Here is a 56142-nt window from a genome sequence, read left to right as displayed (position 1 = left end):
TGGATGCAGGACCAGGGCGTCACCATCTGGAACGAATGGGCCGATGCCGACGGCGACCTCGGGCCGGTCTACGGCGTCCAGTGGCGCAGCTGGCCCACCCCGGATGGCGGCCACATCGACCAGATCGCGGAGCTGATCGAGAACCTCAAGTCCAACCCGGACTCACGCCGGCACGTGGTGTCCGCCTGGAATGTCTCCGAACTGCAGGACATGGCGCTGCCCCCGTGCCACGCCTTCTTCCAGTTCTACGTGGCGGACGGCAAGCTGTCCTGCCAGCTGTACCAGCGCTCCGCGGACATGTTCCTGGGCGTGCCGTTCAACATTGCCTCCTACGCACTGCTCACCTGCATGGTGGCCCAGCAGGTGGGGCTGGAGCCCGGTGAGTTCATCTGGACCGGCGGAGACGTCCACATCTACGAAAACCACATGGACCAGGTCCTCAAGCAGCTGGAGCGCGAGCCCTACGAGTACCCGCAGCTGAAAATCACGCGGAAACCCGACTCGATCTTCGACTACACGCTGGAAGACTTCGACGTGGTGGGTTACAAGCACCACCCCACCATCAAGGCGCCGATCGCCGTATGAGCACCGAAAACTCCACGGATCCACAGTCTTTCACCGAAGAACTTGCCGCCTCGATCACCGGCGTGGGCCTCATTTGGGCGCAGACCCCGGACGGCGTCATCGGCAAGGACGGGGACATGCCCTGGCACCTTCCCGAAGACCTCAGGCACTTCACCCGGCTGACCACCGGGCACCCGGTCATCATGGGCCGGAAGACGTGGCTGTCCTTCCCGGACAAATACCGTCCTCTCCCCGGGCGCACCAATATCGTCATCACCCGCCAGAAAAGCTGGGCCGATACACCTGAGGCGGAGGGCGCCGTCGTGGTTCCTTCCCTGGACGACGCCCTGCTGGAATCGCAGTTCGTGGACGGCGGCGACACTGTCTGGATCCTCGGCGGCGGCGAGATTTTCCGCCAGTCAACGGAGCTGGCCAACGTCGCGGTGGTCACCACCATCGACGTGGAGGCCGACGGCGACACATTCGCCCCCGAGCTTGGCACCAGTTGGGAGGCGGCTGCGTCCGTCCCTCCGGACGGCTGGCTGACGGCAGGGAACGGCACGCGCTACAGATTCACCAAATGGTCAAGGACTGAGGGCTAGGAATGTTGAAGAAACCGGAAACCCTCTTTGTGCTGGGCTACATGCTGCTCCCGCTCCTGGCCCTCCTGTCCGCAATTGTTGGGCTCACCATGATTCTGGGCGGCAACAAGATCGCAGGAGCCATCGTGCTGGTGGTGGTTACGCAGGTCTTCGCGTTCGGCGCCTTCTTCGCGCTGCGTGCACGCAAGGCCGCCGTGCTGGAGGACTCCGACCGCAGGTAGCGCCTGCGATGGGGAGACCACCCCATCGCGCCCGTCCCGGGTTGTTACTAGGCTGGGCCTGCAGCGTCAGGGACCGCTGTAAAAAAGATTGGGGGATGCCTGGTGGCAGGAAATTTGTGGGGCGCCGATGTTGACCAGCTGCGCACATTGGCACGGCAGTTCAGCAAGACCGCTGACCTGCTGCTGCAGCAGTCCACGCAGCTGAGCGGTCAGATCAACAACACCCCGGCCTGGAAGGGCCAGGACGCCGAGCACTTCCGTTCAGACTGGAACGGCAGCCACCGGGCACTCCTGCAGAAGACTGCGGCGCGCCTGAAGCAGGAATCAAAGCTCCTGCTCACCAACGCCGAGGAACAGGACAAGGCGAGCAGCGCCGCCGGGCCTGGCGGGACCGGCGTGCCGGGACCGGGCGGACCCGCCACGGGTGTGCCGGGCAGCGTCGGCAGCCAGGGCACAGGCCGCCCAGGGGGGGCTAATCCGTGGGGACCGGACTGGCTCGCGGACCCGGATTCCGCGTTCCGCGACGGCTGGGACATCTACAACCTGACCAAGGCCTTCCCCAACCTGCGTGCCGGCCTGTTCGATCTTGGCGCTTTTATCGGCAAAGCGGACTCTGTCGCCGAATTCTTCTCCAAGGACTTCCGCGAGGTCGCCAGGGCATTCCAGGATTCGAACCTCCTGAGCCAGTACTTCAACACGTCCTCGGAATTGTTTGACGGCAGGTGGGATACAGCCCTGAACCTTGTCGACGGCGGCAAGGCCGCCACGTTCTTCGAGGTGGGCGGAAAAGTCCTCGGAGGAGTCGGTGTTGGCCTTGACCTGCTGGACACGGTCAACAACATCAGCGAAGGGGACGCCGGAGGGGCCGTTTATTCGGGCATCAAGGCAGGACTGGGCGTGGCAAGTTTCGCTCCGCCACCGGTGGGAACGGCAGCCATGGTGGCCTCCGGCGCCCTCGCCATTTATGACAACGTTCCGGTCGTCAAGGAAACAGTGAACGCCATCGGAGGATCCATCGCCGACGGCGCCGAGGCAGCCTGGGAAGGCGCCGGAGACGCGGCCGACAAGGTCGGTGACTTCTTTGGGTTCTGAGTACACAACGAGAGGCATTGACGATGACTGAAACCCCAACGGAACCAACAGCCGTACCGGACGCGCTCGGTTTTGGTTTTGCTGAGATCGCCACCCTGGCCAGCCTCCGCCGCGGGGAAGCCTCCGTGTTGAGTGCTGAGGCGCTGCGCGTGGGCAGCTATCTGGACAATACCGACATGATCAGCGCCGGTGCCTCGTCGCTGGTGGCCCGTGGCCTTGCTACAGCCGAGACGGATGGGAAGCTCGCCGTAGCAGGTCCCACCGCAGCCGTCGCCACGGCGCTCTCTTCCGCTACGCGCCGGATGGAGATCTCGTTGCTCACCGCGGAAGGCGGTGACAGCGTCATCGGAGTGGAAAGCCCAGACATCCAACTGCTCTTCCAGCCTCGCGCCTACTTCACGTGGTGGGCCATGGCACAGCGCCCTGATGTTAGCGCCGCCGAAGCCAACCTGATGGTCATCAAGCAGCACCTGCGCGAGAACCCCCAGGGCGGCGCCACGGTGCGCCGCCGCGAGGACGCCACCGGCCAAACCCTCTATGTAAAGAAGGGTGAGGGCTCGTGGACCGTCGGCACCTCCAACCGCGGGCAGGAAGACATCTCCGAAACCACGGGGCTCGATGACGCCGCGCTCCTTGCCCAGATCCGCACCATCCGTCAGGACTGATATGACATTCGACCGTGACCGCGAACGCCGCAACGACGACGTATATGCCGAACACAAGGCAGCCATCGCCCGGGGCGAAAAACGCGTCCTGCGAAAGACGGATACCGGTGAGCTGCACAGTTACCCCAGCGATGAAATCGGCTTTTCGCCCGGCCGCGGACAGGTCCAGGTGAGGTCCTGGTGGGGCATGGGAATCCTTACAGCCGTTCTGGGGCTTTTGTTCCTTGCCTCCTGGGTAATACTGCTCATGCCCTTGGCGCAGGGTGAGCCGCCGTTTTGGGCGGCACTTATCCTTGCTGCCTTGGCGGGGCTGGGCGGCTGGTACACCTTTGGGCTGGCCCGTGACGAGCACCGTGCCGCCCAGGTGCGTCAACAGCGGGGCGCCCCCGAACCGGGTGCAGGCCACGTGTCCCAATGACCACGGGCCAGTAGCCAAAGGTGCGGAGAAGGTACTCCAGCCGGTAGTGACGTAACCGACTGCGCGCTGCCGGAACGGAAGTCTAAACTGTACGAATGACTACAGCAGCTACCCCTTCCGTCGGCCTGGTCGGATGGCGCGGCATGGTCGGTTCCGTCCTCATGCAGCGCATGCAGGATGAGGGCGACTTCGCCAACATCAACCCGGTGTTCTTCTCCACTTCCAACGCGGGAGGTGCCGCGCCGTCTTTCGCTGGAACAGCAGGAGGCAGCGCCGGCAAGCTCGAGGACGCGTTCGACGTCGATACCCTGGCGAAGCTGCCCATTATCGTCACCGCCCAGGGCGGGGACTACACCAAGCGCGTGCACACCGAGCTCCGCAGCCGCGGCTGGGACGGCCTCTGGATCGATGCCGCCTCCACCCTGCGCATGAACGACGATTCCATCATCGTGCTGGACCCGATCAACCGCGATGTCATCGATAAGGGCCTGGTCAACGGGACCAAGGACTTCATCGGCGGCAACTGCACCGTCTCCTGCATGCTCATGGGCCTCGGCGGCCTGTTCAAGAACAACCTCGTGGAGTGGGGCACCTCCATGACCTACCAGGCGGCCTCCGGCGGCGGGGCACGGCACATGCGCGAGCTGCTCAGCCAGTTCGGCACGCTCAACGCCGAGGTCAGCACGGAACTGGACGATCCGGCGTCGGCCATCCTGGACATCGACCGCAAGGTCCTGGCCCACCAGCGCACCGACATCGACGCCACCCAGTTCGGCGTTCCGCTGGCCGGATCGCTGATCCCCTGGATCGACGCGGACCTGGGCAACGGGCAGTCCAAGGAGGAATGGAAGGCCGGGGTCGAAACCAACAAGATCCTAGGCACCTCCGAGGACAACCACGTGGTCATGGACGGGTTGTGCGTGCGCATCGGTGCCATGCGGTCCCACTCCCAGGCTCTGACGCTCAAGCTGCGCGAGGACCTCCCGGTCGCCGAGATCGAGAAGCTCCTCGCCGAGGACAACCAGTGGGCCAAGGTGGTTCCCAATACCAAGGAAGCCTCCATGGCGGACCTGACCCCGGTGGCGGCCTCCGGCACGCTGGACATCCCCGTGGGCCGCATCCGCAAGATGGAGATGGGTCCGGAGTACATCAGTGCCTTCACCGTGGGCGACCAGCTCCTTTGGGGCGCTGCCGAGCCGCTGCGCCGCATGCTCAACATCGCCACCGGGAACCTGTAACCCGTATCAGCAGCGCTCACGAACGGCCCTGCCCCGCATGAACGGTCCTGCCCAGCACCGTTCGTGCGGGGCAGGGCCGTTCTGCTGTCAGGCTGACATTCTCCGGGAGCGCTCCGCCATGGCCATGATGCGGCGGTTGAGCTCCATGGGCCGGTCCAGGTGCTTCCATCCGAGCCGAAGGAATCTCAATGATGTTGTCAACGGATTCCTGCGGGTCGGTCAGCGGGGGGTCCTCTCTCGGTCGGCGCTCCTGGGTAGGGCTCGCGGGACTTCTGTTTGCTCATGGTTGTGTTCCTTCCAAGTGGGCGGGGGCGGCTCGTGGTGACCGGCCAGCTTCCCTTCTCCCCCGGTTGTTTTTTGCCTGCTGGCGGAGCAACGCGTAGCTGTGCCCGACGGAGCCGGGGCAACCCGAAGGGCAAGCAGCGGATGGGTTGTGGGAGGAAATAAGCGAAGCGCCGACACAAGGCATCGGCTGCGCAGCCGTCCGCAGGACGGTTGAGCCGGTGGAGCGGGCACGTACGATCCGCAGGACAGCAGCAAAAAACAGAAAAACGCTTCTACAGCCCGAGCGAAGCGAGGACCGATCCCCTAACCCAAGCGCCAGATAGGCGAGGCTGGGAAACAGGGCTCCCCGTCATCCGCCGTTGAGGAGCACCTACACGTGTTCTTGGCGTGCAGCGAGGGCCAGCTGGTGCCGGTAAAGCGTTGCACGGCTCCAGCCCACAAGCCGGGCGGCATCTTCCGCGGTGCGTCCCTTCGCGCGGGCGTCCTGGACGATGGCCAACTTGTCCGCGATGACGGCCGGGTCGGACACCGGCCGGCCGAAGCGTGTCCCGTTCTGCCTGGCAGCTGCGATGCCGGCGTTAACCCGCTCGACGATCAACTCGCGCTCATACTCGGCGAGGGTGGCGAGCATGTTCAGCATCAGCCGGCCCGTCGAGGTCGCCGGGTCGATGCCGTCCGAAATAGATCGGACATGGACGCCGCGGTCACGCAGCAGGGTCACCGTGTTGAGCACATCGATCAGCGACCGACCCAAGCGGTCGACTCGCCACACCACGACGGTGTCACCCTCCTCGGCGTACTCGAGGAGCCTTTTCATTCCGGGCCGCTTGATTGCAGTCTTGCTACCCGAAGTCACGTCAGCGAAGACGTCGCGTTTTTGCACACCGGCGGCGATCAGCGCGTCCAGCTGCAGTTGGGCATCCTGACTGGAAGTACTGACACGCGTATATCCCAGATGTCTCACACGGCCATTCTGACTCGAACTCTCCCGGACTCCCAGGTGAGAGGGTATTTCTGGGTTCGATGGAGCGCAGCCTCTTTGGTTCTAAGCCTCGGCCGGCGTCAGTTGCAGTAGGACACTGGGTCCGGCCGCGACAATGAGTGCCGGATCCCAGGCACGCGCGGTTTCAACCTGTTCTTGAAATCCTTCCTTTCCGAGAAGACCTAGTTGCTGGTTTCCCCATGCTGGTTTCATCCAGACTGCGGTTTCATTCAAAGCGTGTAGCCGTCATTGGGGTGGTGCCCCGGATGAAAACGAATGTCGCGGTGACCGCTCCAAGGGCCAGGAACAGGCTGAGTCCCAGGGCCATGAAGTAGTCGGGCGCCGGCCAGGTCATCCGATAGGCATCGTTGATGCCGGTCACCATCAGCCAGGCCACGAGGAATCCGAGGCCGACCGAGAGCAGCAGGACAGTCAGGAGCGGGACTGCTGCTTCACGGGTAATGATCCGGCGCATGACAGAGCCCGGCATTCCCATCAGCCGCATAAGTCCGAGAACTCTCTTCCGGTCCAGAACGGCAGAGGCGGTAGCAACAGCCAAAGACAAGCCGGCGATTGCGATCGCGACAAACATTCCCAGATAGGCGAGCACCGCCAGGCCCTGAATCAGGCGGGTACTGGACTGCAGTTTGAAGTCCACCGGAGAGGCAGCCGGGACGGCAGTGATGCCTGAACTGTCTAGTGCTGTCCGGGCACGGTCCATAGCCTCGGGCGTCCCGTCGGTGCTGATGAGAATCACGACCGGCACCAGGTCATCCAACCCGGTAGCGGGCGCCGGGGTGAGTGCCAATGGCTGGGTTGTCCAATAGTAGAGAAACGAGGCATCAACGGTGACGGTCTCTACTACCGGGATGTCCTCGAACCCGAGCCCGGCGGCGTCCGCGGCGCGAAGGTAAATTTCCGAGCCGGAATCCCTTTGAGACAGGGCTGCCGGGCCGTAGCCGACGGTGGCGCTGCGGATCCCGGGCAGTTCCCTGGCCTGACGGGCGGCCTCCATGGCCTGGGCAGGAGTGTGTCCGGTGCCCACGGTCGCATGGAGGCTGGTGGGCTGGAGCAGACCGGGCCAGGCCGGACGCTCCTCAGTGGACTCGATGATGCTGGATCCTCCCGCGAAGACGGAGACGACGAACACGGCGATCACGAGCCCTGATACGGAACGGAAGGTTGCCACTGGCGTTTTCTGGATCCGGCTGGCGGCGATGACTCCCGCCGCACTCCGCGCCCTACGCAGCCCGATCCGGCTGACCAGTCGGGTCAGCCAAGGGCCGATCACCACAAGGCCGACGAGGACCAGAAGAAAACCGCCGATAAGGAGCGGTGATTCCAGCCACGTCAGCCGCACCTCCAAGACCCTGATCATAAGTACGGCCGTGATCATGGCGGCCAGACCGGCCAGCAGGGGCACGGTCCGCCACATGGTGGGTGTTTTTTCGTGCACAGTCCTCGTCACGCCCAGCGGGCCAATGCCTGCGCGGGCAGTGCGGTGCGCGGCAACGAGTGCCGAGGCCGCGACCACCACGCCGCCGACGACGACGGCCGCCGCCCAGCCGGTTGTCAGGTCGGCAGCGAACATCCTAGTGCCGTTGACGGGTATCTGCGCGGCAGCCGGCCTGAGCACGATGGCCAGCACGACGCCCAGCACTGCCCCGATCAGACTGGGGACGGCGGTTTCGACGGCGGCGATGCGAGAGAGTGTCCGTGGGGGTGCGCCAATGAGGCGTAGGGTCGCGAAGCGTTCCCGGCGCTGGGCAGCGCCTAGGCCGGTGACAATGCTGATCAGCAGCAGCACGGGGAAGAACACCGCAATGGCCCCGATGGACAGCACCGTGTTGTAGGCGGCAGCGCTGCCACCATAAGGGTTGGTCGTGAAGTCTGACACCAGGGACGCTCTCCCGGACTGGCGGAGTTCGGCTTCCGTGGCGCCGGTGATGACGATCAGGGAATCCGGTCCGGGCAGGGCAGCATCGTCAATCGTGCCCGCAAACGTCCCGTAACGATCGCCAAGCTGGTCCCGTGGCGTTGACTCGATCAGTCGCTGCAGCGCCGGTGACGCGTAGTAGCGGCCAGGTTCCGGAGGGGCGCCGATACCGGGGATCTTGACGGTAGTCGACCCCAGGGCAGCGACGTCACGGCGGTTAATCAGCTGGTTGCGGAAGACCTCCCCCGGGTTGGCTTCCATGAGCACCGTGCTGGTTGTCAGCGGCACCGGTGTTGCCGGCCCTGAAACGACGGCCGGGTCGTCCACTGCCGTCGGGCTGGACATTGATGGGCTGCCCATTTCGCGCAGCCACGCACCCCGGTCATCGCGGGCGCCCAGGCCGTTGGCGCCGCCCCACAGTAGCAGCAGGAGGCACACTCCGACGGCAACTCCTCCGGCGATTCCGGCGAGCCTGCCGTAGGCGGACCGGCTGCCGACGATTGCAAGTTTAAGCAGCCCAGGATTCATGCCGACACCCGGTAGCCGGCGCCGATTGCGCCGTCGCGCACGATGATTTCCCGGTCCGCATACGCGGCGGTGCGGGCATCGTGGGTAATCATCACCACAGTGGTGCCCGCTTCGCGGACAAGCTCGAGCATAAGAGTCAGCACGTTCTCTGATGCGAGAGAATCCAGCGAACCCGTGGGCTCATCGGCGAACAACACGGCAGGGGACGTCACCAATGCCCGGGCAACGGCGACGCGCTGGGCCTGGCCTCCGGAAAGTTCACCGGGCAGCTTAGCGCCCAGCCCGTCCAAACCGAGGCGGTCCAGCAAGTCCCTGGAGAGGCGCAACGCCTCCGGCCGCCGGGTCCCGGCCAAGAGCAACGGGATGCTGACATTATCCACCGCAGTGAGCTCCGGCAGCAGCTGGCCGAACTGAAAGACGAACCCGAAATCGGTCAGCCGCAGCCGGGCCCGTTCCGGCTCCCGGAGCGCACTAGTCATCACGGGGGCCCGCCCGCCGGGACGGTAGGTCACCGAACCGCCGTCGGGGACAAGAACACCGGCCAGGCAGTGCAGCAGTGTGGACTTTCCGGATCCGGACGGGCCCATGACGGCGAGTACTTCCCCTGCATGAACGTCGAGGTCGATGCCCCGCAATGCCTCGGTCTGCCCGAAGGAGTGGTGCAGGCCGCAGGCACTGAGGATGGGTGCAGCGGTGTCATTGGTGCTCATGCGCTCTGGAGCTCCTTCTTGAGTTGGGTCAGGCGGGCGCTGGTGAGGTCGATCCAGCGAAGGTCAGCTTCGATGTGGAACAGGCCGTGGTCGCACATCAGGACCCGTAGCAAGTCCGCGTCCTTCTTCAGCCGGGTCAGTTCACGCATGCGGGCCATGTGTTCGCTGCGCTGCACATCAAGCAGCCGGTCGGCGTCGTCGTCGAGCAGCAAGGCGATCACGGTCTTGGCAAACAGGTTGCTTTGCAAGGACTCCGAGGGAACGTCGGGAGTGAACAGCCACTCGCGCACCCTGTCCTGGCCGGCAACGGTAATCTCGTACTTCTTGCGGTCCGGACCGCCGCCGGTCTCCTCACCCAGTGCCCGGATCAGCTCGTCACGGACCATTCGGGCCAGCGTGGAATATATCTGCCCGAAGGCCAAGGACTTTCCGGCTCCGAAGTAGCGGTCATAGGAGTGCTTGAGGTCGTAGCCGTAGCTCGGCTCGCGACTCAGGAGGCCCAGCAGGGTGAGGGAGTTGTTCACACCTCAATCTATACACTGAGTGCATAGTGTGACGCCAGCTTCGCATCTACTGGATCTGGTCGTGCCGCGGCCCGGACGCAAGGAGAAGGAAGGGCCGCGAGTCCCGGCAGTCATTCCCAAGTCCCACCGGGGCCTGGACGGAGTCCCCTTGGTTTGAGTGCAGAGGACTTCTGATATTCAGTGCAGACGACTCCTGAAAATGACAGCTGACCAAGCGGCACTACGAGGACTATTGGCTCGAAAAGCCCCTCAAGGACCGCCGTTGAGACAATTTACGGTGAGAGGCGTTTCCGAGACGGCGACAGATGCCGGTTTTTCACCTGCGCCGGAGCTTCTCGCGCTGCCCGCACCCGTGTCTTGAGAAGCTGTTAGTTATGAGACGCGTCGGAGTAGCTCCTGGCCGCTGCGGTACTCCCGAGGTATCCCTTTATCGACATGGCATTCGCCGTTAAGGGAAATTGTGCTTCAATGGTCACATCTTTCACAGACCCCCTTGGGCCATGGGGGAGTGTTGTAGCCGTAGCGCTATACCTGATCTCACTCGGGATTTCGATGATTCTTTCAGTCCGAAACGTTGAGAAAGGGGGAACGCCTATGACCACATGCGCAGCTTGGATTTCAAGCCAGTCCGGAAATATCGCCGCAGGCATGGCAGCAACACTCCTCCTAGGGAGGCGCCGCATTAACTGCCGTACTCATGCCTAACGTTCCGCTGTTGATGCATCGGATCGAGGTCCTTGCGTTGGCAGCGCATGAGAAGGCGACCACCCAGGGAAAGTGACTGTGTGACCGCAAGCTAGTTGAGAAGGCCTTTTTTGCGCCCCTCCTCAATAAGGTACGAAACAAACGCAGAGCACACGACGAGGACGTACTTGGCAAGAGTCTGGTCGGCGTTTGCCGCTTCGATACCCGCATGTCGGATGCCATCTGCATCTGAGGTCCAGCCGTACATTTTCGACCAAGCGCTTCTAAGGGCGGGATGGATAGTTAGACCTGCAGCTTCCAGTTTGCCCAGTCCGGCTCCGAGAGTGCCTTCTCCGGTTACCTTCTTGATAACGGATTCGACCGCGGAGATCGACTCCTTAATTGAGTTGGGATAGTCGGGATTTTGCCTGTCAGCGAGCAACTCGACAGCTCGATCCAGAGCATGTCGCGCTCCTGCGATGCTTTCGGTATCTTCTTGGGCGCTCACCACAGCTTCCGATTCTGCGGTCGAGTCAACCGGCGTAACTTCATTACCAATAAATCGGTAGCCGACGAGATAACGCTCGAAGCTGTTGTTGAACGCCTCCGCGACGATGGACCGAAGGTCCGTGCTGGCGTGTGTCTCGTAGCGGTCGAGATACTTGACGACCGCTTCAACCAAGTCGAGCACCTCATACCAATCAGCGCTGATGATTGAGGACTTGATGTCTGCCCACACCTGCCCGTCACTCCTCATTTCGTCGCGAGGTCTCTTAAATTCCCAAGCCCACACGGCCTCCAAGAGGCGTCTCTCAGTGGTGTCGGTCCGATAGGTCTCCTCGGCGATATTTCGTAGGATTTCACGAAGGATCACAAGGACGTTCCAAAGCTCGGTGCGGGTCTCCATGTCTAGATCGTCGCGCTGGATGAACGAGCGTGCGGCGCGCAGTCCCATGCGTTCAGCGAAGGAAGTCATGTAGCCAGACTACTGAGCGGTGGCGACACGAGCCTTCTGCACGAGGTGGCACGCGCCCTGAGTGCGGCGAAAGGGGTTAGCACTCCTTGTTTAAGCCGCCAATAGTGGTGTCACCGTCGGCGCTGGCGTATAGGTTGTGCCGTCGCGAAGCATAGCCCAGAGGACATTGAGCCGTCGTCGGGCAAGCGAGAGCATCGCCTGAATATGGGACTTCCCTTCCACCCGTTTTCGGTCGTAATAACCGCGCGAGGCCGAGCATGACTTCAAGGCTGAAAGCCCGGAGAGGTAGAAGACGCGTAGGAGCCGTCGATCGTAGCGTCTGGGCCTGTGGTGGTTGCCGCTGATCCTTCCCGAGTCCCGGGGTGCCGGCGCGAGGCCGACAACCCCCGCGAACCGGTCTGCGGATTGGAAGACGCTGAGGTCGCCGCCGGTGGCACCTAAGAATTCTGCGGCGAGGACGGGTCCGAAGCCAGGCATGCTCAACAGCACCTCGGTGTGCTGGTGGGCGGTGACTTTCTCGGTGATCATTGCATCAAGTTCTGCCAATTCCACGTTCAGGGTGAGAATTTCCCGGGCGAGTGCGGCGACAATCGCCTCGCCCATGTGCTGGGCGGGAACCGTTGTGTGCTGGGATTTTGCAGCCTCGACTGCTGCCACGGCGATGGCTGCCGAAGATCGGGCCCCCTGCTTCTTCAGCCAGGCGTGGATCCTGGCCTGCCCCGTACGGCGTATTCCGTCCGGTGTGCGGTGCTTGGTCAGAAGGGTTAGGGCGGCTTTGGACCGGCTGTAGTCGAAGGCCCGTTCCAGCGCGGGGAAGTATTCGAGCAGCTGGGCTTGCAGACGGTTGATCGCTCTTACCCGGTCCGCGGATTTGTCGGCACGTCGGGCGGTCAGGAGTCGCAGCCCAGTGCTGATCTCATCCCCTGCACGTAGGGGTTGCAGGTCAGTCCGCATGCGGGCCTGGTCGGCGATGACCGCAGCATCTTTCGCGTCGGTCTTACCTTCGCCTCGGTAAATCTTGGAAGCGTGGTGCACAGTACGGCCCGGAATGTAGAGGATGTTCTGGCCGTGACCGACGAGCAGGGCAATGAGCAGCGCCGGTCCCCCATGGTTCGGGTCGGTCGCCCAAACCACGTCGTCCCCACCTGCGAGCTCAAGAACATCTGCCGTGAGTTGCAGCAGGGCTGGTTCATCGTTGGGGACTCGTTGGGAGAGTAGACGGTTACCGTCGCCGTCGATAACAACGCAGTGATGATGGGCTTTGCCGGCGTCGATGCCGGCCCAAAGTTGCACCAAGAACAGCCTCCAGTCTGTGGATGGGTAAGAGCCCAGCAGATAACCGCGCCGTCGTGTCCTTATCCGGCGATCATGTCGCGTCTCTCAATCAGCGGTCGGGTCATCGCGGGGTGACGGGCGGCCAATCCTTCGAAGCCATCACGTACGAGCCGTCCGGCACAGCAACCAAAGCCATACCCGCCTCCCCTGGGTAGCCACGACCCTACAATGGCCGAGGAACTGATCCCGGTAACAACATAAGGACCAACCAGCCCCCTTCGATCAGCGCATTTTCCCGCTGGCGTTCGGCGATGAGGGCCTCATCTGTGGGCCGGTAGTCCGTGTACTTCCCGATGCCGTCGAACTCGACGACGATCCTCGATCCAGGGTCAGCAAAATCAGCGCGGAAGAGCCCTGTGGGTGTTGGAATCTCGACTTGGGGCGTGAAGTTTCGTTGACCCAGGGAATACAGCAGAAGCCTGGTTCGTGTCTCACCTGCCGACTCTGAGCGTCCGTCAAGCGAGTCGAGGAGGAGACGCGCCCGCCGGCTCCCCCGTTTTTCCAGCCCTTCCTCAAGCAACCGGCGCAGCCCAGCCGCATCAACCCCTTTCCGGAGAGCGTGATCACCTATGACGGCAGCCTGCTCAAGCGGCAGGATACGGGCACAATCCAGCACGGTCCTCGCCAGGCTGGTCGCCAGCATCTCCCTTCCGTCACTGGCCAGGAACGAGGTGCAGTCCCTTTCATCCAGGTGTGCCCGATGTGTCCTGACGTCCTCCCCGGCGCTTCTTCGCGAGTTGGCGTAGTCCGTAGTGACGTGTATCCGTGGTCCTGCGCCCCAGGCCTGGCATTCATGGAGCCTGGCTGCGCTTATGTGGCTGTACCGTGCTGCCCCGCCTGTGGACAGGTGGTGGGCATGCACTAACAGGCCATCCCGCACCCACGGTTTCAGGCCGTGCCAGTAGGAGCTCCGGGCGTACGCGCCCCGCCGCAGTCTGATGACCAGACCTATGCGCACTGCCGCCGTCAAGACCCTGTCCCCGAGACCCTCGTGCGCCAGCTGCAGGGTTGATGCCACCGGGAAGTCGGGCCAGCGCTCGTCCAACATGTCGCGGATCGTGTCAGGCTTCATCACTACAGGGTGGCCTGCCGCAGGGCGCTCCCGGAAGCGTCTCGGACCTGGATGTGGACAGCCAGGATTCAAAAACGCAACAGCGGCCCTGCCCCGCACGAACGGTGCTGGGCAGCACCGTTCGTGCGGGGCAGGGCCGTTCCTGTTTGATCCGGACGCGGCGCGGGGTGCCGTCAGCTATCCAGGAAGCTGAGGTAGCGCTTGGCTGCCCGGGCGAAGGCGGCCTGCGCGGCGGGGCCAAGGCGCCTGGTGTGGTCGAAGGGTTCGGGCACGACGGCGGCATCCCGGCTGGTGCCGTCCCGGGCCCAGGTGCCGATCACTTCGCCCCCGGCCACGAGGGTCTTCTTGAAAACGCCGTTCCCGCCGGGCACGATCCTGTCAAAGTGCTCCGGGGGAAGGACGGCTGTCCGGTCCTTGTATCCCAGCAGGAACTCATCAAATCCGGGCAGCAGCAGGACGGACCGTGCTCCAGGGACCCCAGCATCCAGCAGGGCGGCGGTCCCGGCTGACATCCAGTGCACGGCGTCCCCGAACCTGCGTTCCACAAGGAGCCCGCGGACTGGTTCGAACGCGGCCCGCACTTCCGTCAGCGGGAGCTGGGTCCACCACGCGAAATCCACCAGGGTTGCCGGTCCGTGGCTGCGGAAGTACCGCAGCGCGAACTCCGCCAAGGCCTCCTGGCGCTCCATGTTCCGCGACACCGGGATCCAGTCATCGAAGGCCACCAGCAGCTGTTGGTTTTTGGCCAGCGGCCCCTGCACCAGCCACGCGTGCCGGCACAGTGTCCCCAATAGGTGGATGCCCCGCTGTCCCTGCGTGGGCTGCCCGGCGGCGTCGAACACCTGGAACAGTCCGGCACGGCTGGCGGGACCGCCGGCGGCGATGTGCTCCAGCGCAATATCCCGGCACTTCTCAATGTCTGCCCATGTGATGCCCAGTTCCCGGTGGCGGGCCGAGATGCTTTTGGTGAGCCGTTCAGCCGTGAGGTCCAGCATCCAGCGCAGGTCCTCGGGGGCCACGAGATGCAGTGTGCCGCGCATGGGCCACGACCGGACCACGGCACCGGTGTCCAGGGCGGACCGGACGTCGCTGAGGCCGCATCCCGGCACCCGCACGCCCACGGCCCACATGGCGGCCTGCAGGTCCTGGGCCTGCATCGCCGTCATCCAGCGCACAGTGTCCGCAACCGATCCGACGCCGTCCGTTCCAGCCGCAAGCCTTTGGGAGGCAAGCCTCAGCCTGCCTACGATCCTGCCGTCGGGACGGCCCATGCCAGCAGCCATGGCCCTATCTTAGGGCGCACCACTGCCCGCCGGTCATAGACCGATAGGGTAGAACCATGACTTTGGGGAGTTTGTGGCAGTTGCTCGCGCTTAAAACGAGGTGCTGGATGGCCGGCGGCACGGTCTGCGTCCTGGCAGGATCCGGCCTGGGGCTGCTCCAGTTCTCCACCTTCCTCGGAGATGGCCGGTCCGATCCCCTGCTGCTGCTCCCCTCGCTCGTGCTGAGCCTCGGCGGCGGCTATGCGGTGCTTTTCCCGGGCATCAGCGTCAGCCGGCAGGGAGTGAAGCTGTACCGGGACTGGCGGCACCACCCGCCCGCGGCAAGGGTCCTCTGGGTCCTGTCCCTCGCCGTCGCCCTCGGCGGACTCGTGGCCTGCATCCTGTCAGGCCTCGCAAACCCGCTGTTGCCGGGCCAGCTGGTATGGCTTTTCACGGGAATCTACCTGGTGCTCGCCGGCTGGTCGTCCGCCCTGCTGGGCCAGGCGGCGGTGGTCCGCGCCAACGCCCCGGGCATGGCGGGCGATCCTGCCGGTGCTACAGCTCCAGGCCGATAAGCAGCGGTTCCGGGTGCAGTTGGATGCCAAAGCGCTGTTCGACGCCGGCACGCACCTCGCGTGCCACCGCCACCACGTCCTGGGCGGTGGCTGAGCCGCGGTTGGTGATGGCAAGTGTGTGCTTGGTGGACAGGGAGGCCCGTCCGCCGCTGACGCTGCCTGGTTCCAGCCCGAAACCCTTGGCAAAGCCGGCCTGGTCGATCAGCCAGGCGGCGGAGAGCTTCACCAGCCCGTCCTGACCGGCAGGGTACCGGGGTGCGCCCTCTGGCAGGGCCGCAGCCACCTCGGCCGGAACGATGGGGTTGGTGAAGAAGGATCCCGTGGAGTACGTGTCCCGGTCCTGCGGGTCCCACACCATGCCCTTGGAGGCACGCAGCCGGAGCACCTCGCGGCGCACATCGTTCGAGTACGCGCGCTTGCCCACCTCGACGCCTAGGGCACGGGCAAGTTCCGCGTAACGGATCGGCGCGCTCATCCGGCCCAGGGGCAGCTGGAACTCCACGGTCAGCACCACGTACCGGGGCGAGCCGTTGACGGTGGTCTGTTTGAGGATGGAGTCCCGGTAGCCGAACTGCAGCTCCGAGTTCGTGAAGGTCTTTACCGCGTTCCGCTCCCGGTCCCACGTGCGCACTGCCGCGATGGTCTGGGACACGTCGGCACCGTAGGCACCCACGTTCTGCACCGGCGTCGCACCCGTTGATCCGGGAATGCCGGCCAGGGCCTCCACCCCGGACCAGGCATGGCGGACCGCGTGCTCCACCAGCTTGTCCCAGTTGTGCCCGGCCTGCACCACCACCGCCACGCCGCCGCAGGAGTCCTCCGCGTTGACGGTGAACCCCTGCGAAGCGACCTGGACCACGGTTCCAGGGAACCCGTCGTCGGAAATCAACAGGTTGGAGCCGCCGGCGATGATCAGCAACTGCTCCCCCGCGGCATCCGCCGCACGGACGGCGTCGATGATCTCAGCTTCGGTTCCGGCCTTGATGAACTTGTGGGCGGGGCCCCCGACGGCGGCCGTGGTCAGCTGGGAAAGCAGGGTGGAAGTCACCTGTCCACCCTATCGGGAAAGTGTTCCCACCTTTCCGGGCTATGCCAGTTTGACGACCGCCTGGGCCTTCATCAGGACCTTCTGGCCGGCGGCCATGACGGTGAGGTCCACCCGCGCGGTGTTCGCCTCGGCGTCGAGCTTTCCAATGATGCCGCTGACCTCGATGGTGGCGCCGGCGTCGGACGTGCCCGTGGTGTCGGTGACCAGGACGGGCTTGGTGAACCTCGTCTGGAAGTCGACGACGGCGGCGGGGTCACCCGCCCAGTCGGTCACCAGCTGGACGGCGGAGCCCATGGTGAACATGCCGTGGGCGATGACGCCGGGCAGTTCCACACTGGTGGCAAAGGCCTCGTTCCAGTGGATGGGGTTGAAGTCACCGGAGGCACCGGCGTACTTGACCAAATCGGTGCGCGTGACCTCGACGGTGCGGTTGCCGATCTCCTGGCCGGCGCTGAGATCGTGGATGCTGAGGCTCATGGTTACTGTCCCTCTCCGCGGACCAGGATGGACGACGACGTGGTGGTGACGGGTTCGCGGGAATCATCCTGGCCGAGGGCGAAGATTTCCGACCGTGTGGTGATCATCGCACCACCGCCCATGGCCCGGACACCGTCCACGTGGAGCTCCGCGACGAGGCGGTCCCCCGCGAAAATCGGCCGGTGGTGGATGAAGCGCTGGTCTGCATGCACCACGCGGGAGAAGTCGATGCCGGCTTCCGGATCCTCGATGAGCTGGGCGTCGGCACGCTGGGCGACGATGATGGCGAACGTCGGTGGAGCCACCAGGTCGCCGTGGCCCAGGGCGTGGGCTGCGTCGACGTCGAAGTGCGCGGGATGGGTGGCCTTTACGGCGCGGGCGAACTCGCGGATCTTCTCACGGCCAACGTCGTACACCTCTGCGGCAGGGTAGCTTCGGCCCTGCAGGTCCGGATTGATAGTCATGGCCTCAAGCCTATCGTTGCCGCACCTGGCAGGGGGTTGCATGACGCTGATATGATGAATCCATCAATCCATCAATCCACAGTGCTTTGATTCACCCTGACTAAGTCCACACGTTACTGTCACGTTGAGGAGCTTCCCATGCTGCCTTCCGCCCAGGCTCCGCTGTACGAGATCAAGGCCAACCTCTTCAAGGGGCTGGCGCACCCTGCAAGGATCCGCATCCTTGAGCTGCTGGCAGCGGCGCCACAGGAAACCGCCGCGGTGAGCTACCTCCTGGCGGAGACCGGGCTTGAAGCCTCGCACCTCTCCCAGCACTTGGCCACGCTGCGCAAGCACAAGGTGGTGACCTCTGTGCGTACCGCCAACGCCGTGACCTACCGGCTGGCGCACCCCGGAATTGCCCAGCTGCTTGCCATCGCGCGGACGTTCCTCCTGGACACCCTTGCCGATTCAAACGAACAGCTCCGGCTGGCGCAGCAGCTGCCTGCAGAACACCTGGCTGGCGGGGCCGCCCTGTGAAACCGGACGTGGGCACCGCCAGGCTGCACATCAGCCGGTTCCTGCCCTCGACACTGGATTACGCGGGACTTGGAACATCGTGGCGGACCGACCTGCTGGCCGGCATCACGGTGGGCATTGTGGCCCTGCCGCTGGCCCTCGCGTTCGGCGTCAGCTCGGGAGTGGGTGCGGAGGCCGGGCTCATCACCGCGATCGTCGCCGGCCTGGTGGCAGCCGTGATGGGCGGATCACCCGTCCAGGTCTCCGGCCCCACCGGTGCCATGGTTGTGATATTGGCGCCCGTGGTGGCAGTCCACGGCGCCGGCAGCGTGGCCCCGTTGTCTCTGATGGCGGGGCTGCTGGTCTGTGTTCTGGGATTCAGCGGCCTGGGCCGGGCGGTCGCCTTCATCCCATGGCCCGTGGTGGAAGGCTTCACCCTGGGGATCGCCGCCATTATCTTCCTCCAGCAGGTTCCGCCCGCCACCGGCACGTCCGCCGTCCCGGGACACAACACCCTCATCGCTGCAGTGGAAGCCGCATCCGCCGCAACCGTCCCGACTGCCCTGCTGACCCTTGCAGTCGTGGCGGGAGTCGCCGTCGTAATGGTCCTGGTGCAGAAGCTGCTCAGGGCATTGCCGGCCAGCCTGATCGCGGTGCTCCTCGCCACGGCAGCCGCCGAGCTGTTCCGGCTGGACATCCCCAGGATCGGCCCCCTGCCGCATTCCCTGCCCGCTCCGGCGGTGCCCGCCTTTGACCTGGATCTGCTGGGCAGCCTGGCCATGCCCGCGGTGGCAATCGCCTGCCTTGCGGCCATCGAGTCGTTGCTGTCTGCCCGGGTTGCGGCAGGAATGACCGGGCCGGACGGCAGACCGAGTGGACCGTACAGCCCGGACCGGGAGCTGACGGGCCAGGGCCTGGCGTCAATCGCCGCGGGCCTCTTCGGCGGCATGCCCGCCACGGGGGCCATCGCGCGGACGGCCGTGAACGTCCGGTCCGGTGCAAAAACCCGCCTGGCTGCCGCTGTCCACGCCGTGGTGCTGCTGGCGATTGTCTATCTCGCCTCGGGCATGGTCAGCCGGATTCCGCTGGCAGCCCTCGGCGGGGTCCTGATGGTCACTGCGGTGCGGATGGTGTCCCGGCGGACCGTGGCGGCGATCCTCCGCTCCACCCGGTCCGACGCCGCCGTCTTCATCCTGACGGCAATTATTACGGTGGCGTTCGACCTGATCGTTGCCATCCAGATAGGGCTCGCGGCGGCGGCCCTCTTTGCCCTGCGCACGTTCGCCTCGCTGAGCAGCGTGCAGCGGGAGGAGATCCCCGGTCCGCGCGCCGAGGGTGACGAGCACATCGCCGTCCTCCGGCTGGACGGGGCCATGTTCTTCGGCGCCGCCGAACGGATCCTGCAGGAGATCAGCCAGGTCAAGGATGTCCAGGTGGCCATCATCAGGCTTTCCCAGCTGCGGATGCTCGACGCCACGGGCGCGCATGCACTGGTGGAGGTGGTCTCCGCGCTGGAGCTCCGGGGCATCACCGTTTTACTCAAGGGCGTCCGGCCGGACCACCTGCAGCTGGTAACGAACGTGGGAGTTATCCGGTCCCTGCGGCACCACAAGCACCTGTTCGGGCACCTCGGGGACGCCGTGGAACACGCCCGCAGCCACGTCCGCCGGAACGCCGCCTACCGCTTGTAGCCCTTCCGGATCGCCTGGCCGCGGACCACAATCCCTGCGATGTGCAGGACCAGGCCCAGGCCGATCACCGGCAGGGATGCCGTGGCAAGGCCGGAATTGCCGCTGGTGTTGCCCACCAGGTTGAGAATGATTCCGACGGCGATCAGTCCCATCGCACTGAAAACCAGGACTTTATAGCGGGTTGGCGCGGTGGCCCAGAATTCGTTCAGCACGCAGACAGTCTACCGGGGGCCGCGCGGGCAGCTGCAGAAGCGCAGCCTCAGAACAGCGCCTCCTGGACGGCAGGCACCTCGGAACTGTACTGGCCCAGTTCGATGCTCCGGCCCTTGAGCTGACCCAGATCCACCACGAACTCCAGCTCGGTCCCGTCGATGACTGCCAGGGCGAAGCTGCCGCACAGTGAAGTAATGGTGAAGCCGTGGGAGCCTGCCGCGAGTGCGTGCGGATAGGGGTGCCGGCGGCTCACGGAGCACAGCGGGCCGGCCAGCTCCGGCCTGCTCCAGGACTCCTCCACCACTTCGAAGCCCTCAGCGCCTGACCGGGAAACCACGCCGCGGGCGGAAGTGGCGACGGCCGCGTTATGGCCGCTGAGCCAACCAGCCGGGGCCGGGGAAGCCAGTGCGGCAGCCTTGGCTGCCGACCGGACCTGCTGCGGAAGCCCGGCCTCGCGCGTGACAAGGTCCTCGAGGATCCGCACCACGCGTCCATCGGCGGCGTGGGCAACGAAGCTGGCCGCCACGGCTCCCTGCTCCGCGAGGCGTTGCCACTTTCGGAGCTCCGCGGCCGTGCCCACCTTGCTGGCGCCGTTGGCGAAGGTGGCAACGTAGAGCCAGTGTGGCTGCATCAGGTAGCTGCGCAGCCCGGGCGGGACCCGGCCGCCCCGGTGGAAGTCGTGGATGAGCCGGGAGTCGTCCACCACGAAACACCGCTCGCACTGGTGTCCGCGGACTGCGGGGGCCCGCCTGGCGCAGAGGACGTGGTCCCGGTGGGCGGGGCCGTGCACCACATGGTGGCCGAGGCAGTGCTTCCCCTCGGCGGCGAGCCGGAAGCCCAGGTGCGTCCCGGCGTCGAGCGTTACCTCGCGGAAGGTGCCGTCCGGCGCCTGGAGGCGGAGGTACGGGCTCGGACCAACACCTCCGCCCGCTGCCGCCTCCGGAGGCGGAGGCCAGAAGACCCCGTGGACCAGATAACGGGTACCGGTCACGGGGTCTCCTGCAGCGAAGGCTGTGGGGCTAGAGCGCGGGCTGCACGCCGAAGGCCACTGCGAGCTTCATGATCTTCTCGGCGCGGCCCAGGCGGGGCAGGTCGGAGCCGTCACGGATGACGCGGCCGTTGGCCTCGAAGTCCGCCATGAAGTCCGTGGCCCAGGCGACGTCCGAGGGCGTGGGGCTGATGACCTCGTTGATGACGGGGGTCTGGTCGATGGCCAGGCAGAGCTTGCCGGTCATGCCCATCATCACGGTGATGCCGGTCTGCTCGCGCAGGATGGGGTGGTTGGTGCCCACGGTGGGGCCGTCGATGGGGCCGGGAAGATTGCCCACGCGGCTGGCGACGACGAGCTTGGCGCGGGGGTAGGCCATGGCCTCGGGCGTGGCTGCCATGCCCGTGTCGCGGCGGAAGTCGCCGGAACCGAACGCCAGGCGGAAGGCGCCCTGCGCCTTGGCGATGTTGTTCGCTTCCTCGATGCCCAGCGCGGACTCCACCAGCGGGATGACCGGCGTCTTGCCGTCCATGCGGTGGAAGCTCTCCGTCACCTGGTCTGCGGACTCGGTCTTGGCCAGCATGACGCCCAGAAGCCCCGGCGTGCCGCGGAGGCCCGCCAGGTCATCAGCCCAGAAGCGGCTGGTGGCATCGTTAATGCGGACCCAGGCCTTGCCGCCGGCGGTCAGCCAGTCCACAACGTTGTTCCGTGCGTGGTCCTTCTGCGACGGGTCCACGGCATCTTCAATATCCAGGATGATCGAGTCAGCACGCGAGACGGCGGACTGGTCGAACAGCTCTGTCTTCATGGCATTGACCAGAAGCCAGGAACGGGCGATTTCTGCTGGGATATTGCGTTCCGGCCTTACGGTCTCGGTGGCGATGGTAGACGTCATGTATCTACCGTATCCGCCCCGCAACCCCGACGCCGAAGAAAATGGCCTCCTTGTGGGGATCAATACGAACTAAACCCCAAATGACCGGACGTTGCCGGAAAGCAGGTAGCAGCAGGTGTCGTTTTGAGCGCTCAGAACGACACCTGCTGCTACCTAGTTGGGGTGGGTCAGGGGATGTTGCTGCCCCGCGCCGTCACCCAGAGCCCGTACCAGTCAGCCCGGGTCATCTCCCGGGCCACGCGGGCAGCGTCGGCACACGCACGGATCCGTTCCGGGTTGACGGTCCCGATCACCGGCGCGATGCCCGCCGGATGCTTCATCAGCCACCCGAGCAGGATGGCTTCGCCAGTGCTGCCGTACTCCCCCGCCAGCCGGGCCACGAGCTCGGCGGTGGCGGCATCTGCTGAGGCCGGACTTTCCGGTTCCGCCCCGGTGTAGAGGCCGCGCGCCAACGAACCGTAGGCCTGCAGCGTGATGGAGTTGCGCACGCAGTACTCAAGGGTGCCGTGCGGGAAGCTGTAGTCCAGGTGCTCGGCGTGGTTGACCAGCACCTGGCTCTCCAGCCAGGCCCGCTTGAGCAGGCTCATCTCCAGCTGGTTCGCCACCACCGGGGTTTCCAGCCGGTCCTGCAGCGCCTCGATCTGCGCCCCGGACATGTTGGACACGCCCAGCTGCCGGACCTTGCCCTCCGCCATCAGCTGCCCGACGGCGGCGGCCACCTCCGCCGGGTCCGCCAACGGGTCCGGCCGGTGGAGCAGGAGGATGTCCACATAGTCCGTCCGCAGCCGCTGCAAGCTTCCGTTGACCCGCTCCAGGATGGCATCCCGGCTGAGGTCGTAGTGCGTCTGCAGCCCGCGCTCGTTCAGCCGGATACCGCATTTGGTCTGCAGCCTGATGCGGCCGCGGAGCCCCGGCTCAGCGGCCAGGACTTCACCAAACACGGCCTCCGACTTGCCGCTGCGGTAGATGTCCGCGTGGTCGAACAAGGTGATCCCGGCATCCAGCGCGGCCTCGACGGCGGCAGCGGCCTGGTCCACATGTTCAGCCCCATGCGGCTCGCCGGACCAGCTGCCGCCCAGGCCCATGCAGCCATAAATGAGTTCCTGCATCAGGCAGGCCGCCCTTCCGGGACAGGCACAGGCATCAGCGCAGCCATGCGGTGGTGTTGCCGGGCAGCTTGCCGTCTTCCAGCGGTGCGCTGCTGACAAGCACGGTCCCCTCGGGGAGGTCGACGGCGGTGTCCCCGAAGTTGGTCACGGACTGCCAGCCGCCCGGGCGGCGGAAGTGCAGGATCTCAGGGTTGGCGTTCTCCACCCATTCCAGGTCCTCATCCGCCTGGAGCTCATGGCGCAGCCTCAGGGCGGTGCGGTACAGCTCGAGGGTGGAGCCTTCGGTGCCGTCCTGCGCCTCCACGGCGTACTTGCTGAACCAGTCCGGCTGCGGCAGGTGCGCGCCGCCGTCGCCAAAGCCGAAGGAGGTGCCTTCCACCTTCCAGGGCAGGGGCACACGGCAGCCGTCCCGGCCGATCTCCACTCCCCTGTTCCGGAAGAAGGAGGGATCCTGGCGTTCGGATTCGGGGATCTCCGCCACTTCCTGCAGGCCCAGTTCCTCACCCTGGTACAGGTAGGCGGAGCCCGGCACCGCCAGCATCAGGAGGGTTGCGGCGCGGGCACGGCGTTCACCGAGCTCCACGTCCAGCTGTTCCTTGGGGCCGCCGGCAAGCAGCCACTCCTTGCCGTCCTGGCCCTTGGCGCCCGCCTTGCTCTTGGAGACCTGCGGCAGGCCGTAGCGGGTGGCGTGCCTCACAACGTCGTGGTTGGAGAACACCCAGGTGGAGGAGGCGCCGGTGGCGGCGGCCTCGGCCAGGTTGCGGGTGATGATCTCGCGGAATTCGTCGGCGTCGAAATCGGCCTGCAGGAGGTCGAAGTTGAAGGCCTGGCCGAGCCCCTGCGGGCTTGCGTAGCGGGCGCGGCGGGTGGCGTGCACCCAGGCCTCGGCCACGGCGGTGCGCGGCGGGTTGTACTCGTTGAAGACCTCACGCCACTCGGCGTACACCTCGTGGACCTCGTCGCGGTCCCAGAAGGGGTGCGTGCCGTCGTCGAAACCGTCCACGCCGGTGTTGGCGGCGCTCAGTTCAAGCTTGGACAGCAGCGGCTCGGTGAGGTCCTTGGTGAGGGCGTGCGCCACGTCCACCCGGAAGCCGTCCACGCCGCGGTCGGACCAGAAGCGCAGGGTCTTGAGGAAGTCGTCGCGGACCTCGCGGTTGGACCAGTTCAGGTCCGGCTGCTCCTTGGCGAAGATGTGCATGTACCACTGCCCGGGGGTGCCGTCCGGTTCGGTGATGCGCTCCCAGGCGGGGCCGCCGAACACCGAGTCCCAGTCCGACGGCGGGAACTCGCCGTTGGGGCCCTTGCCGTCACGGAAGATGTACCGGTCCCGGGCCGGCGAGCCCTTGGGCGAGGCCAACGCTTCCTTGAACCACTCGTGGCGGTTCGAGGAGTGGTTGGGAACGATGTCCGCGATGAGCTTGATGCCGGCCCCGTGCAGCGCCTCGGCCATCTCGTCGAAATCCTCGAGGGTGCCGAGCTTGGGATCGACGTCGCGGTAGTCATCCACGTCGTAGCCGCCGTCTGCGAGCGCCGAGGGGTAGAACGGGCTCAGCCACACGGCATCGATCCCCAGGGACTTCAGGTACGGGACCTTGGAGGTGATGCCCCTGAGGTCGCCAATGCCGTCGCCGTTGGAGTCGGCAAAACTGCGGGGGTAGATCTGGTAGACAGCAGCCTGGCGCCACCAGTTCGGATCGGACAGGTGGCCGGAATCGGACAGGGTTGCCAGGGTGGCGGTGGTGCTCACAACACTCCTTTTATTTAGTATCTAAATTTTATAGTGACCAGTATGTGCCGACCGGGCGGGCATGGTCAACAGCTCGCTGCCTGCCCCCCTCCGGACGCCGCTTTAGGCCCTGAGCCAGGCGGTTGATTCTCCTGGGAGCATGCCGCCTTTGATCCCGCCGCTGGAGACCAGGACCTCGCCGTCAGGAAGTTCGACGGCGGCCGTACCGAAGTTCGCCACAACGTGCCAGCCGCCCGGGCGCACGAAGTGCAGCACCTGCCCGTCTCCGCTGTGGTGCCATTCCAGGGCCTCCGCACCTTGGAGTTCGTGGCGCAGCGCCAATGCCTGGCGGTAGAACTGCAGGGTTGAGGGGTTGTCGGTTTCCTGGGTGCTGGCTGCGTAGCCGGCGAACCAGTCCGGCTGGGGCAGGTGGGCACCGTTTGTGCCGAAGCCGAAGGATGGTCCCGAGGGTTCCCAGGGCAAAGGCACGCGGCAGCCGTCCCGGCCCAGGCCGTCGTACTCCGCTCCCCGGAAGAATGACGGGTCCTGGCGCCGGTCAGCGGGGATGTCCGCCACCTCGTGCAGGCCCAGTTCCTCCCCCTGGTAGAGGTACGCGGAGCCGGGAAGGGCGAGCATCAGCAGCGTAGCGGCCTTGGCGCGGCGGAGGCCCCCTTCCACGTCCAGCGCTTCGCGGGGACCGCCCGCTTTGACCCAGTCCACCCCCGGCTTCCCAGGCCGCCCGTTGAGCGGTTCGAGACCGTAACGGGTGGCATGGCGGGTGACGTCGTGGTTCGAAAATACCCAGGTGGTCGTGGACCCGGTGAGGCGCGCCTGTGCGAGGTTGTCCGTGATGATGGTGCGGAACTGGGCGGCGTTGAAGTCGGCCAGGAGCAGGTCGAAGCTGAAAGCCTGGCCCAGCCCTTCAGGGGAGGCGTATTTGGCGCGCCGCTCGGCGGTTTCCACCCATGCCTCCGCCACGGCAAACCGCGGCGGATCATACTCGTTGAAGACCTTGCGCCATTCCGCATAGATCTCATGGACTTCGTCGCGGTCCATGAGCGGATGCGTCCCCACGGTACGGTCCATCGCGTCCAGTTCCTGCTTGCTGGGAAGCTCGGCGGGGAGGTCCTTGACCAGAAGGTTGGCCACGTCCACGCGGAACCCGTCAACGCCCCGGTCAGCCCAGAAGCGCAACGTCCTGAGGAAGTCCGCACGGACCTCGGGGTTGTCCCAGTTCCAGTCCGGCTGTTCGGGGGTGAAGGTGTGCAGGTACCATTGGCCGTCGTCCACCCGGGACCAGGCCGGGCCGCCGAAAGCGGCTGTCCAGTCCGACGGCGGCAGTTCGCCGTGCTCGCCCTTCCCGTCCCTGAAGTGGTACCGCTGCCGGGCCGCTGAACCCTTGCTGGCGGCCAGGGCTTCCAGGAACCAGGCGTGCCGGTTGGAGGAGTGGTTCGGGACGATGTCCACGATCACTTTGATACCGGCGGCGTGCAGGGCCGCGGCCATTGCATCGAAATCTGCCAGGCTGCCGATCTTGGGATCGACGTCGCGGTAATCATCAACGTCGTAACCGCCGTCAGCCAGGGCCGAGGGATAAAACGGGCTCAGCCAGACGGCGTCGATCCCCAGGCTCTTCAAATACGGCACCTTCGAAGTAATGCCCTTGAGGTCCCCAATCCCGTCACCGTTCGAGTCGGCGAAACTGCGCGGATAGATCTGGTACACCGCGGCCTGGCGCCACCAGGTGGTGGCGGCCTCGGGTCCCTTGTCGGCATGGTGCGTCTGGCTGGCGAGGATGGACAAGCGTTTTCCCCTTTCCGGGGGTTTAGTGGTGGCTTACAGTCTGGCTGTACTTAGCCCTTGACGGCACCCTGTGTGACGCCGGCCATGACCCACCGCTGGGTAAAGAGGTAAGCCACGATGGCCGGCGCCATGGCCATCAGATAAGACGCAAAGGACACGTGATAGTTGTTGCTGAACTGGGTCTGGAACAGGTTCTGCCGCACTGGAAGGGTTTGCAGCGCCGGGTCGGAGATGATCAGCGAAGGCATCATGAAGTCATTCCAGGCGTAAAGGAAGGCAAAAATTCCGACTGTGGCGCTCATCGGCGCCAGCAGGGGAAAGATCAGTTGCCAGAAGGTCTGCCAGGTGGTGGCACCGTCAATGCGGGCGCTCTCTTCCAGTTCGAGCGGGATGGACCGCAGGAACGCCGTGAACAGCAGCACACTGAAGCTCAGCTGGAACATTGTGGCGAGCAGGATAACGCCCAGCGGGTTGTCCAGGCCCAGGCGGCCGGTCATCTGGATCTGCGGCAGGGCTACGACCGGAAACGGGATGAACATCGCTGCGAGCAGGTAGTAGAAGGAGTACCGGAACAGCCTGCGTTCCCAGTTGCGCACAATCGCATACGAGGCGAATGCGGCCAGCACGATCGTCGCTACGACGGTCCCGGCCGTGACCAGCAGCGACATTGCTGCGCCGACGGGGAAGTTCGTCAACGTCCACGCCTGGACGAAGCCGTCGATGCTGAACGGCGCGGGGAATGAGAACGCATTGCCGTCCACAGCCTGCGCCTGGGTTTTGAAAGCCATGGACACGGTCACGTAAAGCGGGAGCAGAACCGTGACGGCGCAGAGGACAAGGATGGTGGTACCCGGCCAGTTCACCCGCTCGACCTTCAGGCCCGGGCGTCGCCGTCCGTTCCCGGCCGGGGTTGCTTCGGTGTGGTGGAGTTCCTGGGCGGTGAGGGTTGATGGTGTGGTCATTAGAGTGTGTTCCGTCCGCGAGTCAGCGACAGCTGCAGGAGAGAGATGAGGACAGCGACGACGAAGAAGATCGTGGCGTTGGCCATCTGGTAGGCATAGTCGCCGCCGTTGAAGCCGGCGATGACGGTCATCGCGATGCTTCTTGTTGAGGTTCCCGGGCCGCCGTTCGTGAGTCCGACGATGATGTCGTACGCATTAAGGAAGCCCTTGAAGCCGAGGATGATGTTGATCACCACATAGCCGGCCACGAGCGGAGCGGTGATCTTCAGGAGCTGCTGGAACTTGCTGGCGCCGTCGATCTCCGCGGCCTCGTACACGTCCCCCGGGATTGAGACGAGACCGGCGATATAGATCAGCAGCGCCCCGGGCACGGCCTGCCAGGCGGTTACCACCACAATGGCGGTCCAGGCAAGGTCCGGGTTTGCCAGGAGGCTCGTCTCCAGCCAGGAGATGCCTGCCGCCGCACCTGCAGCGGGCAGCGAGTTGGAGAACAGGAAATTGAAAACGTAGGCGATGATGATGCCGGAGACCACCATGGGGATAACAAAGATGGTTCGCAGCGCTGTCTTCATGCGGATCTGCGAAGTGAGCCCCACGGCGAGGAGGAAGGCGATCACGTTCACCACCAGCACGGTGACGATTGAGAAGCCGAAGGTGAACAGATAGCTCTGCAGGATGGCGGGATCGCTGAAAATTGCTATGTAGTTGGTCAGGCCTGCGAACTCCCAGTCACCGATTCCGATGGAGTCCGTGAAGCTGAAGAAGATGCCAACGAGGCCTGGAACCGTGATCGCCAGCGTAAAGAGTACAAGGCTTGGCAGGAGGAAAAGGTAGAAGATCGGTTCGACCCTCCGCCGGCTGCGGCTTTCGGGGCGTCCCTGCCCGCGTCTGGTTGCTGTGGTGGTGGACATGTGTCTGGCTCCCTTGTTCTGGGCTACTGGCGAAACGCCAGGCGTGCCCAGTCTGCGTCGAGTGTGCGGAACGTGGCTGCAGGATCTGCGCCCAACACGAGCGCCTGGGTGTAGTTCATGATGGGGATGGTGCGCGGCACGAGCACCGATGGTCCCTGGTAGACAGAGCCCTTGTCGTAGTACTCGACCATCCCCTCGATACGCGGGTCCGGGGCCGCGTCCGCATCGATGGTGGGCGTGAAGCCCAGCTGCGACTTGTTGTACGCCTCAATGATTTCCGGCCGGTAGAGATACTCCAGGAAGTCGCGCGCCGCCTCCTTGTGCTTGGATTCCTCCGGAATCCACGCCGCGAGATCGACGTTGACCCGCACGCGCAGATCATCGGGGTTCTCCGTCATCGGCAGTGGAAAGGTTCCGAGCTGGAGATCGGGCGCAGTCTTGGCGATCTCGCTGAACGCCCACGGGCCCTGCAGGTACATGGCTGCCTTGCCCTGGGAAAACGCGAGGTTCCCGTCGCCGTAGCCGCGGCTCGCGGCGTCCTTGTTCACGTAGGTGCCCGCCAGTTTCAGCATTTTCTCGACAGGCTGTTGAAAGTCTTTTTGAAAGGACGCCGGCGAGTCAGGTCCGACGTCCGTGCCGGCTTCGGCAAGCTTGTCAAAGAAGTCGAGGGTGTCCAGCTGGCCGCCCACAGAGTAGTCAAACCATCCCTGGGCCACCGTCCAGTCGTCCTTCCACGTGGCGTAGAACGGCGTCACACCCGCGGCTTTCAGCGCGTCGCACGCTGCGAGCAGCTCACTCCAGGTCCTGGGCACCTCAATGCCGTGGGCGGCGAAGATCTCCTTGTTGTAGATCACGGAGGACGCCATGACCGAGTACGGCAGGGCGCTGGTCCGGTCCGGGTACGAACCGTACTGGTCCATCAGTGGCTGCAGGTCCTTCCGGACCCGGGTGGCGGCCTGGGTTCCGGACAGGTCACTCAGCGCACCGCGCTGCACGAACCTGGCCGTTTCCATGTTGTAGTTCGCGAGCGCGATGTCCGGCGGGTTGCCCCGGACAAAGCTCGCTGAAACGACGTCGACCCCGGAAGTATCCAGGATGACCTCCGTGCTGTCCTGCGAGGCGTTGTAGTCGGCGACCAGCTTGGTCATGAAGCCGATCGCCTCCCGCTTGCTGAACGTGAACCGGATGGTCTCCTTGCCGGAGTCTCCCGTGCAGCCTGAGAGGAGGCCGGCGAGCAGTGCCAGGCACAGGCCCAGCACTGCGGTAGGTAGTGTGCGCGTCAATTTCAAAGACACCCTCGTCCTTTCGTGGTGCGGCAGAACGCCGCATGGCGGCGGGGACGGCTGTTAATTCGCCGCAGAGTTTATATAGGGCGTAAATTTAGCTCCTATCGTTAGTATGCGGTGACGCCGGGCACATCGTCAAGCACTGGGGCGAATGTTTCCTCGGCTATATTTATGACCTAAATTTAGAATCGCCTTTACGTCCTGTGAGCAGGCCAGAATGGGAGCGCCCAATGAGGACTGAGACTGCACCGTCAACGCAGCTGGTGCGGAGGGTCAATGCCAGTGCGATGCTCAAGGCAATGCGCGGGGCCGGCATCATGACAGGCACGGACCTCATGGCTGCCACCGGGCTTTCCCGGGCCACGGTGATCTCGATTTGTGATGAGCTGGTCCGGCTCGGCTGGCTCCGGGAAATGGAAACCCAACGCGGCGCCGAGGGATATACCAAAGGCAGGCCGGCGCGCAGGTTCGTTTTCGACGACCGCGCGGCCAGCGTCCTGGGCATCGATATTGGGGCCAACAAGATCACCACCATCGTCGCCGACATGGGGGGAAACGCCCTCGCCAGGGTAACCACGCCCTTCCGGGCCTTCAACGTACGCGCTGACGAGCGCGCCGATGTGCTGGACCGGATCGCCGCGGAGGCCTTGGAGAAGGCGGCAGTGTCCGCGGACTCTGTCCTGGCTGTAACTGTTGGAGTCGCCGCCCCGGTGAGTCGCGATGGCGAAGTCCTCACGGTGCAGGAATTCTGGAAGTCGTTCGATGTCCGCCGGCTTGTCTCCGAGCGGCACGGCTGGCACGTGCTCCTGGAGAACGATGCCAATCTGGCTGCACTGGCTGAACGCTGGCGGGGCACGGCCCAGGGCGTCGACAACCTCGTCGTCATGCTCACCGGGGACCGTCTTGGCGCCGGCATCCTGGAGTCCGGCCGCCTGCTGCACGGGCAGCTTGGCGGCTTTGGCGAGCTGGGATACCTGGACAATGTCGAAGGTGTCGGCGACACCCTCGGCATCGCGCACTATGTAGCGCTTTTGGGCCAGGAGGCGCTCGCCTCAAGCGCCGACACGCAGCTGCATGAGCTGTGCGGCAACGCTCCGTCCGGCCTCACGGCCGAGATGGTGTTTGCCGCAGCCGGGGGCGGCGACCACGTCGCTCAGGACGTCCTCAACCAGGTGGCACAGCGCATGGCCCGTGTGATTGGCTCCGTGAGCACGCTGGTAAACCCGGAGCTCGTCGTCCTCGCGGGAGGCGTTGCAGCCTCAGCGCACGCACTCATTCCCGTCATCGAGGAGCAACTGCCGAAGTTCACATTCACTCCGCCCCGGGTGGAGGCCTCCTCCCTCGGCGACGGCATCGTTTCCATCGGAGCCATCCGCCTTGCCCTGGATTACGTCGAAGAGCACGCACTGGACCTTTACCCTGCTTCGTTCCCGAAGCCTGCCCAACCCGTTTCCTAGACGAGGTCCACGCTACGCGGGCGGCTGCAGTGCGGCGGCGATAGGCAGGCTGCCGTCACAGAACTCGATGGTCCTGCCCGCGGTCTCCGGCATTTCCAGGACTGCCACGGCGACGCTTGCGGTGTTGCTGCGGGAGGTTTCGCGGCTGCCCTCCGGGGAGGGGGCGACGTCGATCAGGCCGCTCCCAGGCTTGTCCGTCAGGGCTCCGGGGCCCAGGATGGTCCATGTGAGGCCTGTTGAGCGCAGGTAATCGTCGGCAGCGGCCTTCGCTTCGGCATAGGCAAAGAAGCTGTTGCTTTCCGGCACGCCGTGGTTCTTGCCGGCTCCGAGGTAGGAAACCATTACGTAGCGTCCCACGCCGGCCTCCGCTGCGGCATCCATCGACCGGATGGCGGCGTCCCGGTCCACCGCATAGGTGCGCGCCGGGTCCCCGCCGCCTGCGCCTGCGGACCAGACCACGGCGTCGTGGCCTTTCAGCGCAACGGCGATCTCCGCCGTCGTCGCATTCTCCACGTCAAGTACCGACGGCGTTGCGCCGGACTCCGCAACGTCGCCGGCATGGTCCGGGTTGCGGATGAACGAGGTGACGCTGTGCCCCTCGTCTGTGAGGAGGCTGGACAGGTGCAGGGCCACTTTGCCGTGGCCGCCGATGATTGCGATTCGGGTCATGGCCCTATTCTGCTCCCCCGGCCCGCCGATGCCACGCCACCGGCGCGTCGTCGTCAGCCGGTATCAGCCGCGGATGCGGTAGCGCAGGTACATGACGCCGTTTCCGAACCGCCGCTCGTCCAGGAGTTCGAGCCGGAGGTTCAGGTTGTCCGGCAGGAAACGCAGGCCGCCGCCCACGGCGACCGGGTTGAGGAAGATCCGGCATTCGTCCACCAGCCCGGCCCGGAGCGCAGCGGCGGCAAGGGTCGCGCCACCCACGCCGATACTGCCGCTGGCCTCCGCTTTCAAACCCCTGACCAGGGCGGGATCAAAGGAGCGCCGGACTGTCGTCCGCGGAGCGGGTGGTTCCTCCAGGGTTTCCGAGAAGACAATCTTCTCGGCCGCCCGCCAGATCCGTCCGTAGTCCTGGATCACAGGCGGATCGTCCGGCCCTCCCAGCGTTTCCCACACGGACACGACGTCGTACATGCGCCTCCCGAGAAGGTAGGTCCCGGCGTCGCGCTCCAGGTCGTTGACGAAGGCGTGGACTTCCTCATCGGGCGCACTCCAGTCGAAGTTGCCGTCGCTGTCCGCCAGGTAGCCGTCCAGCGATGCGATCCCGGTGTAGATCAGGTCAGCCATTGGCCCATTCTGCCTGCGCCTGCGGCATTGCGTAAGAGCTGCCACGCTGGATCCGGGCGGGGCTAGGCAGTGCCGGATGTCCGCCGGTCACGGACGAGGAGCTGCTGGGCAATTGTCCAGAGGTTGGTGACCGTCCAATAGACGAGCACCCCGATTGGAAAAAGGACGCCGCCCAGGCCAAACACAACCGGCAGGATGTACAGGATCAGCTTTTGCTGCCTCATAAACGGGCTTTCCGGGGCGCCGGCGGCAGCGCTTCTGGCCATAGTCCTCTTTTGCGCGATGAACTGGGCCGCGATCATCACCAGGATCATCAGGAGGGTCAGGACAGCCACGGCAGTCTGGTTGCCATCGCTTCCGTGCAGCACCGACGCGGACAGGGGTGCGTCGAAGATCCTGGACTGATCGAACTGCAGCACCTGGGCGTGGGACATCGCGCCGATCCCCTGCTCCTGCCGGGCGCTCGTGCTGATACCGGAGAGGACCTGGAACAGGGCCAGGAAGAACGGCACCTGGATCAGCACTGGAAGGCAGGCCGAGAGCGGGTTGGTGCCGTGCTTCCCGTACAACGCCATCTGCTCCTCGGCCATGGCCTGGCGGGATAACGCGTCAGTTTTACCCTTGTACTTTTCCTGAAGGTCCTTCAGGTCCGGCTGCAGTAGCCGCAACCGGCGCTGGGCATCGAGCTGTTTCAGGAACACCGGGATCATGGCCGCCCGGATCACCAGCACCAGCCCAATAATGGACATCGTCCACGTCCAGCCGTCCGCTGGGGGCATTCCGATGGCACCCAGGGCATCGTGGAAGCCAACCATAACCACGGACACGAGCCATCTGAACGGAACCATGATTTCGTCAAGAATGTCCACGCACTTTCCCCCAACCTCCGTTGCCGCAAAGCTACGGCGAAACGGGGAAGTTGTCACGCACGTGAGGGCGGGGCCGGCCAAGGCCGCCGGCCCCGCTCAGGACCTTCAGCTGATTCCAGCCCCGTGCTCTAGGACGGAAACAACAGGAACGCTATGGGCGTCACAAGGATCAGCGTCAAGACAACCCGCTGGAACCAGATGACCACCAGCTTCCAGACCGGAATGGGGATGTCCGTGGCCATGATGCACGGGACCAGCGCGGAGAAGAAAATGATCCCTGATACGGAAACAACACCCACAACAAACTTGACCACCGGGACCGCTTCCGCCGCGAGGAGCGCGGGAAGGAACATCTCGGCAACACCCACGGCGCTGGCTTTGGCCACCAGCATGGGTTCCGGCAGCTGCAGCGCCCAGGTGAAGGGATAGAAGAGGAAGCCCAGCCAGTCGAACACGGGAGTGTAGGTGGCAAGGACCAGTCCCAGCAGGCCGATGGAAAGGATTGAGGGGAGAATGGCCATGGCCATCAGCACGCCGTCCCGGACGTTGGTCCATACGTTGACAGCAAGTGACGGCGCTGCTTCCACAGTTTGCCGGGCCTCACGCCAGGCGACCGACTGCCGGCGCCCGGTAACGTCCTCCTCCGGCTGCGGCACGGCCTCCGGGTGGTACTCGTCGGGGATGCTGTTCAGCGGCCAGATCCTGACGGTGATGGCGGTGACAACGAACGTGACCAGGAACGTGATCCAGAAGTAGGCGGTCCACTGGCCCATCAGGTCCAGCGTCTTGGCCACGATCACCATGAACGTGGCGGACACGGTGGAGAACCCGGTGGCAATGATGGCAGACTCGCGGGCAGTGTATTTGCCTTCCTTGTAGACCCTGTTGGTGATGAGCAGGCCCAGGGAGTAGCTGCCCACAAAGGAGGCGACGGCGTCGATGGCGGACCGCCCGGGGGTTCGCCAGATGGGGCGCATCACGCGCTGGACCATGACACCGATGAATTCCAGCAGGCCATAGCTGACCAGGAGCGCCAGGAACACCGCGCCGATGGGGACAAGCAGCCCTACGGGAATGACGAGCTTTTCAAACAGGAACGGCCCCATGCCCGGTTCAAACAACCATGCGGGCCCAACCTTGAAGACCATCATGAAGCCCACCACCATCCCCACCACTTTCAGCAGGGAGAAGGCCACCTCAACCGCGGACCTTTTCCAGGTTCCTGCGATGAAGGGGTATGCGGCGCCGGCGATAATCACGGCCAGCGCGTAGTAGGGCAGGACAGGGGCGATGCCCGCCTGGAGGAACGAGACGATGTGGTCCAGCATGATGGTGTTTTTTCCAGCGATTGTCACCGGCACAAAGAACATGAATGCGCCGATGCCGCTGTAAACAAACAGCTTCCACATGTGCCGCGAGGCTGTGCGCGGGGCTTCCGAGGTGATGGCCAACGGTCTATCTCCTGACTACGTGGCGGCCCCCCCGAGCCGGCATTTTTGTGTATAGAACCATGGCACCGTGGATCCCGGGCAGGAACAATGGAATGCACGGCAAAGCAGTCTTGGATAAGAGACTCGGCTCAAGGAGGCCTTGGTTAAACCAAAAAAGGCCCCCGGATTCTTAACGAATCCGGGGGCTTGACCTGTAGCGGTGGGGAGGCTCGATCTCCCGACCTCACGATTATGAGTCGTGCGCTCTAACCAACTGAGCTACACCGCCACGAATGAGAAAAACCTGCGTCAAGCCGGTCAAAACCGCCTTGACACAGGCCCTCATCCAGAGCCCCCCACCGGAATCGATCCGGTGACCTCGTTCTTACCAAGAACGCGCTCTACCACTGAGCTAGGGGGGCAACGAGTAAATACTCTACCGGAAGATTTACCCACCAACAAATCGGCGTTCGGTCAGGCGGAGCGAGACTGGAACAGGTGTCCAATGAACGCCCTGTCAGCCGAAAAACGCCGGAAAATCAGGGAAACAGGACCCCTGCAACCAGCGCAGGCCGGCCGGGCCGGAGCCTTTTCCCAGAGGCCCGCACCAAGAATGTGTCGATCCCCACACTCCCCCGCCGCTGTCCGCCGTCGGACATTCACTACTGCACGCCTTAAACGCCTGTGGGCCGGCTCGAAAGCCGGCCCACAGGCGCCTTGTCAGCTAGCTGACGGATTTACCACTTGCCCTTGCGGTTGAAGTCCCGCTGGCCGCCCTCGTTGCCGTGGCGGGGCTTGCGGGAGCCGTCACCGTGGCCGCCGAAGCGGGAGTCGCTGGCCTGGCCGCGGTTGGCACCGCTGTCGGCGCTGTAAGAACGCTCGCTGTACGAACGGCCACCACGGTCAGCCGAGGAACGCTCGCCGTCGGACTTCCGGAATTCCTTCTTGAACCCGCCGTTGCCCTTGAAGTTGCCTCCCCGGTCACCGCCACGGTTGCCCTGGTAGGCGCCGCGCTCGCCGGAGGGCTTGCGGCCGTTGTCCAGCTCAAGGTTGATCAGCTCGCCGCCGATCCGGGTGCGGGACAGGGCACGCAACTGCTCGGGGCTCAGGTCTGCCGGAAGCTCCACGAGGGAGTGGTCCGAGCGGATGTCGATGCCGCCGATTTGGGCTGAGGAGATGCCGCCTTCGTTGGCGATGGCGCCCACAATGGAACCCGGCATGACGCGCTGGCGGCGTCCCACGGCGATCCGGTAGGTGGCGTTGCCCTCGGTGAGCGTACGGGTCGGTCCACGCGAGCCGAAACCGTCCTTGGAGCGCTCGCGCTTCTGGAACTCGGGAGCTGCAGGCAGTTCCTTCACCAGCAGCGGCTGGCCGCCCTGTGCCATGACGGCAAGGGCAGCAGCGATTTCCGCAGCCGGAACGTTGTGCTCTTCCTCGTAGGACGCGATGAGGTCGCGGAACGCCGAGACGTCCTCTGACGCCAGCGTTTCGGTGATCTTCTCGGCGAACTTGCCCAGGCGCAGCGTGTTCACGGTCTCGGCCGTGGGCAGGTGCATCTGCTCCACCGGCTGCCGGGTGGCCTTCTCGATGGAACGCAGCAGGTACTTCTCGCGCGGCGTCATGAACAGGATCGCGTCGCCCGAGCGGCCTGCACGCCCGGTGCGGCCGATGCGGTGGACGTAGGACTCGGTGTCGTGCGGGATGTCGTAGTTGATGACGTGGCTGATGCGCTCCACGTCAAGGCCACGGGCCGCGACGTCGGTGGCCACGAGGATGTCGATGCGGCCTTCCTTCAGTGCGTCCACAGTGCGCTCGCGCTGCTGCTGCGGAATGTCGCCGTTGATGGCGGCGGCCTGGAAACCGCGGGACTTCAGCTTGTCAGCCAGGTCCTCGGTAGCCATCTTGGTCCGCACGAAGGCGATGACGCCGTCGAACTCTTCAACCTCAAGGATGCGGGTCAGAGCATCGAGCTTGTGCGGGCCCATGACCTGCAGGTACCGCTGGCGGGTGTTGGCGCCGGTGGTGGTCTTGGACTTGACGGAGATCTCGGCCGGGTTGTTCAGGTACTGCTTGGACATGCGGCGGATCTGGCTCGGCATGGTGGCCGAGAACAGGGCCACCTGGCGGTCCGACGGGGTCTGCTGGAAGATCTGCTCCACGTCTTCGGCGAAGCCCATGCGCAGCATCTCATCGGCCTCGTCCAGCACCAGGTACTGGAGCTCGGACAGGTCCAGGGAACCCTTGGAGATGTGGTCGATCACACGGCCGGGAGTACCGACAACAACCTGGGCACCGCGGCGCAGGCCGGCGAGCTGGGGGCCGTAAGCGGAGCCGCCGTAAACCGGGAGGACCGTGAAGTCATCGATGTGCTTGGCGTACGAGGTGAAGGCCTCGGCAACCTGGAGGGCCAACTCGCGGGTCGGGGCGAGCACCAGGGCCTGGGTCTTGCGGGAGGGGCCATTGAGGTCGTGGAGCTCGGCCAGGCGGGACAGTGCCGGTACTGCGAATGCTGCAGTCTTACCGGTGCCGGTCTGGGCGAGGCCCACGACGTCGCGGCCTTCGAGCAGCAGCGGGATGGTTGCTGCCTGGATGGGGGAAGGCTTTTCGTAGCCAACATCCTGCAGGGCAGCGAGGACGCGGCCGTCGATGCCGAGGTCGGCGAACTTGATGCCTTCTTCTTCGTCTTCCTCAGCCTTGGCGGCGGGAGCTTCCACAGAGGGAGCGGCCGGAGCTTCCTCAGCCTTGGCGGCGGGGGCTTCTTCGGGGGCTTCGGCGGGTGCCGGTGCGGCCTCGGCTGCGTGGGCAGCGGGCTCAGTGAATTCGATGCTGGCAGTCGCTGCTTCAGCGGTGGCGTCGTTGTGATTTTCGGGCATAGGGAAGTATTCCTCATCCATAGGGGGCCAGGCGGCACTACCCGAGGTGAGCGGAGCCGCAGTACGTGTGCCGTGGATGCCGGGCAAACATTGACCGGCCGGTCACAGAAGTCCGGCGCTTTCGCAATCCCGTGGCAGGACTTCCCGCTGCATCTCTTGGCTGCTATCCCAGCAGTCTGTACAGCGTTTTCTTTAGCCGGCTCTCCCTATGAAAATGCCCGCATCGCTTGCGCGGGCCCCAACACTTGCCAGTCCTGCCTCAAAAATTGGGCAGGAATAAGGGATTTCCGGAGTGGGGGATGTTTCAAGTGTAAGGTACGCACCTGCCGCAGCGGAAATTGAACGTACGACGACGGCGGTGAGCTTGCGCACACCCCTCCCCTTCCAGCCGCTGCAGCCTGTGGCTACCGCCCCAGCTGCCGTTCCAGCGCCTCGAACTTTTTCGTGAACTCCGGCTGCTGCAGGCGGATCTCGCCGTCGGCGTCGGCGTCGCGCAACGCTTCCATCGACTCCGCGTCCGGTTCGCTGAACCACCTGCCCACGGTAATGCCGTGCTTCGGAACATACAGCCGGTGGATATGGTCCCCGGCCTGGATGGTGCCGGTCCTGATGACGCGCAGGTAGGTGCCCACGCGGCCCTCCTCGGTGAACCTCTTGACGAAGTGCGGCTCCCGCATCCGGCGCTGGAAGGTGGCGCAGGGCGTTCGCGGCGAGGTGACTTCGACTTCGAGGCTGAGGCCGATCTTCCACCGTTCGCCAATCACCGCTCCCGTGGCGTCGATGCCCGCTACCCGGAGGTTCTCGCCAAAGATTCCAGGCGGGAGGTCCCGCTGCAACTCCCCGGCCCAGTAGTCCGCGTCCTGCTGCGAATAGGCATACAGGGCCTGGTCCGGACCGCCGTGGTGTACCCGGTTCGCCTGGATGTCGCCCTGGAGGCCCAGGCGGTGAACCTTGACCGGCCCCTCGGCCGGACGCTTGTCGATGGCCGTCACGCCCACGTTGGATGTATCCGGCAGGAGCTGGTGGACACGGCAGACGGCAACTACGGAGGCGGTTTCCATGGCACCAGTGTAGGGTCCGCGACCCCCTGCAGGCCTCAGCTGCCGGCATGGGGACTTCTCCCCCATCCGCTATCCGCTGCGCTGCTCGCAGCCGGCACCGGCAGGGACTACGCTGAGTTCAGGATTGCAATTGGGGGTGGAGCGCTGTGCCCAATTCACGTGGACTACTGAAGGGGACGCCATGGACCCGAACAAAAACCCGGAGCGCGGGCGGGCAAGCGGCAACCAGCCTGACGGTGACGGCCGGGCAGGCGCGAAGCCTCCGCCCTGGCAGGTACCCAAACCGGAGCTCCGCCCTGAACTGCTCAACGAGCCTGTTACTCCCGTGGACCCGTTTGCCCGCGACCGGGAGAGGCAGCTCAACGAGGCGGCGGCCAGGAAGAAACGCTCGCAGCGGCGCACCGTGGTGGTGGGCCTGGGCGTGACGGCGCTGCTCGCCGGCACCATCACGGCTGTGGTGGCCAGCAACCAGGATGATCCCGAGTACGCCCAGGTGTGTTTCAACGACGAAACCGGCGAGCGCGTGGAAGACACCAACTGCAACAGCTCTGCCGGCCGAAGCGGCGGCATCTACGCCTGGTACTTCTTCTCCCGCGGGGCGTTCGTTCCCGCCGTCGGGCAGAACCGCTCCACCGCCCCCACCTACACCAGGACCGTTCCCAGCGGCGCAAAAGCCTCCACCGGGTACAGCACGCAGGGCGGCACCGTCAGCCGCGGCGGCTTCGGTACCACCGCCAAGAGCGGTACCAGCGGCGGCAGCAGCAAAGTGGGGGGCTGAGCGTGAAGCGGCTGGTGTCTGAGCCCAGGCCCGACTGGAAGCAGAAGATCCAGGAACAGGGCCTGGTCTTTTCCACCACCACCATGGAGGACGGGCGGCGGATCGAGTACTGGAACGAGTCCGCGTACTACGAATTCACCACGGACGAGGTGGAGGAGCTAGAGCTGGCGGCCGAGGACATGCACAGGATGTGCGTGGAAGCGGCCAAGTTCCTGGCCACCGGCGCCATGGGCGATATCGGCATCGGCCCGCAGGCTTTGGAACTGGCTGCAGAGTCCCTGCAGGCCGGGGACGTGGACGTCTACGGCCGCTTCGACTTCATCTATGACGGCCAGGGCGGGCCCGCCAAGATGCTCGAATACAACGCGGACACCCCCACCGGGCTCATCGAGGCGGCAGTGGCGCAGTGGTTCTGGCTGCAGGACGTCTTCCCGGAAAAGGACCAGTGGAACGGGATCCACGAGGCCCTGATCCGGCAGTGGAAAAAGGTCCAGTACCGCACCGGCATGAGCACCCTGCACATTGCCCACTCGGAGGTGGAGGAATCCGGCGAGGACTGGATGACGGCTGCCTACATGCGGGACGTGGCCAGCCAGGCAGGCTGGACCACCATCGGCATCAACATGTCGGACATCGGCTGGGACCCCAACCTGAACCGGTTCGTGGACCTGGACAATTTCATGATCAGCACCATCTTCAAGCTCTACCCCTGGGAGCTGATGATGAAGGAACCCTTCGGGCACCGTCTTCTGGAACGGGCCCACAACCCCCGCTGGGTTGAACCAGCCTGGAAAATGCTCCTCTCCAACAAGGCGCTCCTGGCCGCCCTCTGGCACCTGTACCCGCAGCACCCCAACCTGCTTCCGGCCTACCTTAACGAGCCGGGCCCCCTTAAGGAATGGGTGGCCAAGCCCCTGCACGGCCGCGAAGGCGACAACATCAAGATCCACGCCCAGGGCATCAGCCTTGAGCAACCCGGCGGCTACGGCCGCGAGGGCTGGTGCTACCAGCAGTACCAGGAACTGCCCGACTTCGACGGCAACCATCCCGTCCTGGGCCTGTGGGTGGTGGACGGCGAGTCCGTAGGCTGCGGCATCCGGGAATCGGATGGGCCGGTCACTGACTACTTCTGCCGTTTTGTGCCCAACACCATTGACGCGCCGGCGCCGCTCTCGGCCGAGGCCTCCTCCAACAAAGCAGGTATCGCACTATGAACCCGGTGACAGCATGAGCACAGGAACCACGACGACGGGCGGCCCCGGCGGCGCGCCGGGCGCCACCGTCCCGGCCAAGGGGCTCCGCGCCGGGATCCTCGACCTCGGCGACTCCGTGATGCTGGGGCTGGCCTCCACGGCACCGGTCTACTCGCTGGCCGCAACACTGGGCCTCATCGTGGCCGTAAACGGCAACTACACTCCCCTGATCCTGCTGCTCGGCTTCATCCCCGTGCTCTTCATCGCGTATGCGTTCCGCGAACTGAACAGCGCCATTCCGGACTGCGGCACCACCTTCACCTGGTCCCGGCGTGCGTTCGGCCCCTGGGCGGGCTGGCTGGGCGGCTGGGGCGTCGCGCTCGCCGGCATCGTGGTCCTGGCCAATTTGGCGCAGGTGGCGGGCCAGTACCTGTGGCTCCTGGTGGGTGACGGCTCCCTGGCTGACAACACGGCAGTGGTGACTGCAACGGGCGTCCTGTTCATCGCCGTAATGACGCTGGTCAACTACCGGGGCATCCGGCTGGGCGAACACGTCCAGCGGGTGCTGACCTATGTGCAATACATCTCCCTGGGCATCTTTGCCCTGGCCATTGTGGTGCGGATCGTTGCGGGGTCCGCCGCGGGAGACACCTCTATCCAGGCCTTCGACCTTGAATGGTTCAACCCGGCGGGTGCCTTTGCGGATCCCGGGGCCGTGGTGCACGGCGCGCTCCTGGCGCTCTTCATCTATTGGGGCTGGGACACCTGCCTCGCGGTCAATGAGGAAACAGAGAACCCTTCAACCACCCCCGGCCGCGGCGCGGTGATCTCCGCCTTCATCCTCGTGGCCATCTATGTCTCCGTGGCGCTCCTGGTGATGATGTACGCCACGGTGGGCACGGAGGGCATTGGCCTGGGCAACGAGGCCAACCAGGACGACGTCTTCCTGGCCATGCGGGACGTGGTGCTGGGCCCCTGGGGCTGGCTGATCGTCGTCGCCGTCCTTGCCTCGGTCCTGTCCTCCACCCAGACCACCATCCTCCCCACGGCACGCGGCACCCTGTCCATGGGCGTCCACGGCGCCCTGCCGGCCAGGTTCGGCCAGGTGCACCCGAAGAACCAGACTCCAGGGTTCTCCACCCAGGTCATGGGGGCGGCCGCCATCGCCTACTACGTGGCCATGAGTTTCCTGAGCGAGAACCTGCTCTCCGATTCCATCAGCGCCATCAGCCTGTTCATCGCCTTCTACTACGCGCTCACCGGTTTCGCGTGCTTCTGGTACTTCCGCGGCACCCTCCGGCATTCGGCGCGCAACCTGTGGTTCCGGGGCATCCTGCCGCTCGTGGGTGCGCTCCTGCTGACGGCCGCCTTCTTCATCTCGGCTGTCCAGATGTGGGACCCGGCCTACGGCGACACCCAGATCTTCGGGATCGGCGGGGCCTTCGTCAGCGGCGTGCTGCTGCTGGCCCTGGGCGTGGTGCTGGCTGTGGCGTGCCGGTTCCTGCCCGCCACCCGCGGTTACTTCCTGGCGAAGCCGTGAACCCGGACCCCTCGGACGTCCTTGCCCTGGATGCCCTGCTGACCCCCGGCGAGCAGGAAATCCAGCAGAAAGTCCGGGACTTCACGGCCCAGCGGATCAGGCCAAACATCGCCCGGTGGTACGAGGACGCCGTCTTTCCCCTGGAGCTCGCGCCGGAACTGGGCGAACTCGGGGTGCTGGGAATGCACCTGGAGGGCTACGGCTGCCCGGACCGCTCCGCCGTCGAATACGGCCTGGCCGCAATGGAACTCGAGGCCGGCGATTCCGGGATCCGCACCTTTGTCTCGGTGCAGGGCTCATTGGCCATGACCGCCATCCACACGTGGGGCTCCGAGGACCAGAAACAGGAGTGGCTCCCCCGGATGGCCGCCGGGGAAGTGATCGGGTGCTTTGCGCTGACCGAGCCTTCAGCCGGCTCCGATCCTTCCTCCATGGCCACGTTCGCCCGGCGGGACGGTGCCGGGGACAACGCCGGCTGGGTGCTGAACGGCGCCAAACGCTGGATCGGCCTCGCTTCGGTGGCCGGGGTGATGGTGGTCTGGGCCATGACCGACGACGGCGTGCACGGCTTCCTGGTGCCGGCGGGGACCCCCGGCGTCGCCGCCGTCCCCATCACGCAGAAACTGTCGATGCGCGCGTCCATCCAGTGCGATGTGGTGTTCGACGACGTCAGGCTGGGTCCGGAGGCGCTGTTGCCGGCGGCGCGTGGCCTGCGCGGCCCGTTTACCTGCCTGAACGAGGCCCGGTACGGCATCGCCTGGGGCGCCATGGGTGCTGCCCGGGATTCCTATCAGACAGCACTGGCCTACTCGCAGGAGCGGCTGCAATTCGGCAAGCCGCTGGCCGCCTACCAGCTGACCCAGGAGAAGCTGGTCAACATGCTGGTGGAGATCCAGAAGGGGACCCTGCTGGCGCTGCACCTGGGACGGCTTAAGGACGCCGGCGTCCTGCGGCCCGAGCAAATCTCACTGGGCAAGCTGAACAACGTCAGGGAAGCCCTCACGGTGGCCAGGGAGGCACGCTCCATCCTCGGCGGAAACGGCATCACCCTGGACTACTCCCCACTGCGCCATGCGGCCAACCTGGAATCGGTGCGCACCTATGAGGGCACCGACGAAGTCCACACCCTGGTCCTTGGCCAGCACATCACCGGCATCAACGCGTTCCGCTGACCCTGGTTTTCCGGCGCAACCAGGTAGCAGGTGATGTCGTTTTGGCGGCTCATAACAGCATCTGCTGCTACCTGGTTGGGCTACGCCGAGAAGCCGCCGTCAGACTTGATGAGCTGGCCGGAGACCCAGCGGCCGGCGGGTGAGAGCAGGAACCCCACGGTTCCTGCGACGTCGGCGGGTGTTCCCAGCCGTCCGGTGGGCTGTTGGGCCGTCAGCGCTGCCCGGACCTCGTCGTCCATCCAGCCGGTATCCACTGGGCCCGGGTTCAGCACGTTCGCCGAAATGCCCTGCGGTCCAAGCTCCCGCGCGGCGGCAATGACGATCCTGTCCAGCGCGCCCTTCGAGGCACCGTAGGGAAGGTTGAACGCTGTGTGGTCACTGGTCAGCGCAACGATTGCGCCGCCGTCGTCCGTTGCCTGCCGCGCGAACGCGGCAATCAGCTGCCAGCTGGCCCGGGTATTCACGGCAAAATGCCGCTCAAACGATTCCACGCTGGTGTCCAGGATCCCCGAGTCCACGGACTCGGCATGGCTCAGGACCATGCCCTGCAGCGGGCCCGCCAGCTGCACGGACTCCGCCACCAGCTGGTCGGGCACGGCGGGGTCCTGGAGGTCCGCGGACAGCACGTGGACCTGGGCGCCGATGGCTTCGAGCTCGGCAGTCAAACGCACGACGTCGTCCGGCTCAGTCCCCCACGGCATCCGGGCGTCGTAGTCCTGCCAGTAGGCCAGCACCAGGTCCCAGCCTTCGGCGGCGAGGTGCCGGGCGATGCCGGCGCCGATGCCCGCGAGCCGGCCCGCCCCGGTGATGAGGGCGGCGGGGCGGACGGCTGCGGGGGAAGAATCCATGGGATCAGCCTAGCGGCGCCAATGGAAGTGCCCCGGCTGAAGCACCCTCCGGGTTCTCCTCAGGCAGCAGGACCAGGTCCAGGTAAGCGCGGAGACAGCCGGCCATGTCCACACTCCCGGGCGCCAGGAGCCACTGCGTCTGGATGCCGTCCCACAGAGCGATCAATGAGGCAGCGGCAGTGTCCGGATCCACACCAGGGCGCAGCCGGCCTTCCCTGGCCAGCTGCGCAAGCTGGCGCGCGTAGCTCCGCCGCAGCCGCTCAAAGCGCTGCGTAAAGTAGTCCCGCCCGGGATGCCCCTCCGTGACCGCTTCCCCGCACAGGACGGTGTAGAGCTCAAGGACTCCCGGGACATCTTCATTGAAGCGCGCCTGCCGGAGGACGGCATCAGAAAGTGATTCCTCCGGGTCCGGCGGCGCGGTACCGTCTCCCGTGATGGAATCCCGCCAATTGAGTACTGCCAGGAGCAGATCGCTTTTGGAGGGGAAGTAGTGGAGGAGGCTCGTCTGGCTCATGCCCGCGTGGTTGGCCACGTCCTGCAGCGAGCTGCCGCGATACCCGTGGGCGGCGAAGACGGCGTGGGCTGCGGTCAGGATGGCCCGGCGCCGCTCCGCCGACTTCGCGTAGGGTCCCCGGCGGGAAGTTTGAGGGCCCTCCTTGGTGCTCATGGCAAGCCAGTGTACCCGCCGTAACTCCCGTTAAACCAAAACTCGAGCGACCACTCGAGTTTTCGTGTTAGCCTTTCTCGAACCGAACAAAAAGTGCCATGCTTCACACTTTTAGGCACATATCCGACACAATGAGGTGAAGGCAAATGTCCCAATTCACGCGAAGACAACTCCTGAGTGCGGGCCTGGGCACCGCAGCGGTGGGGCTCCTGTCCGGCTGTGCCACGCCAGGCATACGCTCCGTCAACACAGCACCGGTGCTCGCTCCCGCCGCCAGCGGGGAAAAGATCACCCTGACGTACTGGTGCTGGCTCAAGGACGCCCAAAAAGTGGCCGATATCTGGAACTCCTCCCATCCGCAGGTCCAGGTGGAGGTCGTGTGGATTCCCGGCGGCAACGCCGGCGGGTACCAAAAGCTCTATTCGGCCCTGGCTGCCGGCGGCGGACCCGACCTTGCCCAGGTGGAGATGCGGTCCCTCCCCGAATTCATGCTGGTCAACGGCCTGGTGGACGTTGCCCGGTACGGCGCCCAGGACTACGCGCACCTGTACGACCAGACCCTGTGGGGCCAGGTCAGCTTCTCCGGCGGCGTGTACGGCATCCCCCAGGACTCCGGCCCCATGGCCATGTTCTACCAGCCGGCAGTCCTGGACCAGGTGGGCGGCACAAACCCCGGCACGTGGGACGAATGGGCAGCCCTGGCACGCGAACTGCGCCAAAAGGATGTCTACCTGGACTGCTTCCCGCTGGGTGACGCCTCCGTGTTCACAGCCTTCGCAGCCCAGGCCGGTGCCAGCTGGCTCCGGCCTGAGGAGGACGGCTGGGTCATTAACATGACCGACGACGCCACCATGAAGGTTGCCCGCTTCTTCGACCAGGCCATCGATGAGGACCTTGTGCAGACGGCGTTCGGCGCCTATTCCCCCGGCTGGTTCGCTGCAGCCGCCAAGGGAACCATCGCCTCCGTGGTGTCCGGCAGCTGGGGAGACGCCCTCATTGAAGGCGTCAGCGGCGGCAGCGGCAAATGGCGGGTGGCACCCATGCCCACCTGGGGCGGGAGCGGATTCGGGTCAAGCTACCTTGGCGGTTCCACCGCAGCGGTCCTGGCCAACAGCAAACACCCCCGCGAAGCACTCGAGTTCGCGGTCTGGATGACCACGTCCAGGGAAGGCATCGACGCCGAAATCACCAACAGCGGCATTGGCTGGTCGCCGTCGCCGGACTTCATCGGCACTCCGCGGCAGGCGCCGTCGGAGTTCTTTGGCGGCCAAAGCTACCACCAGGAAATCTTCGTGCCGGCGGCCCAGCAGCAGAACAAGGACTGGTCCTGGTGGCCCGTCACGCAGCAGTCCTTCAACATCCTGAGCGACGGCTTCCGGAAGAAGGCGTCAGGAACCAGCCTGGTGGATTCGGTGGCGACGGCGGAACAGCAGATCATGACCGTCTTCAGGAACAAGGGCCTCAGCATTCGAAAGGAAGCGTCATGACAGCGACATCACCCACCGCGCGGACGGGGCAGGTTCCATCCGCGCAGCCTTCCGCCCGGCCGGGCAAACGCGGCGACCGGACAGGCGCTGCGTCCCGCGCGCCCTGGCTCCTGCTGGCGCCCTTCCTGGCGTTGTTCATCCTGACGTTTATCCTTCCGATCTTCGTTGCCGTTGGCTCGAGCTTTACCAAAGTGACCCGGAGCGGGCTCTTTGGGGAGGCAGGGGTCACCAGTGAATTCGCCGGGTTCAGCAACTACGCCCAGGCCCTGGCTGACGGCAGCTTCGTGGCGTCGATCGGACGCATGCTCCTCTTCGGCGTGGTGCAGGTCCCGGTGATGATCGTCCTCTGCACGGTGCTTGCCCTCATGCTCGAATCAGCGTCCGCCAAGTGGCCGGGCTTCTTCCGTGCCGCGTACTTCCTCCCCTACGGCGTTCCGGGGGTCATTGCCACCATCCTCTGGTCGTTCCTCTACGTCCCCGGGCTGAGTCCGCTGTTCGACGTCGCGGCCCTGGTGGGACTGACTCCGGATTTCCTGGGTGCCAACACCGTTCTATGGTCGATTGCGAACATCGTCACCTGGAGCTACACCGGCTACAACATGCTGATCATCGTGGCCCAGCTGAAGGCCATACCCGGGGAGCTGTATGAGGCCGCGAAGGTGGACGGCGCCTCCACCTGGCGGGTGGCCCTCAGCATCCAGCTTCCCCTGATCCGGCCCGCCCTCGTCCTGACAACTGTCTTCTCCATTATCGGCACCCTGCAGCTCTTCGCCGAGGCGCAGGTCCTGAAGACCGTGGCCCCCGCCATCGACAGCCAGTACACGCCCAACCTCAGCGCCTACACCACCGCGTTCGCCTACAACGACTACAACGTGGCCGCTGCGCAGGCCGTGCTGATAGCCGTGGCCGCCTTCCTCCTGTCCTTCGCCTTCCTCAAATTCACGAACAGGAAGTCATCATGACCGCTACCGTGACCCCGACGTCGACATCGGCTTCCCCGGCCCGCCCATCCGCGGCAGGGACCAGGCGTTCCGGAAGCAAGGGCCGTCCGTCCACCATCATCGTCACAGCGGTGCTCGTGGTGGTTGCCCTGTACTTCCTCATTCCTGTGTACTGGGTGGTGGTCGCTGCCACCAAGTCCACGGAGGACCTGTTCTCCACCAACGGGTTCTGGTTCGCCCCCACCGTTGCGCTGTGGGACAACCTTGCGCAGGTGCTCAGCTATGACAACGGCATCTTCATCCGGTGGTTCCTGAACTCAGTGCTGTACGCCGGCATCGGCGCCCTCCTGGCCACCTACTTCGCGGCGGCGGGCGGTTACGCGCTGGCGAAGTACGAGTTCCGCGGGCGGAACCTGGTCTTTGGAACCATCCTGGGCGGAGTACTGGTACCCGGCACGGCCACAGCCCTGCCGCTCTTCCTGCTTTTCAGCCAGCTGGGCCTGGCCAACACGTACTGGAGCGTGCTGCTGCCGTCCCTCGTCTCGCCGTTTGGACTGTTCCTGTGCCGGATCTATTCGCAGGCCACGGTGGACACCTCACTCATCGAGGCGGCCAGGCTGGACGGCGCGGGCGAACTGAGGATCTTCCACACCATCGGGCTGCGTGTGCTCACCCCCGCCCTGGTCACCGTGTTCCTCTTCCAGCTGGTGGGAATCTGGAACAACTACTTCCTGCCGCTCGTGATGCTGTCCGACTCCGGGCTGTACCCGATCACGCTCGGCCTGAACAACTGGCTGAGCCAGGTGGACCGGCTGCCTGAGTTCTACGAGCTGACCACCGGCGGCGTGCTGCTCTCGATCATCCCGCTCAGCATCGCCATGGTGGTCCTTCAGCGCTTCTGGCGCGGCGGCCTCACCGAGGGTTCCGTAAAGTAGGAATTTTCCCACCGCGGGACGGCACGTCGCGGCAACCCCTCACTCCGGGGACTGCCGCGACGTGCCGTCCCGGTTCAACCGGCGGGTCTAGGGGATGGCGGCGAACGCCTGGTCCAGGTCCGCGAGCAGGTCCTCCACGTCCTCAATGCCGCAGGACAGGCGGAGGAGGTTCACCGGAACCGCCAGCTCGGTGCCTTTGACCGAGGCATGGGTCATTTCGGACGGGTAGTTCATCAGCGATTCGATGCCGCCCAGGGACTCCGCCAGGGTGAACACGGACGTCGATTCCGCCACCTTCCGGGCAGCCGCCTCGCCGCCCTTGAACTGCACCGAAACCATGCCGCCGAAGCTCCGCATCTGCTTCCTGGCGAGCTCATGGCCCGGGTGGGACGGCAGGCCCGGATACAGGACGGCCTCCACCTCGGGGCGTTCCAGGAGCCACTCAGCCACGGCCTGGCCGTTGAGGCTGTGCCGGTCCATGCGGACCCCCAGGGTCTTCAGCCCGCGGGTGGTGAGGAACGCGTCCATGGGACCGGAGACGGCGCCCACGGCGAACTGCACGAAGCCGATCTTCTCCGCCAGCTCTGCATCATTGACCACCACGGCGCCGCCCACGACGTCCGAGTGCCCGCCGATGTACTTGGTGGTGGAGTGGACCACGACGTCGGCACCCAGGGCGAGCGGGTTCTGCAGGTAGGGGGAAGCGAAGGTGTTGTCCACCACGAGGAGGGCGCCGGCGTCGTGCGCTATCCCTGCGAGCGCCGCGATGTCGGTGATCTTCATCAGCGGGTTGGACGGCGTCTCCACCCAGACGAACCGGGTCTTGTTGGCGGCGACTGCCGCCCGGACGGCGTCGAGGTCTGCCATGTCAACCGGGGTGTTGCCGATCCCCCAGCCGCCCAGCACCCTGCTGATGAGTCGGTAGGTGCCGCCGTAGGCGTCGTTGCCCAGCACAATGTGGTCGCCGGGGCGGGTCAGGGCGCGGATGAGCGAATCCTCGGCGGCCAGTCCGGAGCTGAAGCTGTAGGCGTGGGTGCCGCCTTCCAGCGCGGCGAGCTGTTCCTGCAGGGCGTCCCTGGTGGGGTTGCCGCCGCGGCCGTACTCATAGCCCTCGCGGAGCCCGCCGATGCCGTCCTGGGCGTACGTGGAACTGAAGTGCAGGGGCGGAACCACCGCGCCGGTGCGGGGCTCGAAGGCCTGTCCGGCGTGGACGGCGCGGGTGTTGAAACCTTGGTTTTCGGGGACGGACATGATGCTCCTTGTCTGGGTGAAGCAGTATCAGGGTGAAGCAGTTTTAGTTGCTGAGGTAGGCCAGGAGGTCGTGCCGGGTGAGGATGCCCACCGGCGCGCCGACGAACGTGACCATCACGGTGTCCACGTCCGAGAGCAGTTCCCTGGCTGCGGAAATGGTTTCCAGCGATCCGATGACGGGCAGCTTGGGGCCCATGTGCTCGGAGATCTTGTCCGTCAGTTTGGCTTCGCCGCGGAACAGTTTGGCGGTCAGGGTGCGTTCGTCCACGGCACCGAGCACCTCGCCCATGACCACCGGCGGCTCCTGGGACAGGACCGGGATGTGGCTGACGCCGAACTCGTTCATGATGTTGATGACATCGCGCACGGACTCGTTGGGATGGATGTGCACCAGGTCCGGCAGTTCGCCGTTCTTGGAGCTGATGACCTCCCCCACGGAGGTTTCCTCGCCGCCGGAGAGGAAACCGTAGGAGCGCATCCACTGATCGTTGAAGATCTTCGCCAGGTACCCCCGGCCGGAGTCCGGCAGGATCACGACGACGACGGCGGACTCGGGCAGGTCCCGCGCCGCCTTCAGCGCAGCCACCACGGCCATGCCCGAGGATCCGCCCACCAGGAGGCCCTCCTCACGGGCGAGGCGCCTGGTCATGGCGAAGGAATCGGCATCGCTGACCGCGATCACCTGGTCCGGGACGGACTTGTCGTAGTTCGCCGGCCACATGTCCTCGCCCACGCCTTCGACGAAGTACGGGCGTCCGGTGCCGCCGGAGTACACCGAGCCTTCCGGGTCAGCGGCGATGATCCGGACCACGCCGCCGTCGGACACCGGCCGGCCCGCCGATGCTTCCTTCAGGTAGCGGCCGGTGCCGGTGATGGTTCCGCCGGTTCCTGCGCCGATGACGCAGTGGGTGATCTTGCCCTCCGTATCGCGCCAGATCTCCGGACCGGTGGTCTGGTAGTGGCTTCCGGGCGCTGCGGGGTTGGAGAACTGGTCCGGCTTGTACGCACCGGGGGTCTCCCGGACAATCCTGTCCGAGACGCCGTAGTAGCTTTGGGGGCTGTCCGGCGGCACGGCAGTGGGCGTCACCACGACCTCAGCGCCGTACGCCTGCAGGACGGCGCGCTTGTCCTCACCCACCTTGTCCGGCACCACAAAGACGCACTTGTAGCCTTTTTGCTGGGCCACCAGGGCCAGGCCCACCCCAGTGTTGCCGGACGTGGGCTCAACAATGGTCCCGCCGGGCTGCAGTTTGCCGTCCCGCTCGGCGTCCTCGATCATCTTCACCGCAATGCGGTCCTTGATGGACCCGCCCGGGTTCAGGTACTCCAGTTTGACCAGGACGGTGGCTTTGATGCCCTCCGTCACGTGGTTGAGTTTGATGAGCGGGGTATTGCCGATGAGGTCCAGGATGGACTGGGCGTACTTCATGGATACAAAGCTACCGCTTCCCTGCCGCGTGCACCTTCCGCGCCCTGTGCCCCCCGGCGGCACGCCACGCGGGTTCAGCCGTTTCCAACAGGTTCCACGCAGGCACGGGTGGGATCATGGGCCAGTGCAGCAGTTCGCCTGGTTGATGAAAGTCCGGAGCTACCTCCTTCCCGGAGCGATGCTCCTGGCCGGTGTTGCATCCCTCGTCTCCGGGGCACTGCCCCTGCCCGCTTTCGACGCACTGGCGGGCCGCACCGTTCCCATCCTCGCGTTTGTGCTCGCGATGTCCCTGCTGACTGAACTGCTGGACGAAGCTGGGCTCTTCAAGGTTGTTACAGACCGGCTCGCAGGGCTGGGCCGGGACCGCGTGTTCCTGTTGTGGCTCCTTGTCGTGGCGCTGGCCACGGTTACAACTGTTTTCCTGTCGCTCGACACCACTGCCGTGCTGGTGACACCGGTGGTGGTCCTCCTTGCAGTCCATGCCGGCATCCAGCCGCTCCCCTTCGCTTTGACCACCATCTGGCTCGCCAACACCGCCTCCCTCCTGCTGCCTGTGTCAAACCTGACGAACCTGCTGGCCCAGGACGCGCTGGGGCTCAGCCCCCTGGGCTTTGCAGGGACCGTCTGGGCACCCGCACTGGTGGGGGTTGTTGTTCCGCTGGCCCTGTTGTGGCTGGCGTTCCGCAAGGACCTGCGGGGACGGTACCGGCCGCAACGGTCCCCCGCCGTGCGGGACCGCCCGCTGCTGGTCATTGCAGCGGCCACCCTGCTGGTCCTGCTGCCCGCCCTGGTGTCCGGCGTACCCGTGCAGTATCCGGCCATCGTGGCGGCGGCCTTCCTGCTGATGGTCTTCCTCTGGCGGCGGCCCTCCGTGCTGCGGTGGTCCATGGTTCCGTGGCGTCCGCTGATGCTCACGGTGGGACTGTTCATGGTTGTTGAGGCACTGCATGCCAACGGGTTGACGGCGCTCCTGGCCGGCGCGGCCGGCCAGGGCGAGAGCCTGCCCGCCCTCCTGCACCTGGCCGCGCTGGGAGCCGGAGCGGCCAACGCAGCCAACAACCTGCCCGCCTATCTGGCCCTTGAGCCGGTGGCCGGCTCTCCTGCCCGGGTGGCCGCCCTGCTGATCGGTGTCAACCTGGGCCCGCTGGTCACCCCGTGGGCGTCCCTGGCCACACTTCTCTGGCATGAGCGGTTGCGGGCGCTGAACGTCCGGATTAAGTGGAGCGGCTTTGCTCTGGCCGGGCTGGTGGTGGCAGCCCTGACGGTCCCGCTTGCGGTGGTGGCCTTGTGGGTGGCCTCGGGGATGCCCTGACGCTACCCGCCGGACTGCGACTGCTGGTCGGAGGGCAGGTTCTCCCACAGGCCCATGACGTTGTCCTCAGGATCCTTGAAGTAGGCAAAGTAGCCCATCCCGGGGATCTCGTTCTTGGGCATAACAACAGAACCGCCCAGCTCCTCGACGGTTTTCAGCGTGGCATCGATGTCCGGCACGTCCACCGTAATGACGGGGTTGGCGATCTTTTCTTCCCGGGCCATCATGCCGCCGTTGATCGCACCCGCGGTTGTCGGTTGCCCGGTTGCCTCGTCCATGGGGGTGGTGATCACCATGTTGTAGTCCATTCCAGGGACGGGTTCTATCCGCCAGCCCAGGGCCTGCTGGTAAAACTTCTTGGCCCGCTCCTGATCGTCCGCGGGGATTTCGAAATGCACTACTCCACCCATTGCGCTCACCTGGAATCTCTGGAATCTCGAAGGGACGGGCGCGGACGCCCCGCGCCACACCTGGGATTCTAGTCCTCCATCCGCTCCCCGATAAGGGCCGGGAACAAGCCGGGGTTCTGTCCACATATGCAGGCTTCCGGGCCGCGCAACCCGGCATGCTTGGACAAAAACTCCGGCCCCGGAACCGGCACGGCGGAGCTGGCGGGGCAAACTGTCGGGGCACCGTGGGACGATGGTTCAATGACGATTGCAGAGGTTCCTGCACGGCTGGCGGCCGCCGCGGACGCCTCCCTCCGGTGGTATCCGGGCGGCCCCTACGACCTGGCGCGGACCCTCCGCCCGCTCCTGCGCGGCACCAGTGATCCCTCCTTCGCGGTGGACGGCGGCGTCATCTGGAACGCCTTCGCTACAGCCGAGGGCCCCGCTACCATCCGGCTCAGCCCGGCAGCCAGCGCGGAGACGGAGCACCGGGTGGACGTCCAGGCCTGGGGTCCGGGCGCCGCGGCGGCGGCAGCGGCAGTGCCGCGCCTCCTGGGTGCGCACGACGATTGGTCGGCATTCGACGAACGGGTGTTCCATGCCACGCTCCCCCGCATGGTCAGGGAAGCGCGGCGGAGAAGCCTGGCCGTCCGGCTTCCCTCCAGCGGCCGCATGGTGGACCAGCTCGTGCCCATCATCCTGGAACAGAAAGTCACGGTCATCGAGGCCCGCCGCGGCTACCGGTACCTCCTTCACCGCTACGGGTCCCCCGCGCCGATGGCTGGATCGCTGGCTCCCGCCGGCCTGGTGCTGGCACCCACGGCGGCGCAGTGGCTGCAGGTCCCCAGCTGGGAGTGGCACAAGGCCGGGGTGGGCCCGCAGCGCTCCGCAACGGTGATGCGGGCGCTGCGCTCCGCCGTCGCGCTTGAACGGCTGGCGGAGCTGCCGGCGCTGGAGGCGGCCGCAAGAATGCAGACCATCCCCGGCATCGGCATCTGGACGGCCGCGGAAGTGGTGCAGCGAACGCACGGCTGCCCTGACTCCATCTCGGTGGGCGACTACCACCTGGCCGCGTACGTCGGGGCTGCGCTGACCGGACGGCGGACTGATGACGCCGGCATGCTCCGGCTCCTGGAACCCTGGACGGGACACCGCCAGCGGGTGGTGCGGATGATCCAAAGCAGCGGTTTCCGCAAACCCACGTTCGGCCCGCGGATGACCATCCAGGACCACCGCCGGCACTGACGCCCGCCGGGCACACGGCCCCCAACGCACGAGCACGATTTTTCCGTGGACTCGTGCCGGGTATAGGTATAGCGTGGCGCCAGGGAGCCCGTTCCAGAGCCCCGGCACGCCGCATCCTCTGGAGTCACGCATGATCCACACGGACAAACTGGCAAAGACGTTCACGGTCAAGAAAGAAACAGTGGAAGCCGTCAAGGGCGTCGACATCGACGTCGCGCCGGGCGAGCTCGTGGCCTTCCTTGGCCCGAACGGGGCAGGCAAGTCCACCACCTTGCGGATGCTCACCACGCTGCTGACGCCCACCTCGGGGACGGCCAGGGTTGCCGGCGTGGACGTCACTGCGGATCCGGCGGGAGTGCGGGCAAGGATTGGCTACATCGGCCAGGGCAACGGCGGCGGCCACAGTTTCCGGGTGATCGATGAGCTGGTGATGCAGGGCCGCTTCTACGGCATGAACTCCGCGGACGCCCTTGCCCGGGCCCGGGAGCTCCTGCAATCCCTGGACCTCGCGGACCTCGCCAAGCGGACGGTCATCAAGCTCTCCGGCGGGCAGCGGCGAAGGATGGACGTGGCGCTGGGGCTGATGCACTCGCCGCGGCTGCTCTTCCTGGACGAGCCGTCCACCGGGATGGACCCGCAAAACCGTGCCAACCTGTGGGAGCACATCATGCGGATGCGCGAGGAACACGGCACCACCATTGTGCTGACCACGCACTACATGGACGAGGCCGACTCCATGTCCGAGCGGGTCATCATCATCGACCACGGCAGGATCATCGCCGATGACACCGCCGCGCGGCTGAAGGCAAACCTCGCCGGCGACCTGCTGGCCGTCGAAGTGGCGGCGGCCTCCGCGGCCGGGGTGCGGGGTCTGCTGGGGCGCGCCGCGGCGGGCGGAGAGGTCAGCGAGAATTCGTACGACGGCGTTGTCCGCTTCCGCCTCCGGCTTCCCGAAGGTGCCCGCCTGGCGCCTGCGCTGCTGCTGGAGATGCACGACGCCGGTGCTCCCGCCCAGTCCCTGGAGCTGAAGCCGCCCACCCTGGACGATGTGTTCCTGGAGCTGACCGGGCGCAACCTGCGGGAAGGGGCGAACCGCTGATGGCCACGCACGGCACCACCGCCGGCGCCCGTAAAAGGCCCGGGCTGGGCAGGGTCCTGCATGACACCAGGTACGTGTTCTGGCGGGAAATGCTGCTGCCACTCAGGGACCCGTTCTCGCTGGTGTTCTCGCTGCTCCAGCCGCTGGTCTTCCTGGGACTGTTCGGCCCGCTGCTGGGGGCGGCCGTGGGCGCGCCGGCGTTCGGCGGACAGTCCACGCTCCAGTGGTTCCTCCCGGGCGTGGTGGTGATGATCGCCCTCTTCGGAACGTCCATGACCGGTTCGAACCTGCAGTACGAGCTCATGACGGGCTCCTATGAGCGCATCCTGGCAACGCCGCTGTCCCGGTCCTCGCTGATGATCGGGCGGGCATTGAAGGAGTGGGCGCCGCTGGTGGTCCAAGGGCTCCTCATCGCTCTGGTCTGCATCCCCTTCGGCTTCGTCTTCTACCCGCTGCACGTGCTGGCAGGGCTGGTCATCCTGGGGATCTTCGGCATAGGACTCGGAGCCCTCTCGTATGCGCTGGCTCTCGTCTCCCAAAACAAGGAGTGGATCTTCTGGGGAGTCCAGCAGACACTGCTGTTCCCACTGATGATCCTCTCGGGCATCATGCTTCCCATCGAGGCGGGACCCGGCTGGATGAGGACGGCCAGCTTGTTCAACCCACTGACATACCTGGTGAACGCCGAGCGCGAACTCTTCGCGGGAAGTGTCGGGACGGACACCCTCCTGGGCCTGCTTGCAGCCTCGGTGACAGCCGCCGTCGGCCTGGCCGTGGGTGTGAAAGCCATCAGCCGCAACATCCGCTGACGTCACAACCCCAGCCGGGCCACGGCCTCCTGGCGCATCTCCACTTTGCGGACTTTCCCGGAGACCGTCATGGGGAACCGCTCCCGGACCTCCACGTAGCGGGGAATCTTGTAGTGGGCCAGCTTCCCCCGGCAGTACTCGGCAAGCGAACCCGCGTCCAGCGGCTGGGCGCCGGGCTTGAGGATGATGCACGCCATCAGCTCCTCGCCGTACCTGGCATCCGGCACCCCGATGACCTGCACATCCTGGATCGACGGGTGGGCGAAGAGGAACTCCTCAATCTCCCGCGGATAGATGTTTTCACCGCCCCTGATCACCATGTCCTTG

54 protein-coding genes and 2 tRNA genes (2 of these 56 cut by a window edge) are annotated in these 56142 nt (G+C 65.4%); 22 read left to right on the top strand and 34 right to left on the bottom strand.

Annotation, left to right across the window (positions count from 1 at the left end; all coding sequences use genetic code 11):
• From AC6CHP_RS01390 to asd, 7 genes are all read left to right on the top strand, one after another.
• Positions 1–585: the 3' portion of a thymidylate synthase gene (locus AC6CHP_RS01390; RefSeq protein ID WP_188727404.1), read on the top strand. 219 nt of this gene lie to the left of the window's left edge; the window shows 585 of its 804 coding nt (coding positions 220–804); its start codon lies beyond the left edge, outside the window; its stop codon occupies positions 583–585.
• A complete protein-coding gene (locus AC6CHP_RS01385; protein WP_104184360.1) occupies positions 582–1166 on the top strand; it encodes a dihydrofolate reductase in 585 nt (194 codons plus the stop codon). The genes AC6CHP_RS01390 and AC6CHP_RS01385 overlap by 4 nt, the downstream gene beginning before the upstream one ends.
• 2 nt (positions 1167–1168) lie before the next feature.
• A complete protein-coding gene (locus AC6CHP_RS01380; protein ID WP_104184361.1) occupies positions 1169–1387 on the top strand; it encodes an NF038396 family protein in 219 nt (72 codons plus the stop codon).
• Between the two features lie 102 nt (positions 1388–1489).
• A complete protein-coding gene (locus tag AC6CHP_RS01375; protein WP_229675196.1) occupies positions 1490–2479 on the top strand; it encodes a WXG100 family type VII secretion target in 990 nt (329 codons plus the stop codon).
• Between the two features lie 23 nt (positions 2480–2502).
• Positions 2503–3144 (top strand): hypothetical protein, encoded by a 642-nt coding sequence (locus AC6CHP_RS01370; RefSeq protein ID WP_377194806.1) that lies wholly within the window; start codon positions 2503–2505, stop codon positions 3142–3144.
• A 1-nt stretch (position 3145) separates the two neighbouring features.
• The gene (locus AC6CHP_RS01365; RefSeq protein ID WP_188809583.1) at positions 3146–3562 is read left to right on the top strand and encodes a hypothetical protein; all 417 of its coding nucleotides are present in this window, start codon (positions 3146–3148) and stop codon (positions 3560–3562) included.
• A 95-nt stretch (positions 3563–3657) separates the two neighbouring features.
• Complete coding sequence (gene asd / locus AC6CHP_RS01360) at positions 3658–4800, top strand: aspartate-semialdehyde dehydrogenase (protein ID WP_174176795.1); 1143 nt, start codon at positions 3658–3660, stop codon at positions 4798–4800.
• A 655-nt stretch (positions 4801–5455) separates the two neighbouring features.
• On the opposite strand, the gene AC6CHP_RS01355 is transcribed toward asd, so the two are convergent.
• From AC6CHP_RS01355 to AC6CHP_RS01320, 8 genes are all read right to left on the bottom strand, one after another.
• Complete coding sequence (locus tag AC6CHP_RS01355) at positions 5456–6049, bottom strand: recombinase family protein (RefSeq protein ID WP_498227910.1); 594 nt, start codon at positions 6047–6049, stop codon at positions 5456–5458.
• Between the two features lie 244 nt (positions 6050–6293).
• Complete coding sequence (locus tag AC6CHP_RS01350) at positions 6294–8531, bottom strand: FtsX-like permease family protein (RefSeq protein WP_498227908.1); 2238 nt, start codon at positions 8529–8531, stop codon at positions 6294–6296.
• Positions 8528–9241 carry an ABC transporter ATP-binding protein gene (locus AC6CHP_RS01345; protein ID WP_498227906.1) on the bottom strand — a complete coding sequence of 238 codons (714 nt, stop codon included), beginning with the start codon at positions 9239–9241 and terminating at the stop codon, positions 8528–8530. Before AC6CHP_RS01345 ends, AC6CHP_RS01350 begins: the two co-directional genes overlap by 4 nt.
• On the bottom strand, positions 9238–9765 hold the full coding sequence (locus AC6CHP_RS01340) for a PadR family transcriptional regulator (RefSeq protein ID WP_498227904.1): 528 nt from the start codon (positions 9763–9765) through the stop codon (positions 9238–9240). Before AC6CHP_RS01340 ends, AC6CHP_RS01345 begins: the two co-directional genes overlap by 4 nt.
• A gap of 796 nt (positions 9766–10561) precedes the next feature.
• Positions 10562–11425: an AbiJ-NTD4 domain-containing protein gene (locus AC6CHP_RS01335; protein WP_498227903.1), complete on the bottom strand. Its 864-nt coding sequence runs from the start codon at positions 11423–11425 to the stop codon at positions 10562–10564.
• A 90-nt stretch (positions 11426–11515) separates the two neighbouring features.
• On the bottom strand, positions 11516–12721 hold the full coding sequence (locus tag AC6CHP_RS01330; RefSeq protein ID WP_498227902.1) for an IS110 family RNA-guided transposase: 1206 nt from the start codon (positions 12719–12721) through the stop codon (positions 11516–11518).
• 202 nt (positions 12722–12923) lie between these two features.
• Positions 12924–13832, bottom strand: coding sequence for a hypothetical protein (locus tag AC6CHP_RS01325; protein WP_498227900.1), 909 nt, complete (start codon positions 13830–13832; stop codon positions 12924–12926).
• 173 nt (positions 13833–14005) lie between these two features.
• On the bottom strand, positions 14006–15115 hold the full coding sequence (locus tag AC6CHP_RS01320) for a winged helix DNA-binding domain-containing protein (RefSeq protein ID WP_498227898.1): 1110 nt from the start codon (positions 15113–15115) through the stop codon (positions 14006–14008).
• Between the two features lie 56 nt (positions 15116–15171).
• Here AC6CHP_RS01320 and AC6CHP_RS01315 point away from each other — a divergent pair, with 56 nt between their 5' ends.
• Positions 15172–15669, top strand: a complete 498-nt coding sequence (locus AC6CHP_RS01315) for a hypothetical protein (RefSeq protein ID WP_498227897.1) — start codon at positions 15172–15174, stop codon at positions 15667–15669.
• Here the strand turns inward: AC6CHP_RS01315 and AC6CHP_RS01310 are convergent.
• From AC6CHP_RS01310 to AC6CHP_RS01300, 3 genes are read right to left on the bottom strand one after another with little or no spacing between them, the layout of a single operon-like run.
• On the bottom strand, positions 15650–16717 hold the full coding sequence (locus AC6CHP_RS01310; protein ID WP_174176800.1) for a UDP-N-acetylmuramate dehydrogenase: 1068 nt from the start codon (positions 16715–16717) through the stop codon (positions 15650–15652). The genes AC6CHP_RS01315 and AC6CHP_RS01310 overlap by 20 nt on opposite strands.
• Positions 16718–16756: 39 nt before the next feature.
• Positions 16757–17194, bottom strand: a complete 438-nt coding sequence (locus tag AC6CHP_RS01305) for a MaoC family dehydratase (protein WP_498227895.1) — start codon at positions 17192–17194, stop codon at positions 16757–16759.
• 2 nt (positions 17195–17196) lie between these two features.
• Positions 17197–17658 (bottom strand): FAS1-like dehydratase domain-containing protein, encoded by a 462-nt coding sequence (locus AC6CHP_RS01300; protein WP_498227894.1) that lies wholly within the window; start codon positions 17656–17658, stop codon positions 17197–17199.
• Between the two features lie 138 nt (positions 17659–17796).
• On the opposite strand from AC6CHP_RS01300, the gene AC6CHP_RS01295 reads away from it, so the two are divergent.
• Positions 17797–18177: an ArsR/SmtB family transcription factor gene (locus AC6CHP_RS01295; protein ID WP_174176803.1), complete on the top strand. Its 381-nt coding sequence runs from the start codon at positions 17797–17799 to the stop codon at positions 18175–18177.
• A gap of 8 nt (positions 18178–18185) precedes the next feature.
• Positions 18186–19847: a SulP family inorganic anion transporter gene (locus AC6CHP_RS01290; protein WP_498227891.1), complete on the top strand. Its 1662-nt coding sequence runs from the start codon at positions 18186–18188 to the stop codon at positions 19845–19847.
• Here AC6CHP_RS01290 and AC6CHP_RS01285 read toward each other — a convergent pair.
• The 9 genes from AC6CHP_RS01285 to AC6CHP_RS01245 all read right to left on the bottom strand — a co-directional run bounded on the left by AC6CHP_RS01285 (position 19835) and on the right by AC6CHP_RS01245 (position 29749).
• Positions 19835–20059: a DUF3188 domain-containing protein gene (locus AC6CHP_RS01285; RefSeq protein WP_174176805.1), complete on the bottom strand. Its 225-nt coding sequence runs from the start codon at positions 20057–20059 to the stop codon at positions 19835–19837. The genes AC6CHP_RS01290 and AC6CHP_RS01285 overlap by 13 nt on opposite strands.
• A 47-nt stretch (positions 20060–20106) precedes the next feature.
• Positions 20107–21051: a DUF2797 domain-containing protein gene (locus AC6CHP_RS01280; protein ID WP_498227889.1), complete on the bottom strand. Its 945-nt coding sequence runs from the start codon at positions 21049–21051 to the stop codon at positions 20107–20109.
• A 28-nt stretch (positions 21052–21079) separates the two neighbouring features.
• Complete coding sequence (locus AC6CHP_RS01275) at positions 21080–21943, bottom strand: HpcH/HpaI aldolase/citrate lyase family protein (protein WP_066278004.1); 864 nt, start codon at positions 21941–21943, stop codon at positions 21080–21082.
• A 167-nt stretch (positions 21944–22110) separates the two neighbouring features.
• Positions 22111–23052: an aldo/keto reductase gene (locus AC6CHP_RS01270; protein ID WP_498227887.1), complete on the bottom strand. Its 942-nt coding sequence runs from the start codon at positions 23050–23052 to the stop codon at positions 22111–22113.
• Positions 23053–23086: 34 nt separating this feature from the next.
• Positions 23087–24799 (bottom strand): glycoside hydrolase family 13 protein, encoded by a 1713-nt coding sequence (locus tag AC6CHP_RS01265; RefSeq protein ID WP_498227885.1) that lies wholly within the window; start codon positions 24797–24799, stop codon positions 23087–23089.
• Positions 24800–24901: 102 nt separating this feature from the next.
• Complete coding sequence (locus AC6CHP_RS01260; protein WP_498227883.1) at positions 24902–26581, bottom strand: glycoside hydrolase family 13 protein; 1680 nt, start codon at positions 26579–26581, stop codon at positions 24902–24904.
• A 50-nt stretch (positions 26582–26631) separates the two neighbouring features.
• Positions 26632–27543 carry a carbohydrate ABC transporter permease gene (locus AC6CHP_RS01255; protein ID WP_188727370.1) on the bottom strand — a complete coding sequence of 304 codons (912 nt, stop codon included), beginning with the start codon at positions 27541–27543 and terminating at the stop codon, positions 26632–26634.
• Positions 27543–28454: a carbohydrate ABC transporter permease gene (locus AC6CHP_RS01250; RefSeq protein WP_188727368.1), complete on the bottom strand. Its 912-nt coding sequence runs from the start codon at positions 28452–28454 to the stop codon at positions 27543–27545. Before AC6CHP_RS01250 ends, AC6CHP_RS01255 begins: the two co-directional genes overlap by 1 nt.
• 23 nt (positions 28455–28477) lie before the next feature.
• Positions 28478–29749, bottom strand: coding sequence for an ABC transporter substrate-binding protein (locus AC6CHP_RS01245; RefSeq protein WP_188727366.1), 1272 nt, complete (start codon positions 29747–29749; stop codon positions 28478–28480).
• Positions 29750–29970: 221 nt separating this feature from the next.
• Between AC6CHP_RS01245 and AC6CHP_RS01240 the strand changes: the two genes are divergently transcribed.
• Positions 29971–31197, top strand: a complete 1227-nt coding sequence (locus AC6CHP_RS01240) for an ROK family protein (protein WP_377194169.1) — start codon at positions 29971–29973, stop codon at positions 31195–31197.
• 12 nt (positions 31198–31209) lie between these two features.
• Here AC6CHP_RS01240 and AC6CHP_RS01235 read toward each other — a convergent pair whose 3' ends face one another.
• The 8 genes from AC6CHP_RS01235 to AC6CHP_RS01200 all read right to left on the bottom strand — a co-directional run bounded on the left by AC6CHP_RS01235 (position 31210) and on the right by AC6CHP_RS01200 (position 38720).
• Positions 31210–31866 carry an SDR family oxidoreductase gene (locus AC6CHP_RS01235; protein WP_377194167.1) on the bottom strand — a complete coding sequence of 219 codons (657 nt, stop codon included), beginning with the start codon at positions 31864–31866 and terminating at the stop codon, positions 31210–31212.
• A 63-nt stretch (positions 31867–31929) separates the two neighbouring features.
• The gene (locus AC6CHP_RS01230) at positions 31930–32487 is read right to left on the bottom strand and encodes a dihydrofolate reductase family protein (protein ID WP_498227879.1); all 558 of its coding nucleotides are present in this window, start codon (positions 32485–32487) and stop codon (positions 31930–31932) included.
• 62 nt (positions 32488–32549) lie between these two features.
• A complete protein-coding gene (gene yidC / locus AC6CHP_RS01225; protein WP_498227878.1) occupies positions 32550–33356 on the bottom strand; it encodes a membrane protein insertase YidC in 807 nt (268 codons plus the stop codon).
• Positions 33357–33484: 128 nt separating this feature from the next.
• On the bottom strand, positions 33485–34807 hold the full coding sequence (locus AC6CHP_RS01220; protein WP_498227876.1) for a YjiH family protein: 1323 nt from the start codon (positions 34805–34807) through the stop codon (positions 33485–33487).
• A gap of 194 nt (positions 34808–35001) precedes the next feature.
• Positions 35002–35075 (bottom strand) — tRNA-Met (locus tag AC6CHP_RS01215).
• Between the two features lie 61 nt (positions 35076–35136).
• Positions 35137–35208: transfer RNA gene (locus tag AC6CHP_RS01210), tRNA-Thr, on the bottom strand.
• Between the two features lie 315 nt (positions 35209–35523).
• Positions 35524–37659, bottom strand: coding sequence for a DEAD/DEAH box helicase (locus tag AC6CHP_RS01205; protein ID WP_188727344.1), 2136 nt, complete (start codon positions 37657–37659; stop codon positions 35524–35526).
• A 404-nt stretch (positions 37660–38063) separates the two neighbouring features.
• Complete coding sequence (locus AC6CHP_RS01200) at positions 38064–38720, bottom strand: MOSC domain-containing protein (RefSeq protein WP_188727343.1); 657 nt, start codon at positions 38718–38720, stop codon at positions 38064–38066.
• 181 nt (positions 38721–38901) lie between these two features.
• Here AC6CHP_RS01200 and AC6CHP_RS01195 point away from each other — a divergent pair, with 181 nt between their 5' ends.
• Genes AC6CHP_RS01195 through AC6CHP_RS01180 form a run of 4 tightly spaced genes read left to right on the top strand, consistent with a single transcriptional unit; the run spans position 38902 to position 43403 of the window.
• A complete protein-coding gene (locus AC6CHP_RS01195) occupies positions 38902–39498 on the top strand; it encodes a DUF1190 domain-containing protein (protein WP_188727341.1) in 597 nt (198 codons plus the stop codon).
• Positions 39499–39500: 2 nt separating this feature from the next.
• Positions 39501–40712: a glutathionylspermidine synthase family protein gene (locus tag AC6CHP_RS01190; protein ID WP_498227873.1), complete on the top strand. Its 1212-nt coding sequence runs from the start codon at positions 39501–39503 to the stop codon at positions 40710–40712.
• 13 nt (positions 40713–40725) lie between these two features.
• Positions 40726–42231 (top strand): APC family permease, encoded by a 1506-nt coding sequence (locus AC6CHP_RS01185; protein WP_498227872.1) that lies wholly within the window; start codon positions 40726–40728, stop codon positions 42229–42231.
• Positions 42228–43403: an acyl-CoA dehydrogenase family protein gene (locus tag AC6CHP_RS01180; protein WP_498227870.1), complete on the top strand. Its 1176-nt coding sequence runs from the start codon at positions 42228–42230 to the stop codon at positions 43401–43403. The genes AC6CHP_RS01185 and AC6CHP_RS01180 overlap by 4 nt, the downstream gene beginning before the upstream one ends.
• An 80-nt stretch (positions 43404–43483) precedes the next feature.
• Here the strand turns inward: AC6CHP_RS01180 and AC6CHP_RS01175 are convergent, their stop codons facing one another.
• Both AC6CHP_RS01175 and AC6CHP_RS01170 read right to left on the bottom strand, forming a co-directional pair.
• Positions 43484–44251 (bottom strand): SDR family oxidoreductase, encoded by a 768-nt coding sequence (locus AC6CHP_RS01175; protein WP_188727333.1) that lies wholly within the window; start codon positions 44249–44251, stop codon positions 43484–43486.
• A 4-nt stretch (positions 44252–44255) separates the two neighbouring features.
• Positions 44256–44918: a TetR/AcrR family transcriptional regulator gene (locus AC6CHP_RS01170; protein ID WP_498227867.1), complete on the bottom strand. Its 663-nt coding sequence runs from the start codon at positions 44916–44918 to the stop codon at positions 44256–44258.
• Positions 44919–45064: 146 nt separating this feature from the next.
• Between AC6CHP_RS01170 and AC6CHP_RS01165 the strand changes: the two genes are divergently transcribed.
• The 3 genes from AC6CHP_RS01165 to AC6CHP_RS01155 are packed head-to-tail and all read left to right on the top strand — an operon-like array spanning position 45065 to position 48281.
• Entirely contained in the window at positions 45065–46405 is a 1341-nt protein-coding gene (locus AC6CHP_RS01165) for an ABC transporter substrate-binding protein (RefSeq protein ID WP_498227866.1), read from the top strand.
• Positions 46402–47367: a carbohydrate ABC transporter permease gene (locus AC6CHP_RS01160; protein ID WP_377194143.1), complete on the top strand. Its 966-nt coding sequence runs from the start codon at positions 46402–46404 to the stop codon at positions 47365–47367. The genes AC6CHP_RS01165 and AC6CHP_RS01160 overlap by 4 nt, the downstream gene beginning before the upstream one ends.
• The gene (locus AC6CHP_RS01155; protein WP_188727325.1) at positions 47364–48281 is read left to right on the top strand and encodes a carbohydrate ABC transporter permease; all 918 of its coding nucleotides are present in this window, start codon (positions 47364–47366) and stop codon (positions 48279–48281) included. Before AC6CHP_RS01160 ends, AC6CHP_RS01155 begins: the two co-directional genes overlap by 4 nt.
• 87 nt (positions 48282–48368) lie before the next feature.
• Here AC6CHP_RS01155 and AC6CHP_RS01150 read toward each other — a convergent pair whose 3' ends face one another.
• Both AC6CHP_RS01150 and AC6CHP_RS01145 read right to left on the bottom strand, forming a co-directional pair.
• Positions 48369–49532: a cystathionine gamma-synthase gene (locus AC6CHP_RS01150; protein WP_363954724.1), complete on the bottom strand. Its 1164-nt coding sequence runs from the start codon at positions 49530–49532 to the stop codon at positions 48369–48371.
• 43 nt (positions 49533–49575) lie between these two features.
• Positions 49576–50961, bottom strand: a complete 1386-nt coding sequence (locus tag AC6CHP_RS01145) for a cystathionine beta-synthase (protein WP_498227863.1) — start codon at positions 50959–50961, stop codon at positions 49576–49578.
• 145 nt (positions 50962–51106) lie between these two features.
• Between AC6CHP_RS01145 and AC6CHP_RS01140 the strand changes: the two genes are divergently transcribed.
• The gene (locus tag AC6CHP_RS01140; protein ID WP_498228293.1) at positions 51107–52273 is read left to right on the top strand and encodes an ArsB/NhaD family transporter; all 1167 of its coding nucleotides are present in this window, start codon (positions 51107–51109) and stop codon (positions 52271–52273) included.
• A gap of 2 nt (positions 52274–52275) precedes the next feature.
• On the opposite strand, the gene AC6CHP_RS01135 is transcribed toward AC6CHP_RS01140, so the two are convergent.
• Complete coding sequence (locus AC6CHP_RS01135) at positions 52276–52683, bottom strand: VOC family protein (protein WP_498228292.1); 408 nt, start codon at positions 52681–52683, stop codon at positions 52276–52278.
• 240 nt (positions 52684–52923) lie between these two features.
• On the opposite strand from AC6CHP_RS01135, the gene AC6CHP_RS01130 reads away from it, so the two are divergent.
• The 3 genes from AC6CHP_RS01130 (at position 52924) to AC6CHP_RS01120 (ending at position 55815) form a co-directional block, all read left to right on the top strand.
• Positions 52924–53907, top strand: coding sequence for a DNA-3-methyladenine glycosylase family protein (locus AC6CHP_RS01130; protein WP_498227860.1), 984 nt, complete (start codon positions 52924–52926; stop codon positions 53905–53907).
• A 130-nt stretch (positions 53908–54037) separates the two neighbouring features.
• Positions 54038–55006 (top strand): ATP-binding cassette domain-containing protein, encoded by a 969-nt coding sequence (locus tag AC6CHP_RS01125; protein WP_498227858.1) that lies wholly within the window; start codon positions 54038–54040, stop codon positions 55004–55006.
• Positions 55006–55815: an ABC transporter permease gene (locus AC6CHP_RS01120; protein WP_498227856.1), complete on the top strand. Its 810-nt coding sequence runs from the start codon at positions 55006–55008 to the stop codon at positions 55813–55815. Before AC6CHP_RS01125 ends, AC6CHP_RS01120 begins: the two co-directional genes overlap by 1 nt.
• Positions 55816–55817: 2 nt before the next feature.
• Here AC6CHP_RS01120 and AC6CHP_RS01115 read toward each other — a convergent pair whose 3' ends face one another.
• Positions 55818–56142, bottom strand: partial view of an AMP-binding protein gene (locus AC6CHP_RS01115; protein WP_498227855.1) — the 3' end only. The gene runs 1352 nt beyond the window's last position; 325 of the gene's 1677 nt are visible here — the last part of the coding sequence; its start codon lies off the right edge, out of view; it ends in the stop codon at positions 55818–55820.

It is taken from the genome of Pseudarthrobacter sp. GQ63 (assembly GCF_059758765.1).
This window is presented reverse-complemented; position numbering and strand designations above follow the sequence as displayed.

Excerpts from the sequence above, each read along its gene's own strand:
- AC6CHP_RS01255 (WP_188727370.1), bottom strand. The coding sequence starts at position 27,543 with ATGACCACACCATCAACCCTCACCGCCCAGGAACTCCACCACACCGAA.
- AC6CHP_RS01235 (WP_377194167.1), bottom strand. The coding sequence starts at position 31,866 with ATGACCCGAATCGCAATCATCGGCGGCCACGGCAAAGTGGCCCTGCAC.
- AC6CHP_RS01155 (WP_188727325.1), top strand. The coding sequence starts at position 47,364 with ATGACCGCTACCGTGACCCCGACGTCGACATCGGCTTCCCCGGCCCGC.
- AC6CHP_RS01275 (WP_066278004.1), bottom strand. The coding sequence starts at position 21,943 with ATGACGTCTACCATCGCCACCGAGACCGTAAGGCCGGAACGCAATATC.
- AC6CHP_RS01320 (WP_498227898.1), bottom strand. The coding sequence starts at position 15,115 with ATGGCTGCTGGCATGGGCCGTCCCGACGGCAGGATCGTAGGCAGGCTG.
- AC6CHP_RS01125 (WP_498227858.1), top strand. The coding sequence starts at position 54,038 with ATGATCCACACGGACAAACTGGCAAAGACGTTCACGGTCAAGAAAGAA.
- AC6CHP_RS01145 (WP_498227863.1), bottom strand. The coding sequence starts at position 50,961 with ATGAAGTACGCCCAGTCCATCCTGGACCTCATCGGCAATACCCCGCTC.
- AC6CHP_RS01135 (WP_498228292.1), bottom strand. The coding sequence starts at position 52,683 with ATGGGTGGAGTAGTGCATTTCGAAATCCCCGCGGACGATCAGGAGCGG.
- AC6CHP_RS01350 (WP_498227908.1), bottom strand. The coding sequence starts at position 8,531 with ATGAATCCTGGGCTGCTTAAACTTGCAATCGTCGGCAGCCGGTCCGCC.
- AC6CHP_RS01185 (WP_498227872.1), top strand. The coding sequence starts at position 40,726 with ATGAGCACAGGAACCACGACGACGGGCGGCCCCGGCGGCGCGCCGGGC.
- AC6CHP_RS01345 (WP_498227906.1), bottom strand. The coding sequence starts at position 9,241 with ATGAGCACCAATGACACCGCTGCACCCATCCTCAGTGCCTGCGGCCTG.
- AC6CHP_RS01120 (WP_498227856.1), top strand. The coding sequence starts at position 55,006 with ATGGCCACGCACGGCACCACCGCCGGCGCCCGTAAAAGGCCCGGGCTG.
- AC6CHP_RS01300 (WP_498227894.1), bottom strand. The coding sequence starts at position 17,658 with ATGACTATCAATCCGGACCTGCAGGGCCGAAGCTACCCTGCCGCAGAG.
- AC6CHP_RS01130 (WP_498227860.1), top strand. The coding sequence starts at position 52,924 with ATGACGATTGCAGAGGTTCCTGCACGGCTGGCGGCCGCCGCGGACGCC.
- AC6CHP_RS01365 (WP_188809583.1), top strand. The coding sequence starts at position 3,146 with ATGACATTCGACCGTGACCGCGAACGCCGCAACGACGACGTATATGCC.
- AC6CHP_RS01240 (WP_377194169.1), top strand. The coding sequence starts at position 29,971 with ATGAGGACTGAGACTGCACCGTCAACGCAGCTGGTGCGGAGGGTCAAT.
- AC6CHP_RS01230 (WP_498227879.1), bottom strand. The coding sequence starts at position 32,487 with ATGGCTGACCTGATCTACACCGGGATCGCATCGCTGGACGGCTACCTG.
- AC6CHP_RS01170 (WP_498227867.1), bottom strand. The coding sequence starts at position 44,918 with ATGAGCACCAAGGAGGGCCCTCAAACTTCCCGCCGGGGACCCTACGCG.
- AC6CHP_RS01370 (WP_377194806.1), top strand. The coding sequence starts at position 2,503 with ATGACTGAAACCCCAACGGAACCAACAGCCGTACCGGACGCGCTCGGT.
- AC6CHP_RS01335 (WP_498227903.1), bottom strand. The coding sequence starts at position 11,425 with ATGACTTCCTTCGCTGAACGCATGGGACTGCGCGCCGCACGCTCGTTC.
- asd (WP_174176795.1), top strand. The coding sequence starts at position 3,658 with ATGACTACAGCAGCTACCCCTTCCGTCGGCCTGGTCGGATGGCGCGGC.
- AC6CHP_RS01250 (WP_188727368.1), bottom strand. The coding sequence starts at position 28,454 with ATGTCCACCACCACAGCAACCAGACGCGGGCAGGGACGCCCCGAAAGC.
- AC6CHP_RS01160 (WP_377194143.1), top strand. The coding sequence starts at position 46,402 with ATGACAGCGACATCACCCACCGCGCGGACGGGGCAGGTTCCATCCGCG.
- AC6CHP_RS01315 (WP_498227897.1), top strand. The coding sequence starts at position 15,172 with ATGACTTTGGGGAGTTTGTGGCAGTTGCTCGCGCTTAAAACGAGGTGC.
- AC6CHP_RS01305 (WP_498227895.1), bottom strand. The coding sequence starts at position 17,194 with ATGAGCCTCAGCATCCACGATCTCAGCGCCGGCCAGGAGATCGGCAAC.
- AC6CHP_RS01150 (WP_363954724.1), bottom strand. The coding sequence starts at position 49,532 with ATGTCCGTCCCCGAAAACCAAGGTTTCAACACCCGCGCCGTCCACGCC.
- AC6CHP_RS01195 (WP_188727341.1), top strand. The coding sequence starts at position 38,902 with ATGGACCCGAACAAAAACCCGGAGCGCGGGCGGGCAAGCGGCAACCAG.
- AC6CHP_RS01325 (WP_498227900.1), bottom strand. The coding sequence starts at position 13,832 with ATGAAGCCTGACACGATCCGCGACATGTTGGACGAGCGCTGGCCCGAC.
- AC6CHP_RS01295 (WP_174176803.1), top strand. The coding sequence starts at position 17,797 with ATGCTGCCTTCCGCCCAGGCTCCGCTGTACGAGATCAAGGCCAACCTC.
- AC6CHP_RS01200 (WP_188727343.1), bottom strand. The coding sequence starts at position 38,720 with ATGGAAACCGCCTCCGTAGTTGCCGTCTGCCGTGTCCACCAGCTCCTG.
- AC6CHP_RS01380 (WP_104184361.1), top strand. The coding sequence starts at position 1,169 with ATGTTGAAGAAACCGGAAACCCTCTTTGTGCTGGGCTACATGCTGCTC.
- AC6CHP_RS01270 (WP_498227887.1), bottom strand. The coding sequence starts at position 23,052 with ATGCAGGAACTCATTTATGGCTGCATGGGCCTGGGCGGCAGCTGGTCC.
- AC6CHP_RS01205 (WP_188727344.1), bottom strand. The coding sequence starts at position 37,659 with ATGCCCGAAAATCACAACGACGCCACCGCTGAAGCAGCGACTGCCAGC.
- AC6CHP_RS01165 (WP_498227866.1), top strand. The coding sequence starts at position 45,065 with ATGTCCCAATTCACGCGAAGACAACTCCTGAGTGCGGGCCTGGGCACC.
- AC6CHP_RS01175 (WP_188727333.1), bottom strand. The coding sequence starts at position 44,251 with ATGGATTCTTCCCCCGCAGCCGTCCGCCCCGCCGCCCTCATCACCGGG.
- AC6CHP_RS01140 (WP_498228293.1), top strand. The coding sequence starts at position 51,107 with ATGAAAGTCCGGAGCTACCTCCTTCCCGGAGCGATGCTCCTGGCCGGT.
- AC6CHP_RS01385 (WP_104184360.1), top strand. The coding sequence starts at position 582 with ATGAGCACCGAAAACTCCACGGATCCACAGTCTTTCACCGAAGAACTT.